The 57,671-nt window shown below is 56.4% G+C and carries 45 protein-coding genes (2 of these 45 running past the window's edge); 32 read left to right on the plus strand and 13 right to left on the minus strand.

Annotation, left to right across the window (positions count from 1 at the left end; all coding sequences use genetic code 11):
* The 7 genes from GCU45_RS27015 to GCU45_RS27045 form a co-directional block, all read left to right on the plus strand.
* Positions 1-682: the 3' portion of an ABC transporter permease gene (locus GCU45_RS27015; protein ID WP_076168746.1), read on the plus strand. 236 nt of this gene lie to the left of the window's left edge; only the last 682 of its 918 coding nucleotides appear in the window; its start codon lies beyond the left edge, outside the window; its stop codon occupies positions 680-682.
* Between the two features lie 6 nt (positions 683-688).
* Complete coding sequence (locus tag GCU45_RS27020; RefSeq protein WP_152401918.1) at positions 689-1,729, plus strand: ABC transporter ATP-binding protein; 1,041 nt, start codon at positions 689-691, stop codon at positions 1,727-1,729.
* Positions 1,730-1,966: 237 nt separating this feature from the next.
* A complete protein-coding gene (locus GCU45_RS27025) occupies positions 1,967-3,547 on the plus strand; it encodes a peptide ABC transporter substrate-binding protein (RefSeq protein ID WP_425281308.1) in 1,581 nt (526 codons plus the stop codon).
* 68 nt (positions 3,548-3,615) lie between these two features.
* Positions 3,616-4,539 (plus strand): S66 peptidase family protein, encoded by a 924-nt coding sequence (locus GCU45_RS27030; RefSeq protein ID WP_152403366.1) that lies wholly within the window; start codon positions 3,616-3,618, stop codon positions 4,537-4,539.
* Positions 4,540-4,555: 16 nt separating this feature from the next.
* Positions 4,556-5,656 (plus strand): dipeptide epimerase, encoded by a 1,101-nt coding sequence (locus GCU45_RS27035; RefSeq protein WP_152401920.1) that lies wholly within the window; start codon positions 4,556-4,558, stop codon positions 5,654-5,656.
* A complete protein-coding gene (locus tag GCU45_RS33915) occupies positions 5,656-6,909 on the plus strand; it encodes a C40 family peptidase (RefSeq protein ID WP_167527242.1) in 1,254 nt (417 codons plus the stop codon). Before GCU45_RS27035 ends, GCU45_RS33915 begins: the two co-directional genes overlap by 1 nt.
* A gap of 252 nt (positions 6,910-7,161) precedes the next feature.
* Positions 7,162-7,860 (plus strand): VIT1/CCC1 transporter family protein, encoded by a 699-nt coding sequence (locus tag GCU45_RS27045; protein ID WP_244364290.1) that lies wholly within the window; start codon positions 7,162-7,164, stop codon positions 7,858-7,860.
* 49 nt (positions 7,861-7,909) lie between these two features.
* On the opposite strand, the gene GCU45_RS27050 is transcribed toward GCU45_RS27045, so the two are convergent.
* The 3 genes from GCU45_RS27050 to GCU45_RS27060 form a co-directional block, all read right to left on the minus strand.
* Positions 7,910-8,563, minus strand: a complete 654-nt coding sequence (locus tag GCU45_RS27050) for a hypothetical protein (RefSeq protein ID WP_152401922.1) — start codon at positions 8,561-8,563, stop codon at positions 7,910-7,912.
* Positions 8,564-8,587: 24 nt separating this feature from the next.
* Positions 8,588-9,292: a YwqG family protein gene (locus GCU45_RS27055; protein ID WP_152401924.1), complete on the minus strand. Its 705-nt coding sequence runs from the start codon at positions 9,290-9,292 to the stop codon at positions 8,588-8,590.
* Positions 9,293-9,525: 233 nt separating this feature from the next.
* Positions 9,526-10,707, minus strand: a complete 1,182-nt coding sequence (locus tag GCU45_RS27060) for a DUF4272 domain-containing protein (protein ID WP_152401926.1) — start codon at positions 10,705-10,707, stop codon at positions 9,526-9,528.
* Between the two features lie 180 nt (positions 10,708-10,887).
* Here GCU45_RS27060 and GCU45_RS34455 point away from each other — a divergent pair, with 180 nt between their 5' ends.
* From GCU45_RS34455 to GCU45_RS27085, 6 genes are all read left to right on the plus strand, one after another.
* A complete protein-coding gene (locus GCU45_RS34455) occupies positions 10,888-11,019 on the plus strand; it encodes a hypothetical protein (protein ID WP_280117463.1) in 132 nt (43 codons plus the stop codon).
* 172 nt (positions 11,020-11,191) lie between these two features.
* A complete protein-coding gene (locus GCU45_RS27065) occupies positions 11,192-13,465 on the plus strand; it encodes a xanthine dehydrogenase family protein molybdopterin-binding subunit (protein WP_244364292.1) in 2,274 nt (757 codons plus the stop codon).
* Positions 13,452-14,285, plus strand: coding sequence for an FAD binding domain-containing protein (locus GCU45_RS27070; RefSeq protein WP_152401931.1), 834 nt, complete (start codon positions 13,452-13,454; stop codon positions 14,283-14,285). The genes GCU45_RS27065 and GCU45_RS27070 overlap by 14 nt, the downstream gene beginning before the upstream one ends.
* Complete coding sequence (locus GCU45_RS27075) at positions 14,282-14,800, plus strand: (2Fe-2S)-binding protein (RefSeq protein ID WP_280117465.1); 519 nt, start codon at positions 14,282-14,284, stop codon at positions 14,798-14,800. The genes GCU45_RS27070 and GCU45_RS27075 overlap by 4 nt, the downstream gene beginning before the upstream one ends.
* Positions 14,801-14,814: 14 nt before the next feature.
* Positions 14,815-15,861 (plus strand): XdhC family protein, encoded by a 1,047-nt coding sequence (locus GCU45_RS27080; protein ID WP_152401933.1) that lies wholly within the window; start codon positions 14,815-14,817, stop codon positions 15,859-15,861.
* On the plus strand, positions 15,848-16,495 hold the full coding sequence (locus GCU45_RS27085) for a nucleotidyltransferase family protein (protein WP_152401935.1): 648 nt from the start codon (positions 15,848-15,850) through the stop codon (positions 16,493-16,495). The genes GCU45_RS27080 and GCU45_RS27085 overlap by 14 nt, the downstream gene beginning before the upstream one ends.
* Here the strand turns inward: GCU45_RS27085 and GCU45_RS27090 are convergent.
* On the minus strand, positions 16,444-17,478 hold the full coding sequence (locus tag GCU45_RS27090; RefSeq protein WP_152401938.1) for an FUSC family protein: 1,035 nt from the start codon (positions 17,476-17,478) through the stop codon (positions 16,444-16,446). The two genes, GCU45_RS27085 and GCU45_RS27090, sit on opposite strands and share 52 nt — an antisense overlap.
* Positions 17,479-17,558: 80 nt before the next feature.
* Positions 17,559-18,338 carry a helix-turn-helix domain-containing protein gene (locus tag GCU45_RS27095; protein WP_089546387.1) on the minus strand — a complete coding sequence of 260 codons (780 nt, stop codon included), beginning with the start codon at positions 18,336-18,338 and terminating at the stop codon, positions 17,559-17,561.
* A 118-nt stretch (positions 18,339-18,456) separates the two neighbouring features.
* Here GCU45_RS27095 and GCU45_RS27100 point away from each other — a divergent pair, with 118 nt between their 5' ends.
* From GCU45_RS27100 to GCU45_RS27130, 7 genes are all read left to right on the plus strand, one after another.
* On the plus strand, positions 18,457-19,935 hold the full coding sequence (locus tag GCU45_RS27100; protein ID WP_152401939.1) for an alpha-N-arabinofuranosidase: 1,479 nt from the start codon (positions 18,457-18,459) through the stop codon (positions 19,933-19,935).
* 319 nt (positions 19,936-20,254) lie between these two features.
* Positions 20,255-21,283 (plus strand): LacI family DNA-binding transcriptional regulator, encoded by a 1,029-nt coding sequence (locus GCU45_RS27105; RefSeq protein WP_152401941.1) that lies wholly within the window; start codon positions 20,255-20,257, stop codon positions 21,281-21,283.
* Between the two features lie 200 nt (positions 21,284-21,483).
* A complete protein-coding gene (locus tag GCU45_RS27110) occupies positions 21,484-22,770 on the plus strand; it encodes an ABC transporter substrate-binding protein (RefSeq protein ID WP_244364294.1) in 1,287 nt (428 codons plus the stop codon).
* A 75-nt stretch (positions 22,771-22,845) separates the two neighbouring features.
* The gene (locus GCU45_RS27115; protein ID WP_089546390.1) at positions 22,846-23,733 is read left to right on the plus strand and encodes a carbohydrate ABC transporter permease; all 888 of its coding nucleotides are present in this window, start codon (positions 22,846-22,848) and stop codon (positions 23,731-23,733) included.
* Positions 23,726-24,571, plus strand: coding sequence for a carbohydrate ABC transporter permease (locus GCU45_RS27120; RefSeq protein WP_152401943.1), 846 nt, complete (start codon positions 23,726-23,728; stop codon positions 24,569-24,571). Before GCU45_RS27115 ends, GCU45_RS27120 begins: the two co-directional genes overlap by 8 nt.
* A 43-nt stretch (positions 24,572-24,614) precedes the next feature.
* Positions 24,615-26,084, plus strand: a complete 1,470-nt coding sequence (locus GCU45_RS27125; RefSeq protein ID WP_152401945.1) for a glycoside hydrolase family 30 protein — start codon at positions 24,615-24,617, stop codon at positions 26,082-26,084.
* Between the two features lie 128 nt (positions 26,085-26,212).
* Positions 26,213-29,062 (plus strand): beta-galactosidase, encoded by a 2,850-nt coding sequence (locus GCU45_RS27130; protein WP_152401947.1) that lies wholly within the window; start codon positions 26,213-26,215, stop codon positions 29,060-29,062.
* 67 nt (positions 29,063-29,129) lie between these two features.
* On the opposite strand, the gene GCU45_RS27135 is transcribed toward GCU45_RS27130, so the two are convergent.
* The 3 genes from GCU45_RS27135 to GCU45_RS27145 all read right to left on the minus strand — a co-directional run bounded on the left by GCU45_RS27135 (position 29,130) and on the right by GCU45_RS27145 (position 31,745).
* Positions 29,130-30,485 carry a sodium-dependent transporter gene (locus tag GCU45_RS27135; protein ID WP_152401949.1) on the minus strand — a complete coding sequence of 452 codons (1,356 nt, stop codon included), beginning with the start codon at positions 30,483-30,485 and terminating at the stop codon, positions 29,130-29,132.
* Positions 30,486-30,571: 86 nt separating this feature from the next.
* Entirely contained in the window at positions 30,572-31,108 is a 537-nt protein-coding gene (locus GCU45_RS27140; RefSeq protein WP_084203786.1) for a chromate transporter, read from the minus strand.
* A gap of 10 nt (positions 31,109-31,118) precedes the next feature.
* Positions 31,119-31,745 carry a chromate transporter gene (locus GCU45_RS27145; RefSeq protein WP_152401952.1) on the minus strand — a complete coding sequence of 209 codons (627 nt, stop codon included), beginning with the start codon at positions 31,743-31,745 and terminating at the stop codon, positions 31,119-31,121.
* A gap of 851 nt (positions 31,746-32,596) precedes the next feature.
* Between GCU45_RS27145 and GCU45_RS27155 the strand changes: the two genes are divergently transcribed.
* The 3 genes from GCU45_RS27155 to GCU45_RS27165 all read left to right on the plus strand — a co-directional run bounded on the left by GCU45_RS27155 (position 32,597) and on the right by GCU45_RS27165 (position 39,175).
* A complete protein-coding gene (locus GCU45_RS27155; RefSeq protein WP_208837078.1) occupies positions 32,597-36,994 on the plus strand; it encodes a X2-like carbohydrate binding domain-containing protein in 4,398 nt (1,465 codons plus the stop codon).
* 169 nt (positions 36,995-37,163) lie between these two features.
* Positions 37,164-37,748, plus strand: coding sequence for a TetR/AcrR family transcriptional regulator (locus tag GCU45_RS27160; RefSeq protein WP_152401955.1), 585 nt, complete (start codon positions 37,164-37,166; stop codon positions 37,746-37,748).
* Between the two features lie 221 nt (positions 37,749-37,969).
* A complete protein-coding gene (locus GCU45_RS27165; RefSeq protein ID WP_152401957.1) occupies positions 37,970-39,175 on the plus strand; it encodes an MFS transporter in 1,206 nt (401 codons plus the stop codon).
* 195 nt (positions 39,176-39,370) lie between these two features.
* On the opposite strand, the gene GCU45_RS27170 is transcribed toward GCU45_RS27165, so the two are convergent.
* Together GCU45_RS27170 and GCU45_RS27175 are read right to left on the minus strand one after the other, a co-directional pair.
* Positions 39,371-40,333 carry a C45 family autoproteolytic acyltransferase/hydrolase gene (locus GCU45_RS27170; RefSeq protein WP_152401959.1) on the minus strand — a complete coding sequence of 321 codons (963 nt, stop codon included), beginning with the start codon at positions 40,331-40,333 and terminating at the stop codon, positions 39,371-39,373.
* A gap of 284 nt (positions 40,334-40,617) precedes the next feature.
* The gene (locus tag GCU45_RS27175; protein WP_152401961.1) at positions 40,618-41,658 is read right to left on the minus strand and encodes a LacI family DNA-binding transcriptional regulator; all 1,041 of its coding nucleotides are present in this window, start codon (positions 41,656-41,658) and stop codon (positions 40,618-40,620) included.
* A 521-nt stretch (positions 41,659-42,179) separates the two neighbouring features.
* Between GCU45_RS27175 and GCU45_RS27180 the strand changes: the two genes are divergently transcribed.
* The 9 genes from GCU45_RS27180 to GCU45_RS27220 all read left to right on the plus strand — a co-directional run bounded on the left by GCU45_RS27180 (position 42,180) and on the right by GCU45_RS27220 (position 54,927).
* On the plus strand, positions 42,180-43,103 hold the full coding sequence (locus GCU45_RS27180; protein ID WP_244364674.1) for an ABC transporter permease: 924 nt from the start codon (positions 42,180-42,182) through the stop codon (positions 43,101-43,103).
* 17 nt (positions 43,104-43,120) lie between these two features.
* Positions 43,121-44,002, plus strand: a complete 882-nt coding sequence (locus GCU45_RS27185) for a carbohydrate ABC transporter permease (RefSeq protein WP_076168655.1) — start codon at positions 43,121-43,123, stop codon at positions 44,000-44,002.
* Positions 44,003-44,058: 56 nt separating this feature from the next.
* Positions 44,059-45,657, plus strand: a complete 1,599-nt coding sequence (locus GCU45_RS27190) for an ABC transporter substrate-binding protein (RefSeq protein ID WP_152401965.1) — start codon at positions 44,059-44,061, stop codon at positions 45,655-45,657.
* 147 nt (positions 45,658-45,804) lie between these two features.
* Entirely contained in the window at positions 45,805-47,268 is a 1,464-nt protein-coding gene (locus GCU45_RS27195) for a glycoside hydrolase family 32 protein (RefSeq protein WP_152401967.1), read from the plus strand.
* Positions 47,269-47,369: 101 nt separating this feature from the next.
* On the plus strand, positions 47,370-48,260 hold the full coding sequence (locus tag GCU45_RS27200) for an ROK family protein (protein WP_152401969.1): 891 nt from the start codon (positions 47,370-47,372) through the stop codon (positions 48,258-48,260).
* A 570-nt stretch (positions 48,261-48,830) separates the two neighbouring features.
* Positions 48,831-52,664, plus strand: coding sequence for a GH32 C-terminal domain-containing protein (locus tag GCU45_RS27205; RefSeq protein ID WP_152401971.1), 3,834 nt, complete (start codon positions 48,831-48,833; stop codon positions 52,662-52,664).
* A gap of 334 nt (positions 52,665-52,998) precedes the next feature.
* A complete protein-coding gene (locus GCU45_RS27210; RefSeq protein WP_152401973.1) occupies positions 52,999-53,748 on the plus strand; it encodes an SDR family NAD(P)-dependent oxidoreductase in 750 nt (249 codons plus the stop codon).
* An 89-nt stretch (positions 53,749-53,837) separates the two neighbouring features.
* Positions 53,838-54,302, plus strand: coding sequence for a MarR family winged helix-turn-helix transcriptional regulator (locus GCU45_RS27215; protein WP_306433644.1), 465 nt, complete (start codon positions 53,838-53,840; stop codon positions 54,300-54,302).
* Between the two features lie 172 nt (positions 54,303-54,474).
* Entirely contained in the window at positions 54,475-54,927 is a 453-nt protein-coding gene (locus GCU45_RS27220; RefSeq protein ID WP_152401974.1) for a VOC family protein, read from the plus strand.
* Between the two features lie 182 nt (positions 54,928-55,109).
* Here the strand turns inward: GCU45_RS27220 and GCU45_RS27225 are convergent, their stop codons facing one another.
* The 3 genes from GCU45_RS27225 to GCU45_RS27235 all read right to left on the minus strand — a co-directional run.
* Complete coding sequence (locus tag GCU45_RS27225; protein ID WP_152401976.1) at positions 55,110-56,582, minus strand: alpha-L-fucosidase; 1,473 nt, start codon at positions 56,580-56,582, stop codon at positions 55,110-55,112.
* Positions 56,572-57,378, minus strand: coding sequence for a MerR family transcriptional regulator (locus GCU45_RS27230; protein ID WP_152401978.1), 807 nt, complete (start codon positions 57,376-57,378; stop codon positions 56,572-56,574). The genes GCU45_RS27225 and GCU45_RS27230 overlap by 11 nt, the downstream gene beginning before the upstream one ends.
* Positions 57,379-57,513: 135 nt before the next feature.
* Positions 57,514-57,671, minus strand: the 3' end of a protein-coding gene (locus GCU45_RS27235) for a zinc-dependent alcohol dehydrogenase family protein (protein ID WP_152401980.1). It continues 847 nt past the right edge of the window; only the last 158 of its 1,005 coding nucleotides appear in the window; the start codon falls outside the window, past its right edge; it ends in the stop codon at positions 57,514-57,516.

A 57,671-nucleotide genomic window follows, 5' to 3' on the forward strand; every position in this document is an offset into this window, starting at 1 on the left:
GTCCGGCGCGCACTGGTTCGGAACGGATGACCTTGGGCGGGACGTCTTCGCCCGGATTTTGTACGGTTCGCGCATCTCGCTTACGGTCGGTTTGGCCGCCGCCTTGATCGATTTTTTCATTGGTATCATTTACGGCGGCATCGCCGGATATTTCGGCGGGCGCGTCGATAACGCGATGATGCGTTTCGTCGATATGCTGTACGGCATTCCTTATCTGCTTGTGGTCATTCTGCTCATGGTCGTAATGGGCCCCGGGCTGCTGACCATTATATTGGCATTGACGGCAACGGGGTGGATCGGGATGGCGCGGATCGTCCGCGGGCAGGTGCTTCAGCTGAAGTCGTCGGAGTACGTCCTGGCCGCCCGGACCTTAGGGGCCGGGTCATGGTACATCATCCGCAGGCACATGCTTCCCAACGCCGTCGGGGTCATCATCGTGCAGGTGACGTTTTCCGTGCCGTCGGCCATTTTCGCCGAAGCCTTCCTCAGCTTCCTCGGTCTCGGCATCCAGCCGCCGCTGGCGAGCTGGGGAACGATGGCCAACGATGCCCTGCCGACCATTCTGTCCGGCAACTGGTGGCGGCTGTTCTTCCCGGCTTTTTTCATTTCGGTGACGATGCTCGCCTTCAACCTGTTGGGAGATGGACTCTTGAACGCCTTTAATCCGAAGCAAAGGAGGTAACGGAAGATGAACAACGACGCGCTGCTCGAAGTGGACAATTTGCATGTTTCGTTCTCCACCTACGGCGGGGAGGTGAAGGCCGTAAGGGGCGTCAGCCTCCGCCTGCACCGGGGAGAGACGCTGGCGATCGTCGGCGAATCCGGCTGCGGCAAAAGCGTCACCGCCCGCAGCATCATGCGGCTCCTGCCCAAGAACAACTCGAGGATTACGGAGGGCAGCATCCGTTTTAACGGACGCGAGCTGACGCGTTTGAGCGAAAAGCAGATGCGTGACGTGCGCGGCTCGGACATCGCGATCATCTTTCAGGACGCGATGACCGCGCTGAATCCGACAATGATGATCGGGGAGCAGCTGATGGAGGGCGTCATCCGCCACCAGCGGCTGTCCCGGACGGAGGCGAGGAAGCGGGCGGTCGAGATGCTGCAGTTCGTGGGCATCCGCGACCCGGAGCTCCGGCTGAAGCAGCACCTGCATCAGTTCAGCGGGGGCATGAGGCAGCGGATCATGATCGCGATGGCGGCGATCTGCAGTCCCGCCGTCCTGATCGCGGACGAACCGACCACCGCGCTGGACGTCACGATCCAGGCGCAAATCCTGGATCTGTTCCGCATGCTGCAGCGCACGACCCAGGCTTCGCTGATCATGATTACGCACGACCTCGGCGTCGTCGCCAGCATCGCCGACCGCGTCAATGTCATGTATGCAGGTCAGGTCGTGGAATCCGCACCGGTCAAGGAGCTGTTCCGGAATCCGCAGCATCCGTATACGCGGGGGCTACTCGATTCCATCCCGCGCCTGGACCGGCCAAGAGGGGCGAAGCTCGACGCGATCCCGGGCACGCCGCCGGACCTGTTCGCACCTCCGAAGGGATGTGCGTTTGCCGCCCGGTGTCCTCACGCGATGGAGGTATGCGGCCTGTTCCCGCCGGACAGCGTGAAGCTGGACGGAGAGCACACCGTAGCTTGCTGGCTGCAGGACGCCCGAGCCAGAACGATGCCGCCGCAAGGGCCGGCGCAGGTTGAAACCGCATCGGCCAGCCAGGGATAAGGCATGAAGAGAACAGTTTTATCATTTTGCGGGAACAGGATCCTGCTTCAGGTTTGCTCTGCAAGCCTTGGGACTTGACCATAGATCAGCGTCTTGAATAGCGCAAGCTCATGAATAACGGAATAGCTTGTATTTGCAGCAACCAACCAATTCGGGATTAAGGGAGAGGGTCTCATGGAAAAGGCTGTCGTGAACAAGGCTGTGAAAAGAAGGTTAATACTGGCGCTGCTGACGTGTATGCTGCTCAGCCTGCTGCTGGCCGCATGCGGCGGCGGAACCGAAGGAGCAAGCGGCGGTGGAGGAGATACCGGAAGTAAAATCCTCCTGTATAACAACGTTCGCGAGCCCACTTCGCTCGATCCGCCGATCGGCTTCGACCAGGTTTCCTATGACATTTTGAACAATGCGATGGAGGGCATGACGCGTCTCGGCAAGGACCAGTCTCCAGAGCCGGCCATGGCGTCCGAGTGGAAGGTATCCGAAGACGGACTCAAATACACGTTCACGCTGCGCGACGGCGTACAGTGGAGCAATGGCGAGCCGGTTAAGGCGGGCGACTTCGAGTTTGCCTGGAAAAGAATGCTCGATCCGAAAACGGCGTCTTCGGCCGCGACGTTGGCCTATGTGTTCAAAGGAGCGGAGGCTTTTAACTCCGGCAAAGGGACGGCGGACGACGTACAGGTCAAAGCCGTTGACGACAAGACGCTGGAAGTGACGCTGGCCCAGCCGGCTCCCTGGCTGCTGAGCATGCTGGCGAATCCGGCTTTCTTCCCGGTGCCGCAAAAGACCGTGGAGTCCAATCCGAACTGGACGGCGGAGGCCGATACGTTCGTCAGCAACGGCCCGTTCCGCATCTCCCAGTGGAATCACGATTCCGAGCTGAAAATGGTGAAGAACGATAAGTATTGGGATGCGGCGAACGTGAAGCTGGACGGCGTCACGTTCAAAATGATCAACGATTCCAACACGGAATACCAGCTGTACCAAAGCGGCGAGCTGCACATTGCCGGCGTTCCCGCCGATATGAGCGACCAGCTGTTCTCGGAAGGCAAGGTGAACGTTCAGGATTCGGCAGGTACGTATTTTTACCGCTTCAATACGACCATGAAGCCGTTTGACAACGCCAAAATCCGCAAAGCCTTTGCGCTCGCGGTGGACCGTCAGAAAATCGTGGACCTGGTGGTCAAGCAGAAGCAAAAACCGGCCGGGGGTTTCGTATCCTACGGTCTCAAGGAGCCGGACGGACGCGATTTCCGCGAGGTGGGCGGCGACCTGATTACGTTTGACGCGGCGCAGGCCAAGAGCCTGCTTGCGGAAGGCATGAAGGAAGCGGGATACAGCACGCTGCCTGAAGTGACGCTGACTTACAACACAAACGATTTACATCAGAAAATCGCCGAAACGCTGCAGGCCATGTTCAAGGAAAACCTGGGTGTCGACGTCAAGCTCGCGGGCAAAGAAGGCAAAGTCCTCACCGCGGAGCAGAAGCAGCTTCAGCTGCAGTTTTCCCGGTCGTCCTGGCTGCCGGATTTCGCCGATCCGATCAACTTCCTGGATATTTTCCAAAGCAAAAGTCCGAACAACCGTACGGGCTGGAGCAATGCCGAATACGACAAGCTGATCCAGGCCGCTTACCAAGAGACGGACGAGGCGAAGCGCTATGACCTGATGCACCAGGCCGAAAAAATCCTGATGGACGAGGCGCCGATCATGCCAATGTATTTCTATGATTCTGCTTATCTGCAAAGCGACAAGCTCGTCGACGTGGTACGCCATCCATACGGCTACATGGACTTTAAGTGGGCTGATTTGAAATGAGAAGGCTGAGACCGTTCATGCATGCTGCCGATTCGGGCATCGAAGGGGCACAGGCCGGTGCCGGGAGAATGCTGATCCGGCCGGCCCGGTTGAAGCCGGGGGACACGGTGGGCATCACCGCCCCGGCGAGCCGCGGGGACGCGGAGGCGATCCGCCGTTCGGCCGAAGTGTTCGAAGAGCTTGGCCTGAAGGTCCGGTTTGGCGATTCGCTGAACCGCGGCCACGGCTACCTCGCCGGAACCGACGCCGAGCGGGCCGCCGAGCTGAACGCTATGTTTGCGGATCCCGGCATTCAGGCCATCGTTTGCGCCCGTGGAGGCTATGGCACCGCCAGGATAGCGGAGAAGCTCGATTACGATCAGATCCGCCGGCATCCCAAAATTTTGTGGGGGTACAGCGACATCACCTTCCTGCATGCCGCCATCTGGAAGATGACCGGATTGATCACGGTGCATGGGCCGATGATGATTTGCCTGGGAGACAAGGATGTTCACCCGTTGACTCGGCAGAGCTTCGCCCAGCTGGTCCGGCCCGAGCCGTTCCGCTACACCGAGGATATCACCTCGCTGCATATCTTGGTGGAAGGCAAAGCCAAGGGCCCACTCGTCGGAGGCAACCTGACTTTGCTGACGAGTACGCTCGGTACGCCGTTTGAGATCGATACCAGGGGCTGCCTCCTGTTTATCGAGGACATCGGGGAGGAGCCGTACCGGATCGACCGTATGCTGAATCAGCTGCGGATGGCGGGCAAGCTGGAGCAGGCGGCCGGTATCCTGGTGGGCGACTTCCGCGATTGCGAGCCGGTCAAGCGCCCGGTCTCCTTTACCTTAGAGGAGGTCATCCGGCATTATGTGACCGAAGCGGGCAGACCTTCCCTGATGGGCTTCGGGATCGGGCACGGCTCACCCAACGTCGCGGTTCCGCACGGGATGGAAGCCGAGCTGAGCACGGCTGACAAAAAGGTGGAAGCGCTGGAGTCAGCCATTATATAGAGGAGGCAACCGGCAAATGCGAATACATGATATCGAAGTGCTGCGCAAGTACACGCCGCTGACCAAACCGTTCAAGACGGCGCTGCGCACGGTTCATCAAGCCGAATCGATTGTGGTGAAAATGACGGCCGACGATGGAAAAGTGGGCTGGGGCGAGGCGCCGGCCACCGTCGTTATCACAGGCGACAGCCTTGAGGCGATCCAGTCCGCCATTGAGCATACATTCAAGCCGCTGCTGATCGGCCAAAGCCTGCTCGCCTATGAGCAGATCCTTCAGTCGCTCCACCAGGCCATGGTCGGCTGTACCAGTGCCAAAGCGGCCATCGACATGGCCGTATATGACCTGGTGGCCCAGCACGGGCGTATGCCGCTGTACCAATTTCTCGGCGGGTACCGCGACCGGATCGAAACGGACTTTACGGTCAGCGTCAACTCGCCCGAGGAAATGGGAGAAGACGCGGCCCAATACGTTCAGGCGGGATTTACCGTGCTGAAGATCAAGGTCGGCAAGGATGACATCGAGCATGACATCCGCCGCATCCGGGAAATCCGGCAGCGCATCGGCAGCGACGTCAAGATCCGGCTGGACGCCAATCAGGGCTGGCAGGCCAAGGAGGCGATCCGCTCCATCCGGAAGATGGAGGACATGGGACTGAACATCGAGCTGGTGGAGCAGCCGGTTCGGGCTGGGGATATTTACGGGCTGCAGCAGGTGACTGCGGCGGTGGACACGTTGATTATGGCCGATGAAAGCGTCTTTTCTCCAGTGCAGGCGCTGGAGGTGCTGCAGCGGCACGCGGCCGACCTGATCAACATCAAGCTGATGAAGGCGGGCGGCATTTACAAGGCGCAGCTGATCAACCAGCTGGCTGAAGAATACGGCGTCGAGTGCATGGTGGGCAGCATGATCGAATCCCGATTGGCGGTGACCGCCGCTGCCCATTTCGCCGCCAGCAAAAAGAACGTCACCCGATACGACTTCGACGCGCCGCTGATGCTGCACCAGGATGATGTCGTCGGCGGCGTCATGTACGACGGCCGGGTGATGACCTTCTCGGATGTGCCGGGTCTTGGCATAACCGACGTGGGTACGACGGACGAAGTGGGGGTATGGTGATGGTGAATCGAAACGATCAGGCCGTATCCCCGGCATGGCGGGTGGTCAGCGTTCCGGTAGCCACCGTCTGGACCAGCCCGTCCTCGCCGCGGGCGCTGGACGAACCGGCACTGGCCGGGTTCGCCCCTAGTGAACTTGGGAGTAGGAAACGGGAGGCCAAGGGCCAATCTGATTCGGGGAACCCGTTGGAGATGGGAACCGATTCGGGGTTTGCGCGGGGGAGCGGTATCGAGGCATGGCTCGCCGCCATGACGGTACCGGATAAGCTCGACCTGTGCGCGGCCAACCGCTTGCAGACCCAGGCGCTGTACGGCACGCCCGTCCTTGCCTACGAAGAGCAGGACGGCTGGAGCCGGGTCGCCATTCCGGGCCAGCTCTCGCCCAAGGATGAGAATGGATATCCCGGCTGGATTCCGGCGGAGCAGCTGCTGCCATTGAGTGAGGAGGAAGCGCGTCGGCTGCTGGACAGCGGCGAAAGCGTTCCCGGCCCCGCTGCTGCTCCAGCTTCTGCGATCGTTACGGCACCTACGACGGACTTGGAGCTGTTATCCTCATCGGCAAAGATGCGTATCAGCTTCCTGACAAGGCTTCCGCTGGCGACCGAGGAGGAGCGGGGGACGGTGCTTGAGGTAGAACCCGGCGATGGAGTTCAAGCCGTCCCGGGTTTTCAAGCCGAATCGGTAGCGGGACCCGATGCTGGAGCATTTCCCCAAGCAGGGAGTGTTCCGAGAGATGGCGTTGAGGCAGGGGCTAATTCTCGTGAGGATTCCTTTGTCGTCGTGCAGGCCCCGCACGGTCTTGCCCGGATCAGACGGGCAGACGTACAGGTGGTGGCTGAGCCAGGGGAATACCCGGCGGTTCAACCGGATGGGCAGAATAGGGGCCAGGCTATCGTGGCGCAGGCCAAGCGCTTTCTGGGACTGCCTTACTTGTGGGGAGGCATGTCGGCCTGGGGCTACGACTGCTCCGGGTTTGCCCACTCCATGCATCTCGCCTGCGGCATCGACATCCCGAGGGACGCCTCTGTCCAGGCGCTGCACGGAGCCAACATCCCGCCGGAGGAGCTGCAGCCGGGGGATCTGCTGTTCTTTGCCTATGAGCAGGGCAAGGGACGCGTCCATCATGTCGGCATCTACGCCGGGGACGGGCACATGATCCATTCGCCGGATTCGGCCAGCTCGGTGGAGCTGATTCCGCTGAAAGGGTATAAGCTTGCTGACGAGCACTGCGTCTCCCGACGTTATTGGACGTAACGAGGCAAGGCTTTGCCGGGGCATCGCATTCAAATCGAAGCGTTCTGTAAGCTGCTCCCAGATTACACATTCCAGAGAATCACAATGAACACTTCGATCGACAACAAACTCCCGGTCGGTTCTATGACGCCGGGAGTTTTTGCGGACATCCCCCGAATGGAGCACAGCCCGTGCAGGCTCATTCAGGTATATTTTAACGGAAATCACCCATATTAAGGGAATCAAGGCAGAAGCTGCTCGCAGGGTGGGGGAATGATGACTGTGGAAAGGCATGAGGAAAAGCATTTTAACGCATCGGATTTGATCAGGGATATTGTGATCGGAATGTCGGACGGTTTAACGGTTCCGTTTGCCCTTGCCGCCGGCTTGTCCGGGACCGTACCGAATACGAGCTTGGTCGTTGTGGCGGGGATGGCTGAAATCGCTGCGGGTGCTATCGCGATGGGGCTCGGCGGATATCTTGCCGCCCGGACGGACCGGGAGCATTATGCATCCGAACTCGTGCGGGAGCAGGAGGAAATCAGGGAAATACCGGATCAGGAAAGGGAGGAAGTGGCCGATATCCTGAGAGAGTGGCATTTTCCCGAAGAAATTGTGGAATCGGCGGTGGATGCCATCTGCCAGGACTCGGACCGATGGGTTCAATTTATGATGAAATATGAGCTCGGGCTCGAAGAACCCGAGCCTAAGAGGGCGCGCAACAGCTCGCTCACGATCGGACTGTCCTACATTATAGGGGGTGTGATTCCGCTGTCCCCTTACATGCTGATCAGGCAGTCAGGCACAGCTTTATCCGTTTCGGTGATCGTCACGCTGATTGCCTTATTCGTGTTTGGCTACGTCAAAGGAAGGTTCACCGGTACACGTCCGTTCCGTAGTGCCTGGCAAACAACCATTGTAGGCGGAGCGGCCGCCGGAATCGCATTTTTCATTGCGAGACTGATCTCTTAAAGGATTATTCGTCAATGACTGTTTTCAGCGGATGAATCCGAGATGTTCCCTAGTAAAACGACAAATACTTCATCACATTCTCCGCCTTCTCCTCGCCCAGCAGCTGCATCATCTTCGGCCTGACTTCCTCCACAAAAACAGCCTCGATTTCAAACGTTTCTTCGTTGGTTACATTCCCCTCCATTGTGAAAGCGGCTTCGATCAAGAGCGCCAGGGCCGAAAAAAAGTCGGCCAGCGAGTCTGCAAGGGGGAATGCTTCAGATCCATCGATCCGCCCGTACACCGGGGACGCTGGCGAGGCGGTGTCGACGATCAGCGGGTCGTCGTTGTAATTGGCAATGACCACATGCTCCGGAGGCCACGAAGGGGATGCTTGATACGGCTCCCCCGTTCCCAGCCAACGGTATCCCAGCTGCTGGCGAAACAAATGCTCCGGCTTCGGAAAGAAAAGAACGGCAGCATCTCCGATTTCCACGGCGGCGCTTTTCATTCCGAGCGATGTTATATGATCAGCACCACTTCTTATTTCATACCTGGTGTAAAAATGCTGCAGTTCCGGCGAAAGCGGAATACGTATATCCACGCCGGGGTCACAGAACTCCGCCAACGGGCGGATGTCCTGCTCTTTGAAAAGTCCATATGCCTCGTTATATTGATCCTGCCATTTTAGAAAAGATGCCATGGCTTGGTCCAGCACGTCCATCAAGTTTCACTCCCCATAGATTCTTTAATAAAAATCGAAGTAGCCGCGCCAGGTGCCATCCTTTTTATGCTTGGCAAAATAAAAATTGCCGTCATCCACGATGTTGAGCCCGGCTTTGGCGTCTGAGGCGATTTGGAGGACAAAAGCGTATCCATCTCCAAAGTCGATGCCAGGCTGGGTGAAGGCGGCATATCCGCCAAGCTTGTGGACACGATATATTTCCCCGGCAATATCCTCGAAATAATTCAGCCCTTCCAGCTCTTCCAGTCGGAGAATCTCTTGCCTGTACGCTTCGGGTATATCATCGCTGTCCCATTGCGGGGAGTCATCTTGACAAAGCTCTGGGAACAGGGGGAAAGGTTTGATTGACATAAAGGCAGGCCCGAAGTCTTTCAAGACCAGCTTCCCGGTATCGCTGTACTCTCGGATGCACATATATCCGCTCATATCATCGTGATCCAGGACGTTAGGTGACAAAAATACGGTCAGCAGCTCGGTTTCCTTCAGTTCGTCCGGAACATAGGGAAGCGCGGGCATATATAGCTGAAGGATGGGAGCCATCGCCTCTCCGTCTGCATCGACGGGCAGTTCCTCCCCGGGCAATGCCAGGTTGACTTGTCCGATCCAGCACTGCTCCACCGAGAGGCTAGGCCTGCTTCCACCGGTTTGAAAAAGGGTCGCCGTGCGCCGCAAGGTACTTTGAAGCTCTACGATCCGTTCGTTACTCATTTTTGCCTCCTTCTTGAAGGATTCACCCGCAGGTCACCCTTGCGTCAATCTTAAAAAACGAAGATCATCCATATATCATGATGTACGTACACGAAGCATCTTTGCCGCTTCTTTACAAACCCTCCTCGAGTAGGTCTTTGTTCGATCCCCTCTGCTTAACGCTCGGCAAATATGCCGTCGTTCGGATCCCGCTGCTTACCCTCCGGAAAGTAGTAACCCATATTCCTTTCACCCTACGTATCCGTCCGCACGTCGTCCCATTCCTGGCCCATATATCCAGTCAGCCAGTTCAAGGCACGGTGACGCTCATACACAACGCCTGCGTTCAGGCCGCCGGGAGCCGGCTGTCCTTGAATGCGGCTGTCGACGCAGAGCCAGTCGTAGCGGTAGATCAAATCGGCAGCGTCGAGAATTTCCTTACTGCTCCGCAGACGTGAGCCCGCTAAAAAGGCATCAAACGAATCAAACTGCTGCAGCATGGAGACGGCTTCGGGGACATCGCAAATATCCGTTGGGCTCCCCAAGGCGTCCACATGGCCCAAGGCCCACAGCAGCACCCAAAAGCCTTCATACCGCCAGGAGAACGGGACCGCTTCGGATTCATCCGCTTGGCCGTTTTGGATAAACGCCTTCTCCTCGGGAGAAAAGAAGCCGTCCGCCCCGTACTGGGCCGTAATTCTCGAGATCAGCTCCCGGGTATCCTCGGGGCTTTCGCCCGCACCGATGCATTCGCCCTTGACGGCGGTAATGCAGAGGGCGACGGCGCGCTGCGCGGTTTCCGCAAGCGTCCGGATTCGTCCCGCGGCTTCATCGCCGAGCCGTCCGGGCATCGGCGGCATCTTCTGGAAGCCTTGCGCCGACAGAACCGCTTCGGACCGCGCTTTGCGCTCCGTACCGGAAGCTGTCTCCGGCTCCTCGCCATGGAGGAAGCTCGTATGGGCGGTGACGGTGTAATCTTCCACTTCCGAGCGGCCGTCCGTACCCAGCAGCAGCCGTCCTTCCGGGTTCAGCAGCTGCCCGCCGCCCCAGAACATCAGCCCGTCCAGCGGCCGGATCATCGACAGCAGCCGGGTGAATAAGGATTCCGAAATGTCATCCTCCGTTTCGACACCGATGACCATATTGAGCGTGCTGATCTTGATCAGCAGCTTTTGCTGCAGCGGCTCGTTCTCCGCCGGGATCTGGGCAAAAAATTGCTCCATGCCGCTTCGCATGCTTGCAAACTCATCCGGATGCGTTCTGCTGGTCATGATGTTAAAAGCGGTAGCCTTTCGGCGAAGCCAGCCCTTGCTGACGATTTCAATCCGGGTTTTGCTCTCATTAACGCTCATCTTTCCATTCGGGTCGATCGCCTTCATCAGGCCCACGATCTGATCCAGATCGAAGGTTGAGCTGTACAGCGCACAATTCTTCACAACGATTCTCCTCCCACATGTAAAAAAACAACCAGTAACAATGTGCAAAAAGCACATATCAACCATTTTATACCGAATTCGCGCACGACTTCCAGGCCGAATCCCGTCAGCAGCAATATCCTCGAAAACCTCCCACCTTCGGCTTGAAAAATGTACCCCTGACAGTCGTTCACGTCGCATGTGGAGCGCTGTACGACCAACCACCTTCGTCAGATGGTGCTGTACATGAGCTACAACGTCAACTCGGCGCTGACCAAATACGACGACATTTCCAAGCTGATGTACACCGGCCGGTATGACGTGCATCGATAGACCTTTTTTACTTGAGGTTGTGCGATAAACCCGAATACTAGGGACAATGCATTTCCCATATAAATAGGCAGTAAAGGATGTGCATCTATCACAACTATGGGGATGAAAGGAGGGAGCCGAAATCGCCTCGTCCATCGGAAAGGAAGTTCTGAGAAAGGAATCCGGGCAGAAAGTGACCGGGACGGCCCGTTACACGGGAGATACCTCGAAACCCGGCCTGCTGCACGCCGCCTTGGCTGTCAGCCCGCATGCCCATGCCCGGATGCTGTCGATCGATACCTCCGCGGCCCGGAGTGTTCCGGGCGTCCGTGCGGTCATCACAGGAGAGGATTTCCCGGTGCTCACCGGTTCTCCGCTGGAAGACCGGCCTCCGCTGGCCTTAGAAAAGGTGAGATATTTCGGCGAGCCGGTCGCCGTGGTGGTGGCGGATGCGGAATATATCGCGGAAATGGCGGCGCTGCAGGTCCGCGTGGAATACGAGACGCTGCCGCTTGTTCAGTCCCCGCTGGAGGCCTATAAGCCGGGCGCACCGCTCATTCATGAACGTCTGGCCGAGTATAAGCATTATGAGGAGGTGTATCCGGAGCCCGGCACCAACGTTGCAAGCCGCAACCGGATCCGCAAAGGAAACATGGAGGAAGGATGGAGCCGCAGCGTCCACACGATCGAGGTCCGGGTGAGCATGCCGCAATCGGACCATGCCGCGATGGAACCGCGCTGCAGTACGGCGGAGCTGCTGCCGGACGGCAAAGCCGTCATCCATTCCGCCTCGCAGTCTCCCTACATCATCCGCAGCCAAATCAACAGATACTTTCATATCCCGCTGCAGCAAATCATCGTTCACACCCCGCTCGTTGGCGGTGGGTTTGGCGGGAAGGCGGCCGTTCAGCTGGAGTTTCTCGCTTTTCTGGCTTCAAGGGCCGTAGGGGGAAAAGCGGTCAAGCTGGTCAATTCAAGGGAGCGCGACATGGTCTCTTCCCCGGTGCATATCGGGCTGGAATCGAGAGTCAAGCTGGGCTGTACCGCCGATGGAAAAATCGCTGCCGCGGAAATTACGCACTGGTTTGACGGAGGAGCCTACTCGGACCGGGGACCGATCATGAGCAAGGCGGGAGCCAGCGACTGCTCGGGTCCGTACCGAATCGACAATCTGCAGTGCGATTCGCTCTGCATGTATACGAATCACCCGTATTCCACTTCATTTCGCGGGTTTGGACATCCCGAGCTGACGTTTGCCATAGAGCGGGCTATGGATGTCATGGCCGCACGCCTCAGCATGGATCCGCTGGAGTTCCGCTTTCTGAATGCGATCGGGCCCGGTGATACGACGCCGACACAAACGCTGCTGGACCGCAGTACGGTAGGCAATCTCCCGATGTGTATCGCCAAGCTGAAAGATATGATCCGATGGGATGAGCAGCCCTTGATTGAAGCAAAAGGCCACTTTGTCAAAGCCAGGGGCGTATGCTGTATGTGGAAAAATTCCAATACGCCCGCCGATGCCGGTGCGGGGGCGGTCATCATTTTCAATGCCGATGGCAGCGTGAATTTGCTCTGCGGCGCTGTGGAGATCGGGCAGGGCACGCGGACGTCCCTCACCCAAATGGTAGCCGAGCTGCTCCGAATGGATGTACACAAAGTATCGATCAGCACTGACGTCAATACGGAGACCGAGCCGCAGCTGTGGAAAACCGTTGCAAGCCGCAGCACTTTTCTGGTCGGCAACGCGATTCGGGCGGCGGCGCACGATGCCATCGTACAGCTGAAGAACACGGCTGCCCGGGTACTTCAGCTCCCGTCGGCCGAGCTGGAAATTGGAGGCGGAAGGGTTTACAGTATGCGGGATCCGGGGATCGGCATAGAAATCACCAAGATTGCCCTTGGATACAAACTTCCGGAGGGGGGGACGATTGGAAGCCAGGTCATCGGCCGCGGCAGCTATGCGATGCGGGATATTAAGGAGCTGGACCCGATGACCGGCAAAGGAAAACCGGGCCCGGAATGGACGGTCGGCGCACAGATGGTGGAGGTGGAGCTGGATACGAGGGATTATAGCTATCGGATCCTGCAGGCGGCAACCGTTATTGATGCCGGCAAGGTTATCAATCCGGTTTTCGCCCGCGGCCAAATCACCGGAGGCATGAGCATGGGACTGGGCCTTGCCAGCAGGGAGGCCTTTGCGTTCAATGACGAGGCCCAGGTGCTGAATCCGCAGTTCCGGACTTATCACATGTTGCGTTACGGAGAGCAGCCGGCGTATTTCGTCGATTTCGTCGAAACGCCGAATGCGGAGGCGCCATTCGGCCTGCGGGGTATCGGCGAGCATGGCATTATCGGCATGCCTGCTGCACTGGCAAACGCTTTGTCGGCAGCAACGGGCATCGCGCTAAATCGGCTTCCGCTTACCCCGGAGCGGATCTGGAGGACGGCCCATGATACCCTTTGACTTTGAATATTACCGGCCGTCTTCGGTGAAAGAGGCGGCAGATGCCTATCAGGCGCTGCAAGCCCAGGGCAAACAGCCGATGTATTGGTCCGGAGGGACGGAAATCATTACGATGGCCAGGCTGAACGAGGATCGCCCGGGTGCGGTCGTCGATTTAAAGGCGATCCCCGAATGCAATGTCATAGAGTTCCGCGAAAATGACCTGATCATCGGCGGCTGTGTCACGTTGTCCGCCGTTACCGGATCGAACTTCTTCCCGCTGCTCGGCAGGGCGGCCCAGGGCGTCGCCGACCAGACGTCCCGTAACAAAATTACGCTCGGCGGCAACCTGTGCGGCCGAATCTATTACAGGGAAGCGGTTCTCCCGCTGCTTGTGGCCGACAGCCGCCTGGTCATCGCAGGGAAAGGCGGCGTCAGGGAGGCTGCGATCCACGAAGTCTTCCGCGGGCAGATCCGTCTGGAACCCGGAGAATTTCTGCTGCAGACCGTGACGGACCGTGAATTTGTATCTCTGCCGTCCGTTCATGTGAAGAAGCGGCAGATCGGTAATGTCGGTTACCCGTTGGTGACCTTGGTTGCCGTGAAAAAGGGTAGCCGCATCCGCGCGGCATTCAGCGGGATTTGCGGGTTCCCGTTCCGTTCGGCCTCCATCGAGCAGGTGCTGAATACCCCCGGGCTATCGGCGGAAGAGCGGGCCCGCCAGGCAGCCGGACGGCTCCCGGCACCGCCGCTGACCAATACGGAAGGCACGGCCGATTACCGGCTCTTTTTATTTAAGCAAACCATCAAAGACGCCATTCATGCTTTGGAAGGAAGGTGAACGTCCTGGAAAGCGCAAGCTTGAACTCGAATGCGATCTACCCGCTGGAGCTGGAGGTCAACGGGGAGCGCAGGTGGCTCTGGGTCCGGGCGGCGGAGACGCTGCTGCATACCCTCCGGGACCACCTTGGCTTAACCGGGTGCAAGCCCGGCTGCGAGAATGGGGACTGCGGCGCCTGTACCGTTATCCTGAACGGTCTGCCGATGAAGTCCTGCCTGATGCTCGCCGTAGAGGCGGACGGACAGCGCATCACCACGATTGAAGGGCTGAAGCATTCGCCGGTCCAGGAACAATTTGTCTTGAAGCAGGCATTCCAATGCGGCTACTGCACGTCGGGATTTATCATGAACGGTCACGGGCTGCTGAGCGCTCATCCGGACGCGGATCCGGAGACGATCCGGCTGTGGCTGGAATCGAACATATGCCGCTGCACCTCGTATGAAGAAATTCACGGGGCGATCATGGCGGCGCTGGCAGTGAACAAGGAAGGCGGCTCGGCAACCGGCAGCAGCTAAAAGGAGGAACACGCTTGGAAGACATTCATCGGATTCTGGAAGCACTTCAGCAGTGCGGACAGCGCAGCGTGCTGGCGACCATTACCCGGGTGAAGGGCAGCGCCTACCGTAAAGAGGGCGCATCCATGCTGCTGTTCGAAGACGGAACGCAGATCGGCGTGCTGAGCGCCGGCTGCCTGGAAGCGGATATCGCAGCCCGCGTACCGGAGCTGTTGGCAGCCGTGGTTCCATGCACCTATACCTTCGACCTGGATGCTGCCGATCCGCTGTCCTGGGGGGAAGGACCGGGCTGCGGAGGCGTGATCCAGGTTACGGCTGTGGCCGTCGGCGACCAGCTGCGGGGGCATCTGCAGATGCTGAAGGAGTATTTGGACGATCAGACCGAAGTCATGCTGATTCTAAAAAATAGCGCGGACCCCTTGGCTGCCGGATACAGCTTTGTCACCAGCTCCAGGCACCGGTTTGGCGAATGGCCGGGGGCGTTTCCGGAGGCTCTGCTGGATTGGGCAGCTGCCCGGATGGGGTGGCGGAGCGGGATGCAGATCGTGCCGGGAGAGGCGGAGGAAGTATTCGTCCACACGTATTTCCCCAAACCCCGGCTGACCCTGTTCGGTGCGGGGCCGGATGCCAGGCCTTTGGCCTCCTTTGCGGCCGCCGCCGGATTCACGGTTACCGTCGCCGATTGGAGGGCAGCCCTGTGCGACCGAAGCTTTTTTCCGGATGCCCGCACGCTGCTTGACGGCTTCCCGGAGGAAACGGCCGGGCGGGTCCGGTGGACGCCAAACGATTACGTGGTCATCATGACGCATCACTTCCGGAGGGACCGGGAGCTCATCCGGATCCTCTCCGGCCATAACCTGGCATATGTCGGTCTCCTGGGCTCGAAACGCAGAACGCAGCGGCTTCTCGAAAGCGGCTCCCTGCCGGAGCAATGGCACGCCCCTGTTGGTTTGCCCATCGGAGCAGAAGGTCCGGAAGAGATCGCCTTCAGCATCGTGGCCGAATTAATCCAGGTGTACCGAACTTCCCGAAAGAGGCGCTTATCTTATGAAGCGACATAGTGTCCATGGCATTTATTTGGCGGCGGGGCAAAGCACCCGGATGGGAACGAATAAGCTTGGTCTGCCGCTGAGGGGGATTGAGCTTGGCAATCACGCTCTGCTTGCCGCAATGGAGGCCGGACTGGCGCATATATGGATCGTGACCGCCGAAGGGAAGGCGGATTGGATGGACGCAGCCCTTGGCAGCGACCGCTTTAGACCAAAGTGGACGCTTGTCCGCTGTCCGGATGCGCATTCAGGACAGGCGCATTCGATCCGGTGCGGGGTGGAGGCGGCGATGAATGCGGGGGCCGAAGCGGTTATGATTTTGCTCGCCGACCAGCCCTGCGTCACAGCTGCAATGATCAACGAACTGCTCTGCCGCTACGGTCAGACATCGGAACGGGAAGCGATTCATTTCGCCGCCGCGGAGTTCGGCGGTCTGGCGAGACCGCCGGTCATTTGCCACCGGCGGATGTTTCCGGAGCTGCTCCGGCTGCAAGGGGACCAGGGAGCCCGGCAGCTGATCCGTCACGGAAGGCCGGGGATCTCTGTCCCTTTCGAATCGCCGGATCTGTTCCTCGACGTGGACACGCCGGAGGACTACGGACTGCTGCGGGACAAGGAGAAAGCGGATTCCCCGCCAAAATCCTGAAGCAGCTGCCCGGCATTCATATACAGGGCGAGCGGGTATTGCTCCTGCTCCCAATGCGCCGGTGCCTGAATGCTCAAGCCAACCTTGCCGGCGCTGCCATCAGTGGAGATGCCGGGGCCTGTATGCCACCGCTTGATCACCTGGGCGAGTTCTTGCAGGTAGGCGGCCCATTGCAGCTGCTGCTCCCGGGTAAAATGGCCGGTCCGCGACCACTGCCCCAGCACCCGGATCATATCCGACAGATTGGCGTAGCCCGAACGCAGCTGCTCCATCTGCCGGGTCAGGCGGTTCAGCAGAGCGCGCTTCTTGGCGGCAAAAGGGTGGTACCGCAAGCTCTGGGCCGCCTTGTCCAGCTCGGTGGTCGCTTGGTGCAGCTCCTGAAACAGCGCCTGCCAAGTCCATTTCAGCGTTTGCGCTTCACTTGGAGGACATCCCTGCTCCACCCATTGCCCGGTCTTGATAAAATGACTTGCCAAATGGTCCGCGAAGCGGGTCATTTTTTGCTTGGCGGATGGGATGGAATCCGGAGGGAACAGCAGCGCCTGCACCAGTACGGCTAACACGGCGCCGATGATCGTATCCCGGATCCGGTCGATCGAATAGCTGGGCATTTTGTGCTGAAAGAACAGCACGAGCAGAATGCTGAGGGCCACCTGTGTCAACAAGGTGTGGTCCAGCTTCAGGCGCTGGATGGCAAAGGCCGCGACCAACAGGCACGCCCCGATGCTCCATCCGTTCAGGGGGAGCCATGGCGTTACGCAGAGCGTCAGCAGGACGCCGGCAACTGTTCCAAGAACACGCTGCCAGGCGAACTGCATCGATTGGCTGACCGTGGCCTGTACGGACAAAATCGCGGTCAGCGGGGCGAGATAAGGATGTGAAGAGCCCGCCCACTTTGCAGCCTCCCATGACAGCGCCGCAGCCAGCGGCATTTTCCAGACGACACCGCTGTTTTTGATCGTATTCCATAGATTGTCACTCATTGTTGTGCAGCTCCATTTTCCTTATTGTTGCTGCTATTGTTCCCATGGAATCAGGGGAGTAAACTCGCCGGGCAGGTGCGCTACTTTCTTTTTCGATAGCCGCTCGGGGTGGCCGATACGAATTTTTTGAACTGCCGCATAAAGTGGGTTTCGTTCTCATATCCGCACATCTTGGCGATGCCGCCGATGGAGAGGGAGCTGTTATCCAGCAAATACTTCGCATACTCGAGCCTGCTGTTGATCATGTCGGACGAGACCGAGCATCCGAACAAATCCTTGTACAGATGCTGAAAATAAGATTTGCTCAGGTTGACGCTTGCCGCGAGCTCGTCCAGGGAGTAGGAGGCCTGCGGTGAACGGTACAGCTCGCTGCGGATTTCCGACAGCTGGTGCAAATACCGGCCGGCATTTCCCTGGGCAGGGGGCAGGTGCCGCCAATTGGCGAGCTTCATCAGCAGGCTGCGCAGGTCCAGGTCGATAATTTCCAAACGGTGTGGCCCGCCCAGCCAGTTCACGTTTTGAAGCTCCATGATGCCCCGGGACACGGACGCCGGGTAAGCCGCTTCGGCCGGACGGTCAAGCGGAAGCTGAAGCTGCTGCAGATATGCGCCTAGCTCCGTTCCTTCGCAGTGGAACCAGTCGTTGACGAAGGGCTTCTCCAAGTCCCGGTACATGTAAGGAGTGCTGGGCTGCATCAAGATGTAAGCATTGTTATCCACGGTATAAGCCGTGCCGTCAATCACCACTTCCGCCTTGCTCCGAAAAAGGACAAAAGCGTAATTCCCGGCCCCGCTGCTGCGGTCGATCCGGATCCCGTCCGAGTGAACGAAGTTGTGCCCGCAGCTGACTAATTGAATCATAAATGCCTCCTCCATAAAAAGCACGATAGGTCAGTTTTTGGCCAGTATAAATCATTGTGGCATAACGTACAAGCTACTATACTGTGTGGGAGAAAACCGGGAAAGAGGAGGCTATTGGATGAGCAGCGTATTAAACGCAGACACGATTAAAGGCAAAATAAATAAAAACATTTACGGACACTTCTCGGAGCATTTGGGGCGGTGCATTTACGAAGGCATCTGGGTCGGGGAGGATTCGCCGATTCCGAACACGAACGGCATTCGCAATGACGTCGTGGAGGCGCTGAAGCAAATCCGGGTACCGGTGCTGCGCTGGCCGGGCGGCTGTTTTGCGGACGAGTATCATTGGAAGGACGGCATCGGACCGCGGGAAAACCGCAAACGGATGATTAATACCCACTGGGGCGGCGTGGTGGAGAACAATCACTTCGGTACGCATGAATTCATGGAATTATGTGCCCAAATCGGCTGTGAACCTTATATTAACGGCAATGTTGGAAGCGGTACCGTGCAGGAAATGTCGGAATGGGTGGAGTACCTGACCTTCGGAGGCGTATCGCCGATGGCAGAGCTGCGCGAAGAGAACGGGCGCGAACAGCCTTGGTCGGTCACCTATTTTGGCGTAGGCAATGAAAACTGGGGCTGCGGCGGCAACATGCGGCCGGAATACTATGCGGATTTGTACCGCCAGTACCAGACGTATGTCCGCAACTACGGGGACAACCGGATTCACCGCATCGCCTGTGGCCCGAACTCGGACGATTACAACTGGATGGACGTGCTGATGCGTGAGGCTGCACGGTATATGGATTCCATTACGCTGCACTATTATACCGTACCGGGAACGTGGGGGAACAAGGGGCCGGCTACCGGGTTCAGCCGCGAAGAATGGTTCACCACGCTGGAAAAGGCGCTGTTTATGGATGAGCTCATTACCAAGCACAGCACGATTATGGACAAATATGACCCTGACCAACGGATCGGACTGATCGTCGACGAATGGGGAACTTGGTATGACGTGGAACCGGGAACCAATCCGGGATTCCTGTATCAGCAAAACTCGCTGCGGGACGCGCTCGTGGCGGGACTAACCCTGAACATTTTCCACAAGCACTGCAACCGGGTGCGGATGGCCAACATCGCCCAGACGATCAACGTGCTGCAGGCGGTCATTTTGACCGAAGGCGAAAAAATCGCCTTGACCCCGACGTACCATGTGTTCGATATGTACAAAGTGCATCAGGATGCGGAGCTGCTGGATCTGAATCTGGAGAGCGGTACATACAGCGCCTTCGGACGGACTATTCCGGAAGTGACGGGAACCGCCTCGCGGGACGCCGAAGGAAAAATCCATATCAGCTTGTGCAATTTGAACGACGAGAGCGCTTCGACCGTAACGATCGACCTGCGCGGCATTTCGGCGGCATCGCTGACTGTGACCGGAACGACGCTGACCTCGGAGGAGCTGGATGCGCATAACACGTTTGAACAGCCCGACCGGATCGCACCGAAGCCGTTCGATGCGTTCAAGACGGATGGGACGCACCTGGTCGTCGAGCTGCCTTCCAAGTCGGTGACTGTGCTCGAACTGGTCTAAGTAAGTCTGCTTTGGGCTTGCCGCGAATAAGGATCCAAGACGGACTAATAACGACATTCAAGATTAAAATCAAGGCCGATATTTCCGATATGTTCGGAGATTCGGCCTTTTTTGCATTGCAGGGAGCCCTGGCGGCTGGGTTCAGGGATGTTGATGAAATCCGTTTCATCGGTGTCATGGATCTGTTATGATTACATAGATTGAACTAAAGTTAAGCATTGAGCTTCCCTTTTATAACGGACCATTACGGGCAATATCATTCATTTCTTTAGTTCATTCTATGTAACATTGACTATTTCAGAAAGAGGAAGGTTCGCATATGACACCTATCACCATTTACGATATCGCCAAAGAAGCCAACGTATCGGTATCCACCGTATCCCGGGTGCTTAACGATACCGCGCCGGTGCGTGCCAGCACACGGGAAAAGGTGATGGCGATCATCGAGAAGCACCAATTTCAGCCGAATGCGCTTGCCCGCAGCCTGATCAAGAAAGAGACCGGTACGATTGCGATCATTCTGCCGGACATCACGAACCCGTTTTTTCCGGAAGTGTTCTGGGGAGCGGAGAACGAGGCGCGGGACAAGGGGTATACATTCTTCCTGTGCAATACCGGCGGGGATCACAGCAGGGAATCCGAGTATTTGACGATTCTCCGGGAAAAGCGGGTCGACGGCATCATCTTTCTCGGCGGCAGAATCAATCTGCAGCACTGTCCTGAAGAGATGGCGCAGGAATTGATCGAAGCCGGCAAGCATCTGCCGATCGTGCTCGTGAACGGAAACATTGCCAAGAGCGGCCTGCATCGTATATACACCGACGAAGCGGCTGGTGCCGTCCTGGCCACCCAGCATCTGCTTGACCTCGGACACCGGGAAATCGCCTTTGTGGGCGGGCTGAAGGAAATGGCCACCACCATGGTCAAGGTGAAGGCCATCCAGAAAAAGCTGAAGGAGCACGGGCTGGAAATCCCGAAAGAACGGCTGATGCTGGGCGACTTTTCCATCGATTCGGGAAAAGAGCAAATGGCCAGGCTGCTGGAGCAGCAAAATCCGCCGACGGCGGTCATTTGCGTCAACGACTATACAGCCATCGGAGCAATCAAGGCGACGATTGAGCACGGACTGTCCATCCCGGGCGACATATCCATCGTCGGATATGACGACACGCCGCTGGCGAGCGCAGTCATCCCGGAGCTGACAACCGTCTCCCAAAACACATATCAGCTGGGCAAGCTGGCGGTCGATCTGCTTCATGACCTCATAGGCGGAGGTAAGACCAAAAAGCAGACGGCGCTTCAGCCGGAACTGATCGTCAGACAAAGCACCGGGCCGGCCCGCCGGTAACGCACGCGCATGGCCCTCAAAAAGAAAGCGTTGACATCCGGGGAAATGCTGGAATATAATGATCGAGGAATGAAACCCCTTTCATTAAATGGATCGGGTTTTCTATTCCGGCTTTATGAAACCCATTTCATGAAATGGGTTTCAATATGATCATTTGTTTCGTCTGCTGTCGTTGAACTTTATTTGAGGGGGAGTAACAGGTGAAAAGAAGAAGCTTTGGAATCATTTCTTTATTGGTGTTGTCGATGCTGATCGGTCTGACCGCGTGCGGAAGCAAGGGCAGCGGGACTTCGGCGGAGGGCGGGGCTGGGACAAGCGGCAAGAAGGTCGATCTGTCCATGACGATCTGGGGCTCCGAGGATGAGAAGAAGATTTATCAGGAACGCCTTGATATCGTGAAGAAAACCTATCCCGACATTAACGTCAAGCTGAACCTCGTGGCCGGGGATTACGATCAGAAGGTGCAGACGATGATTGCGGGCGGAACCGCACCGGACATCATGATGATCGCGGAGAACTACCAGGCCTATGCCTCAAAGAATCAAATCATTCCGCTGGATGAGCTGATTCAGAAAAACAACGTCAATATGTCCGAGCGGTACACAGATGATATTGCGAACCTGATGAAATACGACGGCAAGCAGTACGGTATGCCGGACCGGGCAGGGGCCATGGTTCTCTTTTACAACAAAGACATGTTCGATAAAGCCGGCGTCTCCTATCCAACGAAGGATTGGAAGCAGGAAGACCTCCTGAACGCCGCCCAGAAGCTGACCATCAAGGAAAACGGCAAAACCGTGCAGTGGGGCTACTACCCGGGCTCCTGGTGGCCGCAGTGGATGCAGCTGATTTACCAGAATGGAGGCTCACTGCTGGATGCCGACAATAAGCCGACCTTTGACACCGAACCGGTACGCAAGGCGCTGCAATTCCTGAATGACCTGACCTTCAAGTTCGGCGCCGGCCCGACGCCGACCGAGATCGCTGACATGGGCAACATCGGTGCCGATCCGCTGTTCGCTCAAGGCAAAATCGCCATGGAAACGACCGGCTTCTGGAACATCGGCTCGCTGGCCAAGGTGCAGGGCATCAACTGGGATATCGCGCCGATCTGGGGTGAGACCAACGCCTTCTTCAACGGCTTTACGATTACGAACGCATCCAAGCATAAGGAAGAAGCCTTCAAAGTGATCGAGGCGCTGACCACGCTCGATGCGCAAATGCCGATGATCGAAAAAGGGCAGGATGCTCCGGCTACGAAGGCGGGACTGTCCAGCGACAAATTCCTGAACGCCGAATACGGCGGCAAGAAGATCAACATGGCGGCCTTCAGCGAATCCAAAATTTATGCGGAGCCTCTCAATCCGCAGTGGAACGAAATGATGAAGGTCATTAACGACAAGCTGGGCGTGTACTTTAACAACAAAGCTTCGCTGGACGACACGGTGACTTCGATTCAGAGCGGCCTTGAGAAAATTTACAAGTAGGATGACAGCTGGGGAGCGGGCAAGTTCCGGCAGCCGCCGGGGCGGCCTTCTCCCTTCATCACAGGAGGGCTTGACGTGGGAAAACGGGAAGGAAAATGGTTTTACCTGTTCATTTCGCCATGGCTGATCGGGTTCATCGGACTTACCCTGGGCCCGATTTTATTTTCCATTTACATGAGCTTCACGGATTGGGACCTGTTCCAGTCGCCGCATTTTATCGGTTTCGGCAACTACAAGACGCTGCTGACCGACGATCCGCTGTTCTGGAAATCGGTAGGGAATACCTTCTTCTATGCGCTGATCTCGATTCCGGTCGGGATGGCCATCTCGCTGTGGATTGCTTATTACCTCAACAAAAAGCTGAAAGGCATTACGTTCTTCCGCATCTTGTTCTATCTCCCGTCCGTCGTGCCGGTGGTAGCGAGCTCGCTGCTCTTCATCCATCTGCTTGCGCCGACCGAAGGGTTGATCAACAAGGGGCTGGCGATCTTCGGCATCCACGGACCGGCCTGGCTGTTGGACCCGCATTGGGTCAAGCCCGCGCTGATCGTGATGTCGCTGTGGGGCGTGGGCGGCGGCGTGGTGCTGCTGCTGGCTGGCATGAAAGGAGTACCCCAGGAGCTGTACGAGGCGGCCGCGATCGACGGGGCGCGCAGCACGCAGTCCTTTTTCCACATTACGTTCCCCATGCTGACGCCAGTGATTTTCTTCAACCTGGTGACCGGGATCATCGGGGCGCTGCAGACCTTTGCCCAGGTGTTTATCACGACCGCCGGGGGGCCGGACAACTCAAGCCAGATGGTGGTGCCGTACCTGTTCCAGAACGCCTTTCAGTTCTACAAAATGGGCTACGCTTCGTCCATCGCCTGGGTGCTGTTCATCATGATCATGGCGCTGACGCTGCTCGTCTTCCGCTCATCGGCGCTGTGGGTGCATTACGAGGAGGGGAAAGCCAATGAGTAAGATATCCCATGTTGAAAAAGCGATAGCCTACATTTTTCTGATCGTTGTGGGCGTGCTGCTGGCCTCTCCGTTTCTGTACATGATCTCGATTGCGCTGGCCAGCGACGAGACGACGGTCAAATCGGCTTTTACGTTCGTTCCGGCCGAGTTCGAATGGTCGAACTTCGTGACGATCTTTTCCAATAACAATCTGGGCCTGTATCTGAAAAATTCCCTCATCATTACGGTCATTACGATCATCGGCTCGGTGCTGTCCGCCTCGGTCGTATCTTACGGCTTTGCGCGGATCAAGGCGAAGGGCAGTAAAATCCTGTTCGTGGTGCTGCTGAGCACGATGATGATACCGGGAGAAGTGACGATGGTTCCGCAGTTTATCATTTTCCGCAACCTGGGCTGGGTCAATACGTTCTATCCGCTGATCGTACCGAGCTTTTTCGCCGGGGCGTTTAATGTGTTCCTGATCCGGCAGTTCGTGATGGGCATTCCCAAATCGCTGGACGAAGCGGCGATGATCGACGGTATGGGCCATCCGGGCATCTACTGGAAAATCATTATGCCGCTGACCTACCCGATCCTGGCGGCCATCGCCATTTTCTCGTTCTCCTGGAACTGGGGCAATTTCATGGGCCCGCTCATTTATATCAACGATCCGGAAAAAATGCCGCTCGCGCTGGGCGTGCAGCTGCTGACGACGGTTGGCGGAGGGCAGATGCCGCCGTGGAACCTGGTCATGGTCGCCTCGCTGTTCCTGACGATTCCGATGGTGCTGGTGTACTTGTTCGGCCAGCGGTTCGTGTACGAGGCTAACATCAGCGGCGGCAGCAGCGGCATCAAGTAAGGGGGAAGGCGTAGTGCCACAGCCCGGCAGGAAAAGAAAACGAATGATAGGATTAGCAGCCGCCGGCCTGGTGCTGGCGGTCATCGCAGGAGGAGGCATGCTGATGAACTCGGCAAAGGATATCGAAGGCACAGAGCCGGCAGCGTTTGAAAGCGAGCTGGTGCATCTGATGCCGGAGGAAGCATACGAAGGTTTTGAAGGCTGGGGAACGTCGCTGGCCTGGTGGGCCAATGTGCTCGGCGGCTGGAAGGACAAACAGAAGGAAAACGAGGTGATGGACCTGCTCTTCGATCCGGATCGGGGGCTTGGCCTTACAATCGTTCGTTATAACATCGGCGGCGGAGAGAATCCGGAACTGAAGGAGCTCCGCCCAGGGGGCGACGTGCCTGGTTTTCAGCCGGAAAAGGGGCAGTGGGACTGGGAGGCTGACGCCAACCAGCGGTCGGTGCTGCAGGGAGCGCTGAAGCGCGGGGTGACGATCGCCGAGGCGTTCTCCAATTCGCCGCCTTACTGGATGACGGTCAGCGGATCGGTGACCGGAGCCGTCGACGGGGGCAACAATCTGAAGGATGATCAGTACGACGCCTTTGCGGACTATTTGACTGAAGTGGTGAAAAGGTACCGCGACGAGTGGGGCATTACGTTCCGGACGCTCGACCCGCTGAACGAGCCATCCTCGAACTGGTGGAAAAAAGGAAATATTCAGGAAGGTGCCCATTTCTCAACCGATAAGCAGGCGCTGCTTATCCGCAAAGTCGTGGCGTCCCTGGCAAGCAAAGGGCTGACCGGGACCGGCGTCAGCGCCGCCGACGACAACAGCATCGACGAAACGGTAGAGAATCTGCTGGCCTATGATCCGGAGACGCTGGACGCCATCTCGCAGATCAACACCCATTCCTATAACGGGAGCCGGATGGAGGAACTGCGGGAGCTTGCCGGCAAGCTGGGCAAACCGCTGTGGATGTCCGAATACGGGACCGGGGGCAGCGAGCCGCACAGCCATGAGGATATGTCTTCGGTGCAGGAGCTGGCGGAGCGCATCATGTTCGACTTGAAAGTGATGAAGCCTGCGGCCTGGGTGTACTGGCAGGCGGTCGAGGACGAAGGGGCGGGCAACAACTGGGGATTTATCCATGCTGGCTTCACCGGCGAAGAGCAGTATGCCATGACCAAGCAGTATTATGGCATGGCCCAATTCAGCAAGTTTATCCGGCCGGGAGCAACGATCATTCCGACAGACGACGGCCGGACGCTGGCTGCTTACGACGAGGAGCGCGGCAGGCTGGTGCTTGTCGTCCGCAACGAGCTTTCGGAGAAGAAAGTAGCATTTGACTTGAGCGGTTACTCCTATCCGGCATCAGCGGTGGCGGAAGTGTACCAAACCTCGCCGGACCGAAATTTGGAGCGGCTTGATGACCTGAAGACATCACCCGTCGGACTGGAAATCACCGCAGCGGATAACTCCGTCAGCACCGTCGTGATCGACGGCGTTTCACCCAAGCTGAACCCGTAACGGTTATTTCCGGCCCGAACGAATTGCCGCGGAGGATGCCGGGGGACTTCGTCATGCGAAAAGAAACCGGTTAGCGTCAGAACAGCAACAGCATCTATAGAAGAGAAGCTAGAAGAAAGAAGGGGTTTATGGTGGCAGAACAATCAACCGCATCGTTAACCGATCCGCACCGTGAAGCGGCTGCGCCGGAGCTGGCGTATGACCGCCGCAGCTTTGTGCTGAACGGGGAGAGGATATTTCTAAACAGCGCGTCCGTGCATTATTTCCGCATGCCCCGCAGCGAATGGCGGGAGGTGCTAATGAAGGCAAAGCTCGCCGGCATGAACTGCATCGATACGTATTTCGCCTGGAATGTGCACGAGCCGCAGGAAGGGGTATGGGATTTTGCGGGCGACCGCGACTGCAAGGCGTTTTTGGACCTGTGCGCCGAGCTTGAACTGTGGGTCATTGCACGGCCGGGTCCTTTTATTTGCGCCGAATGGGACTTCGGCGGATATCCGTGGTGGCTCGGCACGAAGGAAGGGATAAAGTTCCGCCTGGTTAACGAAACCTATTTGCACTACACCGACCTGTACTTCGACCGCATCGTACCGGTCATCCGGGACCGTCAGATCAGTCACGGCGGAACGGTGATTCTGGTGCAGGTGGAGAATGAATACGGCTACTTGGCGGACGATGAGCAGGCTGGGGGATACATGCAGTATTTACGCAATGGCCTGCTGGAACGGGGCATAGACGTGCCGCTGATCACCTGCGTGGGCGGTGCGGAAGGTACGGTCGAGGGAGCCAATTTCTGGTCGGGAGCGGACCGGCATTATGCGGAACTCCGGGCCAAGCAGCCCGATACGCCGAAGCTGGTGACGGAGTTCTGGACAGGCTGGTTCGAGCATTGGGGCGGGCCGTCGGCCACGCAGAAAACCGCGCCGCTGCTCGAAAAGCGGATGATGGATATTATCCGTGCCGGCTTTACGGGAATCAGCCATTACATGTTTTTCGGCGGAACCAACTTCGCCGGATATGGCGGAAGAACGGTAGGAGCAAGCGATATTTATATGGTTACTTCGTACGACTATGACGCCCCGCTGAATGAGTACGGCCGCATCACGGAGAAGTATGCCTCGGTCAAAAAGCTGTCTTACTTTTTGCACGCCTTCCGCGCATTTCTGCTGCAGGCCGAAGCATTGACGGAGCAGGAGGTTCCGTTTCCGCGGCATCCCGGTGGGTATTCGGTCCGGGGACGGGGCTCCGGCAAGGGAAACATGTGGTTTGTGGAAAGCCATCAGGAAGAACGGGAAACGGTACATTTGACGCTGGATGGAGGCGTCACTGTCCCGGTTTCGGTCCATCCCGGAGAAATCGCTCCGGTGCTTGACCGGATCCCGATTGGCGAGGGGATTCATCTCACGTCGGGTTCCCTCCTCATAGGGAACGAAATCGTAGGGAAGGAGCTGACCTTGTTCGTTGCGGCGGACCGGGGGCAGCGCTCCTGTGTCGTGATTGAGGCGGCCGAACCCGTCGCTATCACGGATAACGGTGCTAACGCCCTGAGCGAAAGCACTGCTGACGGGAGAGGGCTGCGGCTCGATATGTGCCATTTCGAAGAGCCTGGCATCATCCGCATCTCGGCGGGGGAACAAAGCATCCGCTTTGTCGTGCTGACCGGCGATGCGCTCAACCGGACGTGGCGGATCGAGGGACGTTCCGGCGAAGGTGTACGTTATGCCGTCGGACTTGACGATATCGATGTTGGTAAGGACGGCCGGGTTCAAGGCACCGCAGCTGATCCGGAGCGCAGCGTGCTGCTGCTGGGGCATTGGGCCGGAGGCGAGCGCTGCGTCACCGCCGGTGAGTTCCAGATGCGGGAGCCGTCCAGGCCCGGGCTGCCCCAGCTCCCTGCCGCTGCATGGGAGAGCTCGCCGATTGAGCTGCAGGCGGTGGTGGCGGAGGAAGGCGCTGTCCTTACGGGAAATCCACAGGATTTTGGACGGTTTGGGCAGGATTACGGGTACCTGCTGTATGCCTGCGACTTTGACAGCGAACAGGCCGGCGAAGACTGCCTGATCCTGCCGGACCTTCAGGATACGGCGCGGGTGTACAACAACGGGGCGGAGCAGGCGCTGGTCCGCCAAGTGGGGGCTGCTGCCGTCCCGATAAAGACAGTCCAAGGGACCAACCGGCTGCAGATTCTGGTGCAGCACATGGGACGGCTAAACTTCTCACCTTATCTTGGCGAGACCAAAGGACTCACCGGCCCGGTATACCGGGGCGGCCGCGTGCTGGACCTTCGCCGCGGTTGGCATGGCGAAGACGAGACGGTCTTCCATCTGGACGAAGTGAGCCATCCATCCGGCGTCCCCCTGCTGCGGAAGGAATTCGAGCCCGGCGCCATGGACCGGGCCATCATCGCCGGCGCGGTCAGCCAAGGGCTGCGCATCAACGGTACTCCGGTTGAGCTGGAAGGTTACCATGACTGGTTCGCGTTTTGTACCGTCGACATCTCCAGGTATGTAAAGCCGGGGGAAGTCAATGTGATCGAAATGCCTTATGCATCTTCACCGCTGAACCGTTTGGATCTGATCATGTTCCGGAGTGCGGACCACTTGGAGAACTGGTCCATGGCCGGGGCCGGCTTGCTTGGACCGGGTGCCTGGAAGGCGGTCGATGCAGCCGCTGAAACGGGCATGGACGGAGGGCCGGTTTGGTACCGGTGGCGATTCCGCCGGCCGTTGTGGCCAAGCGGATACAACATTCGCTTGAAGCTGCGGTTAACGGGCATGAGCAAGGGGCTTATCGTACTAAACGGGCATGATCTGGGACGCTTCTGGCAGATCGGTCCCCAGGAGGATTACAAAGTTCCAGCGGATTGGCTGCGGGAAGATAACGAGCTGCTTCTGTTCGATGAGGAAGGCAGGCACCCCGGGCAGGTCAGGCTGATGTTTGACGGGCCGTCCCGGCAGCCATGGTTCGTGTTGGAATAATAAAAAAGCAATCTCCACAGCGCTGTCGTGAACAGCCCCGGAGATTGCTTTTGTTGTAGTTTCGTCGTTATTTCAGTTTCAGAATGCCCGTTGTGTCGAGCAGCACGAGCAGCACCAGAATCGGCGCCACATAGCGGAGCATGAACAGCCATACCCGGAACCATCCCGATTTGAGGCCAGCCGCTTCGGCAGCACCTTTCCAGAAGTACCCGGCGAAAATGGTGGTGATCAGCCCGCCGACCGGCAGCAAAATGTTGGATGTAATGAAGTCGAGCCAGTCAAAGAAGTTTTTGCTGCCCATTTCCGACAGACCCGGCACGATGCCGAAGGACAGCGCGGACGGAAGGCCGAGCAGCAGCACGAGCACGCTGATGATGATCACCGATTTCGTACGGCCCCATTTCCAGCGGTCCATCAGGTACGTTACCGGCACTTCCAGCAGCGATACCGCCGACGTCAAGGCGGCGATTGCCAGCAGGACGAAGAACAGACCACCGAAGAACGCACCGAACGGCATGGCCGAGAAGGCGGCCGGCAGGGCGATGAACACCAGACTTGGCCCGGAGTCGGGCTCGATACCGAACGAAGCGGTCGTCGGGAAAATGATCAGCCCAGCAACGAACGCATAGATCAGGTCGCCAGCGCCGATGGCGATCGTGGCGGACCCCAGAGACTGGCGCTTGTCCACATAAGCACCATACGTAAGCAGGATGCCCATTCCCAACGAAAGGGAGAAAAAGGCATGTCCCAAAGCGACTAGCGCCGATTCCGGGGTCAGCTTGGAGAAGTCTGGATTCAAGAAGAACGATACGCCTTCACCCGCGCCAGGCAGGGACACGGCACGAATCATCAGGACGATGAGCAGGATGATCAATCCCGGGATCAGCACTTTGTTGAACTTTTCGATACCGCCGGAAATCCCTTTGACCACGACAAAGCCGGTAATCAGGATAGCGACAGCTTGCCATACGATCGGCATGTAGCCGCCGATAAACGAATTGAACTGTCCTTTGAAATCCGGATTGCTGTACAGGTGTCCGCTGAAAGACTGCACGGCGTAATGCAGCGTCCAACCCGCGACGATGACGTAGAAAGTCAGAATCAGAAAAGGCGCGATAACCTGCAGCAGGCCGAGACGGCCGAACACTTTGCTGCCGCCCGCTTTCACAAACGAAGTGGCCGCACTGCCTCTGCCCGCGCGTCCGATGGCAAGCTCAGCAAGCAAAACAGGTAAACCAATGACGATCAAGCACACGATAAAGAGCAGAAAGAAGGCTGCGCCGCCGTTTTGTCCGGTGATGTACGGAAATTTCCACATATTCCCGAGACCCACAGAGCTCCCGATGGCGGCCAGGATAAAGCCTGCGGATGAAAACTGGTCTTTTTTTCCTGATGCCGCTGGGTTTTTTGGTGGTGTAGTCATAGATGTTCCCCCAGTTTATTTTTGAAAGTTCATTCTATTATAATTTAACGTCCCCGTAAAGGCATAGGAAATTTAATTTCACCCAATTAAAACAGCACGATTCCCGCAACGCCCGAGCATACGATGACGGTCACCGGATGCAGTTTGTATCTGGTGATCGCGACAAACGCCAGTACACCGATCAGCAGCGTGGCGAAGGTCGTCCAGTGATAGATGGCTTCCGACGGATTGGGGAAACCGAAGTGGATGGCCGCATAGACGATAAGTCCGGTAATGATCGGCCGGAGGCCGTAAAAGGAGGATTTGACCCAGGGGTTAGCATTCATTCGATAAAAGAAAGCGGCAATCAGGATCACAATGAGCAGGGAAGGCAGAACGATACCGGCGGTAGCGGTAACGGCTCCAGCAAGGCCCGCGGTCTGGTAACCGATCAGCGTCGCGCTGTTGGTTGCGATCGGGCCGGGCGACATGCCCGCAATCGATACGGTCCGCTGAAATTCCCCGGTACTCAGCCACCCGTGCTGCTGCACTTCGTACTGGATCATCGGGATGACCGCATAACCTCCGCCGAAGGAGAGAAACCCGATTTTTAAAAATGAGACAAATAACTGCCAGAACAGCATGGGACGCCTCCTAGATGTAATATTCGATGACGGACTCGTTCTCCTCGCCTGCCCTCTCGGTGTGAACCGGAAGCCCCAGCCGCTTCTTCAGCCGGATAACGGTGATGCCGAGCACCAGCCCGACCGCAATTAGAACCATGGGGTTCAGTCCGGTCAGCAGAAGCAGGGCCAGGGAGCCGGCGGCGGTAATGATGGTCGTCCGGTCAAACAGAGCATTTTTGCCCATTTTGAACGCGGCCACTGCGATCAGTCCGATGACAGCGCCGTGAATGCCTTTGAAGGCGGCCTGGACTTTGGGTTCTTCGCGGAACATCGAGTAGAACACGCTCAGCAGAAAAACGATGATGAACGTAGGGAGTGTTATGCCCAGCGTGGCCGCCAGAGCGCCGGGGATTTTGCCCAGCCGGTATCCCAGAAAAGCCGAAGCGTTTACCCCGACGCCGCCGGGCGCCGAACCCGCGAGCGACATTAAATCGCTCATTTCCTGGCGGTTCATCCATTTGCGTTTATCGACGAATTCCTTCTCGATCATCGGCATCATGGCGTAACCGCCGCCAAATGTCGCCGGACCGATTTTGAAAAAAATCCAAAACAATTGAAGCAGCAGGTACGCTTTCGATGTCTTGTCGGTATGCACAACACGTCACCTCGAGTTAAATTCTGTCTGTATTATAACATCTTTTATTCAAAATGAAATTAACTTATTTGAAAATAGGCTAGAAGATATCGAAAGGGAAGTGAAGCACGTAGTAACCGGGGATTGGGATCTCGGCTGCGGTATGTTTGCTGGAACTTTGTAATGTCGAGGGATTTAGTGGGTTTTTCGCATGTCGTATAGAAGAACATCCAATCGAAGCTAGTATCCAAAAAAAGGATTTAAACCAAGCGGACTGCTCGACTTTATTCCATAATAGAATTAACTTAAGAGCGGATGACAAGCCGGCCGCCGATTATGACGAGTCTTACTGGGACCGGCTGATCTCAGTACATTTGACGGGCACAGCCTTGTGCATGAAGGATATGCTTCACCAGATGCTCAAACACGGGAACGACGATTCACGTCGACGCTGGATATACTTCCCGTTAATCGTTCCTGAATAAATCAGTCGCTGGACAATTTAAATGCAGGTGCTCTGGAAACCGGGGAGACTCCCCGGTTTTTTGGTTTGAGGCAGCTGGTACCCTGTGAAGAATTGGGAAAAGGCTGCTTTTTTTGAACGCCCATGGCTGGAAAAATCCTTTGCTGGCCGGACAAATCACCAGTTTTTTGGGAAAAGTGTACGCCGGAACACCCAGATGTACCTGTTCAGAAAATGAGGAAGTCCCTATCATCAGCAGTATAGAAAGCGCTGTCATTTCGTGTTCGGTGGCCGGCCGTCTGTGGCGTCAGCGTCCTGGAAGCCAGCATCCGTCAAGCGGTCCGAAATAAGGTCATCCGTAAAACGCGAAGGCGCCTCTAAGTTTTTCATGCTGGGAGGAGATGATGGAATGATGATGAAGCTGTTGGGAAGGAAGATGGGGCTTATCCTGCTGGTGATGCTGGTACTGGTGCAGACCGGATGGGCTGGACAAAAGCTCAACGTGGCCGAAGCGGCAAACAAGGAATTGGCCCAAAAGCCGTACATGGGCTGGAGCAGCTACAGTATGCAGGTGTATGATTCTGCGGGCAACTGGACGTCGGCGGAGAGCATCAAGAAGCAGTCCGACGCGATGCGTGACAAGCTGCAGTCCCACGGATACAACTACATCAATATTGACGCGGGCTGGAACGGAGACATGGACGAATACGGCAGGCCGATTCCGAGCACGAAACTGTATCCGAACGGATTTCAGGAGGTCATCGATTACGTGCACCATAACGGGCAGAAAATCGGTATTTATCTGATTCCCGGCCTGTCGATTGATGCCTATAAGCAAGATCTCGAAGTTTATGGGACGGGCGGCGCCTGCCGGGTCCGCGACATTGCGGCACAGCCGCTCAAGATCGTCGATGCCTGGAACTCGTACACGTACAAAATCGACTTCAGCAACCCGTGTGCGCAAAAGTATGTGGACTCCATTGCCGACATGCTCGGGGATTGGGGGATCGATTTCGTTAAATTCGACAGCGTCACGCCGGGATCGGGCAACAACAACCTGAACCTCGACTCCCGCGGGGACGTGAAGGCCTGGTCCGAGGCGCTGGCACGCCACGACATTTGGTTCGAGATCTCGTGGGCGCTGGACCACAACTACGTGGACTTTTGGAAAAAGTATGCCAACGGCTGGCGCATTCAATGGGATGTGGAAGCCTATGACAGCAATGTGGGGCTGACGCAGTGGGCCAATATCGCCCGCCTGTTCCCAGATGCGGCCGTGTGGTGGAGGGACGCCGGGCCGGCCACCGGCTGGAACGACTTTGATTCCCTGAACGTCGGTAACGGCTCGATGGACGGCTTGACCAAAGACGAACGCCAGACGGCCATGACATTCTGGGCGATATCGGCGGCGCCGCTCTATATCGGCAACGATATGACCCGGCTTGACGACTATGGGCTCAAGCTGCTGACCAACGACGAGGTGATCGCCGTCAATCAGGCGGGGCGCCCTGCCCATCCGGTATCGATGGACACCCAACAGCAGGTGTGGTACGCCAACAACGGTGACGGTACTTACAGCGTCGCCTTGTTCAACCTGGGCAGCCGCAGTGCCGAAGTCAAGGTCAGCTGGAAGGACATTGGTCTGACAGGCTCGGCCAAGGTAAGGGACTTGTGGAGCCATTCAGAGCTGGGAACTTTTGATGACGGATACGCAGCCGTTTTGGAGCCACATGCCTCCCGAATGTTCAAGGTAACGGCTGTCCAAGGAACGTCGGCGGTCAATGACGACGACACGGGCATCCGATATACCGGAGACTGGCAGCGGAACGGTGGCTATGAGCAGACGCCTGCCGTGCAAAATCTGGCTGTGACGATTAAAGACTCCGCATCTATACAGGGCGTAGGGTCCGAGCAAGACACAGGCGGCGTTCAACCGGAGGCTGCAGGTGGAGCTCAACCGGAAGGAGGAGTGGCCGTTCAATCGGAGGAAGCTGGTGACGGTCAGCAGGAAAACGCAGGCGGCGTTCAGTTGGATGCCGCGAGTGATATTCAGCCGGATGGCGCCGGCCAATCCGTTGCCGAGCAGCCTGATGCAGCCGCGGGCAACCAGACTTCTGACTCCGGAGAGGCGATTTCCAGCTCCTCGGACAAGAGCGCAGCGGATGTCCCTGCTTCCGCAGAAGCGACGGTCACTCATTCGGTGTATATCAACGATAATGATCTTGGAATTACATACAGCGGCAGCTGGTCATCACAGGGAGGCCGGTCTGCGGGTGATTATAAAGGGGATGTTCATTTTACCGAAACGGACGGCGACTTCTTCGAGTATGCCTTTAACGGCAGCGGTATTGACCTGATTACGGAGAAGGATCCGGAGCAAGGAGATGTAGACGTCTATTTGGACGGAGCGGCTGAACCGGAAACGGTCAGCACGTATACGGAAGGCAGCAAGCAGGCGCAGCAGGTGGTGTACACCGTATCGGGACTTCCGGAAGGTCCGCATACGATCAAGGCGGTCAAAAAAACGGGCAAATATATGCTGCTGGACGCGCTGAAGGTGACGGCAAGCCATCTGATCGACCCGGTGTCCGCCAGCTATGACAGGGAGAGCGCCAATCCGTCCGACCTGACTGTGAATCTGACGCTCGGGAGCGGTTCGCTTACGGCCATTCAGAACGGCGCCGATGTGCTGAAGAAAGGCATCGATTATACGGTAAGCGGCGGCACGGTAACCATCAGTAAAGCTTATCTTGCCAAGCAGCCGGAGGGTCCGGCGTCGCTTAGCTTTATGTTTGAAGGTGGAGACAGCGAGGTGCTGAGCGTGGACATCCGCGGCAAAGCAGCGCAGAACAGCTCGATCGAACCGAAGGAGACCAACTTCGACAAAAGCGCCGGCCAGCAGCAGGACTTGTCCGTGAAGCTGGATCTGAACGGCAACACCTTGACCGCCGTGGAATACGAGGGGCAGGCTTTGACGGAGAATGAGTATGCCGTCGATCAGGACACGGTGACGATCAAAAAGGAATTTTTGGCGGGGCTGCCGGGTGGCGACATCATGCTCAAATTTATGTTCAGCGCTGGCGATCCCCAGACGCTGACCGTCCATATAACTGGGGCGGAGACGGTGCGCTATACGACTCTGAACGATGACGATCCGGGTATTGTTTATCATGGAGCCTGGAACCGCAGCACCGGAAGGAACTTCGGTGACTACAAGGACGATGTGCACTATACGGAAGCCAACGGTGATTTCTTTGAGCATACGTTCCGGGGAACGGGCATCCAGTTTTTTACCGAGATCGACCCGTCGCAGGGAGACATGGATATTTACCTGGACGGCGAGTTTAAGAAAACCGTGAGCTCATTCAGCGAGCAGCGCCAGCCGCAGCAGAAACTGTACAGCGTGAGCGGGCTGAAGGAAGGGTTTCATACGCTGAAGGTCGTGAAGAAATCCGGCCGCTTCATGCTGGTGGATATGCTCAAGGTTGAAATCCCCGACTTGATCAGCCCGGTATCGGCCGTGTTCGACAAGTCCGCCGCGAACCAGAAGGATGTGGCGGTCACCTTGCTGCAGCAGCCGCAATTGTTCAGCGGCATAGCGAACGGGAAGAACCGGCTCGTCGAAGGAACCGATTATACGGTTGAAGGCAGCCGGGTGATTCTAAGCAAAGCTTATCTGGCCGCCCAGCCGGCCGGAACGCTGCAGCTGGCATTCGCGTTCGATGGGGATTATCAGAACGACGTGCATTATACGGCAGCGAACGGCGATGAACTCGCCTATACGTTCAAAGGGACGGGCGTGGAGTTGGCGGGTCCCGTTGGACCGGCTCTGGGAGACATCGACGTGTACGTGGATGGCGTGCTGAAGAAGACCGTCAGCGCCCACAGCGATCAGCGCCTGGTATTACAGCCTTTATACCGTATTTCCGGTTTGACTGACGGAACACATACGTTGAGGGCGGTGAAAAAATCGGGCGATCTGATGCTCGTGGACCAGCTGAAATTCACTGTGCCTGCGGCGGGCACAGGCCCGGTAGATCCCGGCACGCCGAACCCGCCAACAGGGCCGCCCGGTCCAACAGCACCTGGCCCGGGATCAAGCTCGGGGGGATCATCGTCAGGAGCGGCAGCGCCTCCGTTCACACCTGAACCCGGGGCTCAGGACGATACTCCGAATGAGCGGCATACCGCATATATTCAGGGATATCCGGACAGCACCTTCCGGCCGGATCAGCCGGTTACGCGCGCCGAGATGGCGGCCATTCTGTCCAAAGCGGCTCCGCAGGCAGCAGGCGATAAGGCCGGCACGGCAGCCAGCACGTTCCGCGACGTGAAGGACGGCTTCTGGGCCGGGAAAGCTATTGCTGCCGTAACGGGTGCGGGCTTGATGAAGGGTTATGAAGACGGCACCTTCAAGCCGGAAAAGGCTATCACACGCGCCGAAATGGCCACGCTGGCCAGCCGGCTGAAGCCGGGTGCTTCCGCGGCGGGCAGCGGCTTCCGCGATACCGCGGGCCACTGGGCGGAGAGCGCTATCGCGAAGGCGCAGGGATCCGGCATTCTGAACGGCTACCCGGACGGCACCTTCCGCCCGTCCAAGGCGCTGACGCGCGCGGAGGCGGTAACGGCACTGAACCGCGCGCTCGGCCGCGGGCCGCTCTATGGAACGGCCGCGCTGCCTTGGAGCGATGTGCCTGCTGCGTATTGGGCGTATGAGGATATCGCCGAAGCTTCGCTGGATCATCCGGTGAAGGCAAGAAAAGCAGGCGGGGAAGAGTGGGCTGGGGAGGCGGTTAAACAGCAGTAAAAATATACATCATCTAGGAGTCTGAATCCCAGATCCCTTGGAAAATGATCTGTTGAATGCAGCAGGCCGTCGAAACACCGGCGGCCTGCATGTTGTATACGATGCTGAAAAAATACTGGACTACTCGTTCCAGTTCGTATATACTTGTGCTCAAAGGGAGGTGGCGCCGATGGGACGCACCAAAGAATTTGACCGGGATCAAGTGCTCCGCAAAGCGATGACGGTGTTCTGGAAGAAAGGTTACGAAGCGACGAGCATACCGGATTTGCTGGAAGCGATGGGTCTTAGCCGTTCCAGTTTGTATGAAACGTTCCAGGATAAGCAGTCCCTGTATTACGAGGCGATCCAGCACTACAAAAAGATGTCGCAAAGAAAGCGGGATGTGTTAATCGCCGCTCCTACCGCCATTGAGGGCATCCGGCAGTATTTCGAGATTCATATCACGAGTGCTTTTGCCGCGCAGGACGAAGTCCTTCCCAATGGATGCATGATTACGAACGCAGCCCTGAGTTTCGACGCCATGGACGAACCGCTGCAGAACATGGTCAAGAATAGCTTTGATGAACTGGAACGGCTGTTTTACGAAAAATTAAAGAGAGGGCAGGAGACCGGAGAAATTTCTCCCGACAAAGACATTCGTCTCTTATCGTTCATGCTGCTCAATCTCAACCACAGCGTTAACGTGGTGGCGAAAATTCAGCAGGACAGCACGAAGGCGCGGGAGATGATCGAAATGGTGCTGGGCATGCTGTAACGAAGCCTCTGCTTCCTGATCGGCAACAAAAACTTCCGCTAGCGGTCCGACTTCTGCGAAGAAACGTCGGCAGGCATTTTTTTAGCTATATCGGAACGACTGTTCCGAAAAATGAATTTCTGACAAAAAATATTTTTTTGTTAAAAAACATGGGCGGACTGTTCCTAAACTGGAACGATTGTTCCGAAAAAGGGATGCCTTACAAACAAAGGAGAAATGTTATGAGTACCATCGCAAAAGAAAAGCCTCAGGCCGCTGCCGTTTCATCTTGGATCAACCTGATCCTCGCCGTCGCTTGCGGCATCATCGCTGCCAACCTGTATTATGCCCAGCCTCTCGTAGGATCGATCAGCTCAGCCCTGGGATTATCCTCCGGGGCGGCGGGATTGATCGTCACCTTAACTCAAATCGGTTACGGAATCGGCCTGTTATTGATCGTGCCCTTAGGAGATTTGCTCGAAAACCGCAAGCTTGTGGTCACCCTGCTGATCTTTAACGTGGTTGTGCTTCTCATCGCTGCTGAAGTCCGTAACGCGGCTTTGTTTCTTGCGGCGTCGCTTTTTATCGGCGTAGGGTCCGTTGCCGCCCAGGTTCTGGTTCCTTATGCAGCCCATCTGTCTCCTGAGGAAACGCGGGGGCGCAATGTGGGGAATGTCATGAGCGGCCTGCTCCTTGGCATCATGCTCGCCCGTCCGGCGGCCAGCTTGGTGGAAGACTTCCTTGGATGGCACGCCATCTTTATTCTGTCCGCCGTTCTGATTCTCGTGCTTGCGCTGGTGCTGGCCAAGGCGCTTCCGGCAAGACGTCCGCAAACATCCATCAGTTACCCGGAGATCCTGTCGTCGATGCTGAAGCTGCTGAAAACGACGCCGATTTTGCGGCGCAGAGCTCTTTACCACGCGTTTCTGTTTGCTTCCTTCAGCCTGTTTTGGACAACGGTTCCTATGCTGCTGGTCAGCCCGGCATTTCATTTTTCCCAGACAGGGGTCGCCCTGTTCGCCTTGGTAGGGGTAGCCGGAGCGGCGGCTGCGCCGGTTGCCGGCCGCCTTGCCGATAAAGGGTGGATCCGTCCCGGTACAGGGATCGCCCTTGGGCTTGCGGTCGTTTCCATGCTCCTGCCTATTGTGATCCATGGCGGTTCCCTGCTATCCATCATCAGCCTGGTCGTGGCCGCCATTGTACTGGATATGGCTGTTTCCGCCAATCTGGTGCTCGGGCAGCGCTCCATTTTCGCACTGGGTGCAGAGCTTCGCAGCCGGCTGAACGGCTTGTTCATGGCTATCTTTTTCGCCGGCGGGGCTATTGGTTCCGCAGTAGGCGGATGGGCGTATGCACAAGGCGGATGGGAAGCGGCCATATGGCTTGGCGTTCTTTTTCCGGTGCTTGCTTTGCTCTACTTCTTAACGGAAAAAAAAGAAGCGAGATAACAAGTTTGGTATCATCCGGAAGATCGCTGCTGGATTTCTCAAAAAAAACAACCGTACAAGGGGACTGACCCCGTTGATAAGACAGGGATCAAAACACCTTGCACGTTTAAGCAGCCAGTCGTCGATCATTAATCGGCGACTGGCTATTTAGTTTCGCTTTTATACCTCCCTGAGAGAAATGCTATATCCTACCGCCTATTTCTCGGACAACTGAATGTGAATCTCAGCCTCTGGTGACGCCGGCGTGGCGAGAAGCTGTTGTCCTTCAGGCCAGTGATAATGAACCGTTTCCGTTACAGGATCGATTTCGACGGTATATAGCGTGCCGAAATGATTGGAAAACTTGCGATGATACAACGGCTCTTTATGAAAATCCTGAGGCGATACGGCACCGCCCTTTCTGAGGAGATGGTCGAACCGCTCCACGGTCCGGTGTTCGTCGTGCGCGGAATCTCGAACGTGCCTCTGATGATTCGTGCAGCAAATGAGACCGTCAGCTGCGCTCACGCCTTCCGGCGAAGTGTAGACGACGCTGAAACAGCCCTTCCGATCCAAGAGCGAGATGTTTTGAACAAGCCTATGGGGGATCGAGTTCAGACGTTCCACTGCCTCAGGAACCGTTGCCGAAGTGGCCAAGAGATAGCGGACAATGAGCGGAATGCTGAAACCGTTACCTACCGAGAAGTCCCCGCCAAACGTAATGGCCGCTGCGAGACCGTGATGGTTCAGGCCATCGAGATAGCCCCAGCCGCCTTCGGCGGAACCCATGATCCACCCTCCATCAGGCAATGGCTCGTAACGGAATACGCCGCTGAACCCGTCCAAGCTGAAGTCGTAATTTCGGATTAAAGTATGATGGCCTGATCGGTGGGAGATCGAGTTGCTGCAGCCGGAGAAGAAGGGAGGGAGGTTATACATGGCTAGCAGTTGTGCCTCACCGGGACGGTTTGGCGAGACGGATAACAGAGCTTCGTACTCGGGGAGCAGTTCGGGCATGAAATGACGGAGAGCAAGCCGTACTTTCTCGGGATCCATGGGGTTCTGGGGACGGAACGCCTCCATATTCCAGTGCTGGGCGATATGGGAAGCCCATACCGCAGGATGCGATGCAAGGGCCGGCAGCCGCTTAAACCAAAATGGTTTCGTTTCATTTACCATCTCTGAGTCTCCTTTTCATGAATCAAGTTTGAAAAATCCTTCACCAGTTACGTTATCTCAATCGAGTCCGTTCCGCCTGTTCATTTGTGCGGTCTTTGGATAGCCCAGCAGCCGATAGGATCAAATGAATGGCTTTCATCAAAAAAAGCCCGGCTGCTGTACTGCGAAGCGCCGGACTGCGGATATTCGTAGGATGTAACCGGATTGGTTCTTCGATTGAGGCATTTAAGGAAACAGCCTGCTTTCTTAACTTGTTCTTGTACCATGCTACCTGGGAGCCTGGATTACCGGGCGGCTTGCGTCGACTCCCGGAACAGCGGCTTGGTCTGGATATGCGTGACCTGGTAAGGCTGCTCCGGCTCCTTAATCCGGGAGAGCAGCATATTGGCGGCGGTGATGCCCATCTCGTCACTATAGATGTGCACGGTCGTCAAACGAGGCTCGACAATGCGCGATTCGGGCGCATCGTCGAATCCGGCCACGACGATTTTCTCCGGAATGGCGATCTGACGGTTCTTCAAAGCCTTCATCACGTTGACCGCGATAAAGTCATTCGCGCATACAAAGCCCGAGGGCGTGCCTGGCATCTTGTCCAGCCGCTGCTCCATCCAGTCGGATTCCGAGAAAAATTCGCGGTCCGGTTCCAGAACGCACTGGCTGCGGTCCAGCGGAATTCCCGCTTCTACAAGAGCCCGGTTAAAGCCGGCCCAGCGCTCGTTGAAGCTTTTACAGTGGTTGTAGTCGCCGATAAAACCGAGCGAGCCGCAGCCGTCCTTGATAAGCCGTTTGGTCATGAAATAGGTGCTGTGTTCGTTTTCCATCAGTAGCAGGTCGGCTTCAAGGTCGGGATAAGACATGTCCGCCGCGCAGTCGATGAATATGGTCGGGAGCCCCAGGCTCGTAATGAGCTTGCTGTATGCCATGTCGAACAGTTCGATGCAGATGATGCCGTCCACCTTGGACGCTTCAAAATTGTTCGGAAGCTGGAGGGAGCTTCGCTCGATGTCCCTTACGATATGGATGGACAAATTGTAGCCTTCGCTGCTGATGCGTTTCTCCAGTCCGCTGATCAGCTTGGCCCCGAAATGCGACATGCTGGGCATGTTTTGCGTCAGCAGGGCGATATTGCCGGGGTTTTTCGGCATCAGGCTTTCGCTTTCCATGTAAGCAAACTGCTTGTACTTCAGCTCGATCGCTTTCTTAATGACCCGGTTGCGTGTCTCGCCCGGTATGCTGTCGCTGCCGTTCAGCGCTTTGGACGCCGTGTTCCGGGAAATGCCCAGCGCATCGGCGATATCCTGAATGGTGACTTTCTCTTTCCCCATGTATTCGATATTCACCTCTAACGATTATTTGTACGGAAGCAAGTTCCTCTCATAAACCTGCATGCATTCGATCTCAGGTATCCTATGACCAATGTATACCAGATTGCTTCAAATAGCAATGTTAACTTTACAAATGCACAAATATATAACGCCTTCATTGTGCAAAATGGCATGCAACACAGGTGGATGACTTTACATAGGCAATTATTATACACACAGTAGAATCGGAACGGACAGACCACGCTTTGGAAAGATATAGTTGGTCCCTGAATTGACGTGAAAAAGTGACATTTCAGCAAAACATTGAACCTATATGAACAAATTATATTTGTCAATTGCACAAATAAATATTTACAAAAATTATTGACGAAGATTACATCGTCTGCTAAATTGTAAAAGCAGCGATACGGTGCAGGTGCGAATGTAAGCCCTTACGGTATGCTGCATGTAAACTTTTTGTGCAAAGAACGGAGGTCACGGTTTTGGAAAATACGGTAGAAGTGGATCCAAGGGCGGCGGCAGTGAGGAGGAAGAGCTCTGCGGGGCGGGTGCTGCAGACGGTCAGAAAGCATTATTTTCTGTACGTGCTGTTGGCTCCGGCGCTTATTCTGACCCTGATTTTCAAATATGTCCCGATGTACGGGGCGATTATCGCCTTTAAGGATTTCAGCCCAATCAAGGGCATCATGGGCAGCGAATGGGTCGGCCTGAAGCATTTTGAGAAGTTTCTCTCCTCGCCTAATTTCGACGTCATCTTTTTGAATACGCTTAAACTCAGTTTCTTCGGACTGATTTTCAGCTTTCCCGTGCCGATCCTGCTGGCGCTCATGCTCAATCAGGTCCGGAGGGCGGGCGTGAAGAAGAACGTTCAGCTGTTTCTGTACGCGCCGAACTTCATTTCGGCGGTTGTCATCGTGGGCATGCTGTTCATCTTTTTGTCCCCGACGGGACCGGTCAACCATCTGCTGACATGGATCACGGGAGAGCCGCTGATGTTTATGTCCGAGCCGAAATATTTCCGCTGGATCTACATCCTCTCCGACATCTGGCAGGGCGCCGGCTGGGCATCGATCATTTACGTGGCTGCTCTGGCGAACGTCGACCCGGAGCTGCACAATGCGGCAAGCCTGGACGGGGCGAACCTGCTCCAGCGCATCCGCCACATCGATCTGCCGACGATCCGGCCGATCATGGCCATCGTGTTCATTTTGGCGGCGGGAGGCATCATGTCGATCGGGTTTGAAAAAGCGTACCTGATGCAGACCTCGATGAATCTCCCGGCTTCCGAGATCATCGCCACCTATGTGTACAAGGTCGGTTTGCAGTCCGGCGACTATGCGTATTCCGCGGCGGTTGGCCTGTTCAACTCGGTGATCAACGTCGTGCTGCTGCTCACGGTCAACTTTATCGTCAAGAAGCTTAATGAGGGCGAAGGACTTTATTAGGAAGGAGCTTATCAACTATGGCTGTTAAACATTCGCCGTTCGACCGGTTTCTGCTGATTCTGAACGGCCTGTTCCTGACGGTGGCGGTGCTGCTGATCGTCGTACCGCTCGTTTACGTCGTGGTGGCGTCATTTATGGATCCGACCGTGCTGCTGAATCAGGGCCTGTCGTTTCGCATCTCGGACTGGAGCCTGGAGGGCTACCGGAAAATATTGTCCAACCCGGCTATGCTGCGGGGCTTCGGCAATTCCGTATTTTACTCCGCTGCATTTGCCCTCGTTACCGTGACTGTATCGGTATGCGCAGGCTATGCCTTGTCTGATTCCCGGCTGGCGGGCCGGAAAATTTTTATGACGCTGTTTGTGATCACGATGTTTTTCGGCGGGGGTCTGATTCCTACATACCTGCTCGTCAAGCAGCTTGGCATGCTGGATACGGTGTGGGCCATCATCATTCCGGGTGCGGTCAATGTTTGGAATATCATCCTGTCCCGGACCTTTTTCAAAGGCGTGCCGAATGAGCTGAGAGAGGCGGCCAACGTCGACGGCGCGACGGAGGCGGGCATTTTTTTCCGGATCGTGCTGCCGCTCTCCAAACCGATTATTTTTGTGCTGGCTCTCTATGCTTTTGTCGGGCAGTGGAATTCCTATTTCGACGCGATGATTTACCTGGAGGACGCGAAGCTTCATCCGTTGCAGCTCGTGCTGCGCTCGATCCTGATCCAGAACCAGGCGGCGCCGGGCATGATCAGCGACCAGCTGGCGATGAACGAGCTCAAGCGCCTCTCGGAAATGATCAAATATTCGGCGATCGTCATTTCCAGTCTGCCGCTGCTCGTCATGTATCCGTTTTTCCAAAAGTATTTCGAAAAAGGTGTGATGGTCGGTTCCCTGAAATAGGGACGGCCTGAACATACATGGCACTGATCCATTCTAATCCTTTGGAGGTCATAACGATGAACAAAAAGAGAAATCGCAAGGCTGCTGCCATGACGGCATCCGTTTCAGCGCTCGCGGCGCTGCTGCTCTTGTCCGGCTGCGGAGGAAGCGGCGGAGACGCCAAGGAGTCGCCTGACGGGAAAGTCACCCTCAATTTTCTGACGCAGAGCTCGCCGCTGGCACCCGCGGACCCGAACGACAAGCTCATCAATAAGCGGCTGGAAGAGAAGACCGGCATTCATATCCATTGGAAAAATTACACGAACGACGTTTTTACGGAGAAAAGAAACCTGGCCGTGGCCAGCGGTGATCTGCCGGATGCGATTTTTGATTCCGGGTATGGCGATTATGACCTGCTGAAGCTGGCCAAGGACGGGGTAATCATTCCCCTCGACGATCTGATCGAGCAGCATATGCCGAACTTCAAAAAGGTGCTGGAGCAGGCGCCGGAATATAAAAAGATGATCACCGCGCCTGACGGCCACATCTATTCTTTCCCATGGATCGAGGAGCTGGGCTCCGGCAAGGAACGGATTCAGTCTGTGGACGACCTGCCGTGGATCAATGTGGAGTGGCTGAAAAAGCTGGGGCTGTCCATGCCGAAGACCACCGAGGAGCTGAAAAAGGTGCTGATCGCCTTCAAAACGCAGGACCCGAACGGCAACGGCAAGGCGGACGAAATTCCGCTCTCCTTTATCAATAAGCCGGGCGGGGAAGATCTGGCCTTCCTGTACGGTTCTTTCGGGCTCGGGGAGAACTGGGACCACACCGTCGTGACCGATGACGGCAAGGTTGTCTTCACTGCGGCGGAAGAAGGTTATAAGGGATCGATCAAGTACATTCACGAGCTGTACCAGGAGGGGCTGATCGATATCGAGTCCTTCCAGCAGGACTGGAACACCTATTTGGCGAAAGGCAAGGATAACCGGTACGGACTGTATTTTACATGGGATAAGGCCAACATCACCGGCATGAACGATACGTATGACGTGATGCCTCCGCTGGCAGGACCAAGCGGCGAAGTCAACGTGACTCGCACGAACGGCATCGGCCTGGACCGCGGACGCATGGTCATCACAAGCAGCAACAAACATTTGGAGGAGACGGCCAAATGGGTCGATCAGCTCTACGATCCGCTGCAGTCCGTTCAGGATAACTGGGGGACGTACGGGGATCAGACGCAGCAGAACATTTTCGAATTCGACGAAGCCAAGGGCATGCTGAAGCATCTGCCGCTGGAAGGCACAGCCCCTGTGGAGCTGCGGCAAAAGACGAGCATCGCCGGTCCGCTGGCCATCCTCGACGAGTACTACGGCAAATACACGACGATGCCGGACGACGCGGCATGGCGTCTTAAACTGCTGAAGGACGTGATGGTGCCGCATATGAAGGCGAAAAATACGTATCCGAACGTCTTCTTCTCCATCGATGAGCTGGACCGGCTGTCTACCATCCAGACCGACATGTTCGCCTATCTCGAGCGGAAGCGCACCGAGTGGTACCAGAACGGCAAAGTCGATCAGGAGTGGGATGCCTACCTCAAAGAGCTGAACCGGCTGGGGCTGCAGGATTGGCTGAAGATCAAGCAGGCGGGGTATGACCGCAGCGCGCAATAAAGGTTGAATAAAAAACAACATATCCGCACTTGCTTGGCGCATAAACGTTAGCAGTGCAGAATCCGGATGCGGCCGCCAGATGCCTTTGGGCAAAAATGCGGCCGGGTCTGCTGCAAATAAAACATGTAATTCAAAGGAGCACAGCTGATGTCCACATTCATATCGCACAACTACCGCGGGGGGTATCACTTTTCCCCGAAAGAACACTGGATGAACGACCCCAATGGAATGGTCTATTTCCAGGGGGAATACCACCTGTTTTACCAGCATCATCCCTTCGGGAACACCTGGGGACCGATGCATTGGGGACACGCGGTCAGCCGGGATCTGGTCGTCTGGGAAGAACTCCCGATCGCCTTGGCGCCGGACGAGTTTGGCACAATTTTCTCCGGCAGCGCCGTGGTCGACTGGAATAACACGACCGGCTTTTTCGGCGGGGAGCCGGGGCTTGTCGCCATTTTTACGCAGCATGCCGAAGGACCGGAGGGCGAAGCGCCGGTGCAGCGCCAGAGCCTGGCATACAGCACGGATGCGGGACGGACCTGGACGAAGTATGCCGGCAACCCGGTGCTGTCGCATGACACCTTCGTGGACTTCCGCGATCCGAAAGTATTCTGGCATGAGGCTTCCTCACAGTGGGTGATGATTGTTGCCTGCGGCCAGACCGTCTGTCTGTACCGTTCGCCGAACCTGATCAACTGGACGCTGTCCAGCGAATTCGGGGAAGGCATCGGCAGCCATGACGGCGTGTGGGAGTGTCCCGACCTGTTTCCGCTGCAGGTGGACGGGGACCCGGGCCTGACGAAGTGGGTGATGCTCGTCAGCATCGGCGATCATCCGGAGTTGGCGGAGGGGTCACGCACGCAATATTTTACCGGAGACTTCGATGGGGAACACTTTACGCCGGATGCCGTATCGCAGACCCGCGTGAGATGGATCGATTATGGCCGGGACAACTACGCCGGCGTCAGCTGGTCGGATGTGCCGGCCGAGGACGGCAGGCGCCTGTTTGTCGGCTGGATGAGCAACTGGAAATATGCCAATCAGACGCCGACCGGCGTGTGGCGGGGCGCGATGACCGTGCCGCGGGAGCTCAAGCTGGAGCTGCGCCACGGTTCGGCCGAGCTGATCCAGCAGCCCGCCCGGGAATTGGAGGGATACCGCAAGGAGCTTCTGTCCCTGAAGCGGGTAACGGCTGCTCAGGCCTCCGCGCAGCTGGGCGATTTACAGCTGGAGAGCGGAGAGATTCGGATTCGCTTAGGATCCGCCCAATCGCTGGAGCTGAAGGTGCGGGCTGGCCGCGGTCAGGAGACGGTGATCGGTTACAGCGGAGCGGCCGGTGAAGTCTATATAGACCGGACCCGGGCGGGAGCGGCAGACTTTCATCCGCTATTTGCCGGCAGGCATGCGGCCGTTCTCGATGAGGCGGACGGAACGGTGGAACTGCGAATCCTGATCGACCGGTCTTCGGTAGAGGTGTTCGCGGGCGGTGGTCGTGCGGTTCTCACCGACCTGATCTATCCGGATCAGGCATCCACCGGATTGTCCCTCAAGGTAGACGATGAGGAGGCGCTCGTCGAATCGCTCGACATTTACGATCTTTCTATTTAAATAACAACCTTATAAATAAGTACTTTTAAATACGAAGCTTGATCCAATGGAGAATCCTAATCCATCGACCGATAAAAATTTGAAAAGAGAGGCACATCATCATGCGCATCGGAGCCATTGAAGCGGGTGGAACGAAATTCGTCTGCGGCATCGGAAACGAACACGGGCAAATCAGCGAGAGCATCAGCTTTCCGACGGGACGGCCTGAAGAAACGATGCCCCGGGTCATCGCTTATTTCAAAGATCGCCAGCCGGAAGCGATCGGGATCGGATCGTTTGGCCCGATCGACCTTCACCCCGGCAGCCCGGGGTATGGAAGCATCACGACCACCCCTAAGCTGGGATGGGCGCATTATCCCTTGCTCGCGGAGCTGAAGCGGCACTTCGACGTCCCTTATGGATGGGACACGGATGTGAATGCCGCCGCCTGCGGCGAGGCGCTGTGGGGAGCGGCCCGCGGGCTGGGCAGCTGCGCGTACTTCACGATCGGCACCGGCGTTGGTGTCGGCGTGAACGCCGGCGGCCGGCCCGTTCACGGGCTCGTCCATCCGGAAGGCGGGCATATTCCGGTCCGCCGTCATCCGGAGGACGGCTTCCCGGGGGCGTGCCCGTATCACGGGGACTGCCTGGAGGGGATGGCCGCCGGGCCGGCGCTGGAAGCGCGGTGGGGAGTGAAGGGGCCGCAGCTGCCCGCGGATCACGCGGCCTGGACCTTCGAGGCGTATTATGTCGCCCAGGCGGTCACGGCGGCGGTCCTGATGCTCTCGCCGGAGAAGGTCATCCTGGGCGGGGGCGTCATGCAGCAGCCGCAGCTCCTCCCGCTGATCCGCCAAGAGGTTCAGCGGAGCCTGAACGGCTACGTGGACGCCTTGGAGCTCACGGACGGAATCGACGGTTACATCGTTCCGCCCGGACTCGGCGGCCAAGCCGGATTATACGGCACACTTGCGCTTGGGCTTCAGGCGCTGGAGGCATCCGGTAAGAAGGTGTAAGAGCCTGCAGCAAAACTTTGGTTCATTCCCGCCCTCGCTTGGGGGCAGCCAGCCGCAGTACAGGCCGGCTGCCCGAAAGCGGGCGACGGTACAAACGGTATACATATCGTGCAGAGCCGAATAAGGCTGGGAGGAACAACTGAGATGATGCTGGACAGGTTTTGGCGAGACAGGGACAAGCCAAGGACAAGCCAAGGACAAGCCAGGGACTAACCAAGGACAAACCAAGGACAAACCAAGGACAAGCCTTGAATATACTCGGCAGTCGTGTTCGGTTTCTCACTAACCTAAGTCCAGTCTAGCTCAGTTCAGACATCGTTCATGTCCGATTTGAGTGCATTCACCGTTTGCTTAAAGGAAAACGCCAGTTTAACGCCGCGTAATGTAAGCGGTTACAATCAATAATGTTGTTTTCATGCATTAGGCTTGTCTTCATGCGCCGCTTTGTTTTCATGCACAGGTTTATTTTCATGCACAGGTTTATTTTCATGCACAGATATGTTTCATGTATAAGCTTGTCTTCGTTTATATGTCATTTTTACATTGTTCTGATGATAAGGAGGAGTGTTGATGAGATCAGCAAGAAAGAGGCTGTCCGCGTGCCTGGCCGGAATTTTGGCATGTGCGTCCATCCTGCTGTATGAGTCTGACGAAGGGCGGGGGTGGGCGATGCCTGCAGATACCGAAGTTAAAGTTAACGGCGCAGCAGCTGCATTAACAAAGGAGGCGGACAGGATGGCGGCGAGCGTCAATACGAACCTGGAAGGCTGGCAGGTCCAGGGCAAGGGCAAGCTTGAGCAGACGGCGGAGGGGCTGAAGCTGGCTTCCGATCCGCAGGAGAACGTGATGGCGGTCTCCAGCACGAAGGCGGACGATTTTATCTACGAAGCCGATGTCATGATCCAAAACGCCGAGGCCGATGCTTCGCTGCTTTTCCGCTCTAGCAGCGACGGCTGGTCTTCATACATGCTGCAAATCGTGCCGTCGTCGGGCATCATCCGCTTGAAAAACGCAGCCGGAGGAGGGATCCAGGAAGAACGTCAGGTGCCGCTGAAGGTCGGCGAAATCTATCACCTGAAAGTGAAGGCTGAGGGAACGAGCCTGCAGGTGTATTGGGGCAGCCAGTATCAGCCCGTCATCCGTGCGGTTGATACCGCTTATGCTTCCGGATATCTTGGGCTTCATGTGTGGAACGGTTCCGCCGTATTTCAGAATGTGAAGGTCGGAAGCCTTGCCGGCAATCTGGACGGCGTGCTCGCTTCAACTGGACGCTGGCAGCCCGATCTCAAAGGGCTTAAAGGAACGGGAACGACCGGAAAACCCGCGTTACGGGTATACCGGAACATTGCTGCGGACGCCGTCTATGAAGGCAATGTCACACTGGGTGAAGCCTCATCCGCGGGACTGCTGATTCGGACAAATGCGGAGGGAACCGCAGGATATGAAGCTGTGCTGCAGCACCAAGGAAGCGGGGTACAAGTACTGCTGCGGAAAATGGACGGATCTCTCATCAACGCCTCGACTAGCGTTTACCCCGATTCGCCAAACGCCAAGCATCATCTGGAGATTCAGGCGGTCGGGCCGAGGATTCAGGTGTTTGTGGACGGTTATGCTCCCGCCGCCGTGAACGTGACGGACGACAGTTATTCGGCCGGATATACCGGACTGGTTGTAAGAGAAGGCACGGCATACGTCCAGGATGCCTATGTCACGCTTGACTCCGAATACTATACGGAAACATACCGGCCGGAGTACCATTACAGCCCGATCCGGGGGTCGGCAAGCGACCCGAACGGTCTCGTTTATTTTGAAGGGGAATACCATCTGTTCCATCAGGATGGAGGACAGTGGGCGCATGCCGTCAGCCGTGACCTGCTGCACTGGAAGCAGCTGCCGATCGCCCTGCCCTGGAACGATCTGGGGCATGTCTGGTCAGGCTCGGCCGTGGTCGACACGACGAACGCTTCCGGATTGTTCGGAAGCTCAGGCGGCAAGGGGCTGATCGCGTACTATACTTCCTATTCGCCGGATCTGCCGAACGGCAACCAAAAGATCGGACTGGCCTACAGCACCGATCAGGGACGGACCTGGCAGTACTCGGCGGAGCACCCGGTCGTGATCGATAATCCCGGCAAAAACGGTGCCGACCCGGGCGGCTGGGACTTCCGCGACCCCAAGGTCGTCCGGGATCAGGCGAACGGCCGCTGGGTTATGGTCGTCTCCGGCGGCGATCACATCCGTTTTTTTACCTCCCGCAATTTGATCGACTGGACGCTGACCGACAATTTCGGATACGGGGAGTACGTACGCGGCGGGGTGTGGGAGTGCCCGGACCTGTTTCAGCTTCCGGTAGACGGCACGGACCGGCGCAAATGGGTGCTGATGATCAGCACTGGCGCGAATCCGAAAACGCAGGGCTCGGACGCGGAGTATTTTATCGGGGAGCTGACACCGGAAGGGAAATTCGCGAACGACAATCCGGCGGGAACCGTGCTGAAGACGGATTGGGGCAAAGAATTTTATGCCTCAATGTCTTTCTCCGGCACGCCGGACGGGCGACGGATTCTGCTGGCCTGGATGACGAACTGGGATTATCCGTTCAGCTTCCCGACGGAAGGCTGGAAGGGGCAAATGACCGTACCGAGGGAGGTCACGCTGCATACGACGGATAACGGTATCCGGCTGTTCCAGTCGCCGATCCGGGAGCTTGCCGGGCTGCGCAGCACTTTGTTCAACGTGAAAAACCGTGAGGTTAGCGAATCGGCAGCGAACGTGCTTGGAGAAATTTCAGCAGGCGCCTATGAAATTGAAGCCGACATCGAGCTGCCGCAAAGCGGAGCCGCAGCTGAATTCGGATTTACGGTCCGCGAAGGCGGCGGGCAGAAGACGATGATCGGGTACAAGACTGCCGAGCAGAAACTATTTGTGGACCGCTCGTCATCCGGCGTTACCGATTACTCGAGCCTGCTGCAAACGAGGCATGAGGCCGCGCTCCAGCCGGACGGCAGCCGCATCCGCCTGCGGATCCTTGTGGATGAATCGTCGGTGGAGGTGTTCGGCAATGACGGCAGGGTCGTCTTTTCCGACCTGATTTTTCCGGATCCGGCCCGGCGGGGCATGAGCTTCTATACCAAGGGAGGTAAAGTGAAGCTCGCATCCTTGCAGGTGCATGCGCTGGACAATGTATGGCGCGAAGGACGGAAGACGGGCTCCTCGATCATCCTGGATCGGAAAGAGCTGGAATTGTCTAAGGGGGATGAGGAGAAATTGTATGCATCTTACTTGGAATCCTCTGGAGCAAGCCATCTGCCGCTGGTATGGAAGTCCAGCAATACCGGCGTCGTGCAGGTGACTTCCTCCAATCAGGGGGAATCTCCGGGGAAAGCGGTGCTTCGAGCGAATAAGGCGGGAACGGCCGTCATTACGGCCGTGTCGCCGAACGGGAAGGCTTCGGCCCGCTGCGTCGTAAACGTCACCGACGGGACGTTTACGACGAACCTGACAGGCTGGAAGTCGGATTTGTCGGCATCGCGGTGGGTCGTGACCGAACGCGGTATCCGGGGCAGCTATACAAGCGATGCGAACTACATGGCGAAGGAGCAGGCCGGGGATTTTACCCTGGAAGCCGACATGACGCTGGGGGAGACAGGAGGTGCGGGCTCGATCCTGTTCCGGGCGAGCGCTGACGGCCGCAGCGGGTATTATTTCAATCTCGATCCGAACCTGAAGGCCATTCGACTCTTCTATAAAGTAGACGGGCGGTTTGAGGACAGGCAGGTGCTGGCCAAGGTCCCCAGGTTCATTCAGCCAGGCAAAACGTACCATATCCGCATCGAGGCGAAGGGGCCTCAGATCCGGGCGGAAGTGGACGGGGGGCAAGTCTTCGACGTGAAGGACGGCACGTTTGCTGAGGGGCACTTCGGCGTGAACGTGTTCGGCGGGCAGGCGTTTTACCAGCAGGTGACGGTGAGCGGGATGGCTGATGCCGAGCTGGCCGAAACGACGCTGGTGAATGAGGCTTCCGGCCTGGCACTGTTTGCTGCAGAATCGCAAAATGGCGAACCGGTAACCGTGGGCGGCCCTGAAGGGGCTTCCCCGCAGGTATGGGTTTTCGTTCCTAACGGGGACGGGACATGGTCCATCCGGACCCAAGCGGGCAAAGCGCTGGACCTCGACACGGGGCAGGGCCGGCTGCAGCTGTACGACTACCTCGGCTACAACAACCAGCGCTGGCGAGTGGAGTACCAAGGAGACGCTGTCGTCACGGTATACTCCGTGCATAACGGCCAGGCGCTGGAGGTATCGGCCGATGGGACAAAGCTGCAGCTTGGCGAACCGGCCGCCGGCGAGCCGCGGCAGCGCTGGAAGGTCCTGCCGGATGCCGATCTTCTTCCGGGAAAATAAAATGCAGCAGCAAATGGGCTAATCGACTGCCCATGCAGAACAGAAAGCGCAAATAGGGGCAACGCTGAGCTGATGTTCCATCACGCAACCGCAACCCGATGTACGGGGTGCGGTTGCTTTGTTCTCTAGATTAATAGATTTTCAGCAGAGGGAACATTCTATAAACGCCAGAATAACTCCTGATAAAAGGCGGTCAGCCTTCTATGACATTACGTCAATACACTGTTTTATGAGCGATGCAGTTTCTACCAACTTGCAGCCCACTCCGAGGTTTGTTATTATTTAGATATAAAATATTTAGATGACTAAATATATAATGAAAAGAGGAAGCAGCATGAAATTACAAGGGAAGGTCGGTATCATTACCGGCAGTGCATCAGGCATCGGCAAAGGCATGGCGCTGGCTATGGCTAAGGAAGGCGCGCATATCGTGATCGTCGACGTGAATGAGGAGAAAGGGAAAGAGACTCTCGCCGAGATTAACCAATATACAGAGGGAATGCTGTTCATCAAGGATATTTCCAAGCAGGAGAGCGCGCATGAAATCGTGGCCGACGTGGTCAAGCGCTTCGGCAAGCTGGATATTCTGGTGAATAATGCGCATGTATCGAGACAGGCCCCTTTTATGGAAACAACGCAGGAGCTTTTTGATTTATCCTTCGGAACAGGCTTTTATCCTACCGTTCATTTCATGCAGGCGGCGTATCCGGAACTGAAGAAAACGAAAGGCAAGGTCATCAACTTTGCGTCCGGTGCGGGCATTGACGGGCAGGTCACGCAGACGTCGTATGCTGCCGCCAAAGAAGCGATCCGGGGCGTGTCGCGCGTTGCGGCCAATGAATGGGGTCCGGAAGGAATTAACGTCAATCTGATCTCCCCGATCGCACTGACCCCGGGCGTGGAACAGTGGCGTGAGAATGCTCCGGAGCTATACGAGGCGATGCTGAATAAAATTCCTCTGCGCCGGCTCGGCGATCCCGAGCAGGACATCGGCCGTGTCGCGGTGTTTCTTGCCAGCAGCGACGCTGACTATATCACAGGTCAAACCTTTATGGTGGACGGGGGCTCCATTAAATTGCGTTAAAGCGGGATCGTCCTACGCCGCAGGCTTCACGGGCGGCCAGGAGCGGTGGATTCCCGGCTGAAAAGCATGTATGATAATGAAGGCCTCTAATGCAGATTAGAGGCTTTGACTTGCAGAAAGCGGGGATTTGCCTGATGGAAGAACAGACGATTTTTGAAATCATTCACAATATGGATAAAGTAACGAACAACCTCATCATCCAGTGGGGCAAATTGTTCAACGAGGACCTTGGAATTTCCCATATTCTCGTTCTGGCTCACCTGCAGCACCATGGGAACAGCCGGCCTTCTGATATCGCCAAGGCTCTGGGGCTGACCCCACCGACGCTGACCCATCTATCGGAAAAACTCGTGCAGAAGCAGTTAGCCGTTCGAATCGTCGATGAGAAGGATCGCCGTATCATCTATTTGGGGATTACGGACAAGGGTCTAGACATCGTTCAAAAGGCGAATCAGGACGGGCAAATTTTGCGCAGAAATCTTTTTGAAAAATTGACCGAGGAAGAAAGGCAGCAGCTGCTGAAAATCTATGAAAAGCTGACCGGGTTTTTATGAGAATCCCCGAGGCGGAGCGTAACACCTTCACGTGATGACAGCCATGTCGTGAGATATGGACATCACCTGGAGGTGTTTTTTGCTTTATTAAAACCATGACGTACAGTTGTCAGCTTTTGCCCCCTATAATGGCCTTAGAAGATGAGGGAACAAACGAAGGAGGAAAATGAACATGAGCGAAAAACAAACGTTAAGAGGCATGGCGACGATTAATTATTGGGCAGACGATATGGAGGCAGCGGTGTCGTGGTATTCGGAGGTGCTCGGCATCTCCCCGTACTTCAAACGCACCGGACCGTCTGGCGAGCTTGCCTATGCCGAGTTCCGGGTTGGGGACTACCAGCATGAGCTGGGTCTGATCAGCCGTCGTTATGCTCCTTCGCAAGCGGTGCCGGGTCCAGGCGGTGCCATCATGTACTGGCATGTTGATGATGTGGAAGCCGCATTTACGAAATTGCTGGAGATGGGCGCGAAGCAATACGAACCAATCACGCCGCGTGGCGAGGGATTCGTTACGGCTTCGGTAACGGACCCTTTTGGCAATGTGCTGGGGATTATGTATAACCGGCATTATTTGGAGATGGTGGAATGGATGAAGAGAAGTAACGAGGTTACGAATGATTGATGATATGTTTGTTTTGAAGAATATGAGGGAGTGTCGCGTTGAATAATATGGTTTGAAAAGGCTGTTGGGAATTTTCCCGACAGCCTTACGCACTCATAAAAAGTTGCTTTTTTGTGTGTTGGACTTTACGATTCATCCCACACTGCCTGCAAGGTCCGCACCCGCAGCACCAGCAAGCGCAATCATTGCGTTCCATCGTCATGCTCTCCTTCTATTACGATGACAGGAACGAAAATATGTTCAAGCCGATGCTCGAAAATGAGGTTCATATCCTCGCCTTCCCGCTTCAGTTGAACCGGACTGCCATCCGTCAGCAGATTTGCTGTGCCTTCACAGAAGAACTCCTTTACCTTGATCGTTCTGCCGTTCGGATGCCCCAAAATGATCAGATACAGCCGGTTGTCTTTCCTAGTAAACCGGATCGTTTCACCGGTCTCCGTTTCCGCTTCCGCACGGATCCAGGGACGTGTACCATATACGGCCTCTCCATTTCGTTGTAACCAATCCCCGAATTTGGACAACCGGCTTAACTGCTCGGGAGGAATTTGAGCATCCTCGCCGCGCGGGCCTACATTCAGCAGCAGGTTTCCGTTTTTGGACAGGGCATCTATAAAATCGATTAGCAATGTTTCAAAGGTTGAATAGTCTTCCTCCTGCTCATTGCGGTTGTAGCCGAATGAATGGCCGATTCCGCGTGTCATCTCCCATTTTCCAGGTTGTATTTCCTTGTATTTGGTATATTCCGGAGTCGAAAAATCGCTATGGGGGATAGCTGGCTGCGCCAGGGCAGAATGAATATCTGGATTGTTCATGATCATTCGTTTGATCATCATGTCCATCACTGCGCGTACAGGTTTGAGACTTAACAACTTGTTAGCGGAAGTCGAATGCTTCCAGCGGTCATTGACCACGCCTTCGGGTACAGCGTTATAGTAGAAGGCGAACAATCGAAACAGAGAGCCCTCATGGCCTGGCCAGCATATATCGTTCCATAGAATATCAGGGCGGTATCGGGAAATCAGTTCGCGGATCTGGGCATCAGCGTATGCTGCATAATCGCCCCCGGGTGTGGAAAAGGAGTAGTCCATAAACGTTCTCGAAATCCTTCCCCGAAAAGTCCAGTCGATTCCACCCGAATAGTAGATGCCGAAGCGCATGCCTTCGCTGCGTACAGCAGCTGCTAATTCGCCGATGATGTCGCGCTCGCTAAACCAGTTCGGCTCATGCGGGTTGGCCACCTTCGTAGGCCATAGGCAAAATCCGTCATGGTGCTTCGATACGATCACGACGTACTTTGCACCGGCATTCCTGAAAATTTGGGCCCAAGCCATGGGGTCCCATTGTTTCACGCCGTTCATGAACAGCGGTTTAAATCCTTGGTAGGGCATGCTGCCATATACGGCTTGATGATAGCGTGCAGTCGGTGTGGTCTGGTCTTTGATCGCATTCCAGTAGCCTTCAGCGTACGGGTAGACGAGCATTGCACGATCATAATCGGTCTTTAATGTATCCGCAAAGTTACCTACGGGTGCAAAACCAGGTACGGAATAAGGACCCCAGTGTATAAAGATGCCGAATTTTGCTTCGTCAAACCATTGCGGAAGCGGGTGAGCGTTAAGGGACTCCTGCGTAGGCTCGTAATTTTTATGATTCACGGCTGCCTCCTCCGTCCTTGTCGTCGCCTGATGTTTGACCGGATAAGTATTGGTTTACCGCCTTGTCGATAAAAGCTTGGGATGCCTCGAAGAGTTCCCGGTCGCCCTCCGGCCAAGATGCACGATCACCTTGCATTTGTACAAACGCGTCCGCTTGTTCGCTTTCTCCGCCGGTTGCCTCTTGCACCATGGTGCACCAAACCTTGGCCAGCTCTTGTGCAGCGGGCTCTTCCGGCCCTGCGCCTGCCAGCCCCAGCGTAACGGCTTTTAAAGCCAGTCGTCTCCAGGTATGATACAAATCGAATGCACTTTGTTCCGTTGGAAATCGTCTGCCGAAAACTTCTTTTTGGGTTTCGTTAAAAGCGTATTGTTTCCAATCGACCAAGCTGCTGTTGTTGAAACACCGGATAAAAAAGGCCAAAAGATGCCACGGTGTATCATTTCCGGCCGCGACTGCCGTCCGGTGGGCCTCGATGGCGGCAATGCCTGCATAGGCTTCTTCTATTTTTCGATAAAGCGCAAGTTCCTGCTCTTGCAGAATTTGTTCGATCTGAGATAAGTCGGGACGCTTGATGACTTTGTCGCGGATTTCTTGAAGAGAGAGCCCAAGAGATTTGTAAAAAATGATCTGCTCCAAGCAGAGAAGGTCATCCTTCGTATAATACCGCCGTCCGCCTGCCGTACGTCCGGTTGTGGGCAGCAGCCCGATATTGTCATAGTGCTGAAGGGTCCGTACCGTTACGCCGGTAGCTGCGGATATTTCTCCGACCCCAAAAGTTTTGTCGTCAGTATGCATGCATCACACCTCCACACTCATTACATCACATGACGTTACGTAATGAGCAACTGTTTTTTCGGGGAGGAAATCCTTCATCCGGACTCGCGCAGCGAAAGTTTAGCCCCTTGGGGCGACGCAGCAGCTGGCAGTCGTTTATCCCTCGTTTTGGGTGGGTGCAAAAAGGACTTTCCCTTTTTCGCCATCCTGTTCCGCCATTTCTATTGCTTTTTTGTACTCTGTGAGCTTGAACCGTTTTTTTTCTTGCCGAATGATCAAGTTATTCTCCTTTACCATTTGAAATAAATTAATGA

The organism is Paenibacillus cellulositrophicus (assembly GCF_009363095.1).
GTDB classification, from domain to species: Bacteria; Bacillota; Bacilli; order Paenibacillales; family Paenibacillaceae; genus Paenibacillus_AQ; species Paenibacillus_AQ favisporus.

Bases quoted from the DNA above. Each gene is read 5' to 3' on its own strand.
- GCU45_RS27095 (WP_089546387.1), bottom strand. From the start codon at position 18,338: ATGATTCAATTAGTCAGCTGCGGGCACAACTTCGTTCACTCGGACGGG.
- GCU45_RS33915 (WP_167527242.1), top strand. From the start codon at position 5,656: ATGGTGAATCGAAACGATCAGGCCGTATCCCCGGCATGGCGGGTGGTC.
- GCU45_RS27035 (WP_152401920.1), top strand. From the start codon at position 4,556: ATGCGAATACATGATATCGAAGTGCTGCGCAAGTACACGCCGCTGACC.
- GCU45_RS27155 (WP_208837078.1), top strand. From the start codon at position 32,597: ATGATGATGAAGCTGTTGGGAAGGAAGATGGGGCTTATCCTGCTGGTG.
- GCU45_RS27135 (WP_152401949.1), bottom strand. From the start codon at position 30,485: ATGACTACACCACCAAAAAACCCAGCGGCATCAGGAAAAAAAGACCAG.
- GCU45_RS27130 (WP_152401947.1), top strand. From the start codon at position 26,213: ATGGTGGCAGAACAATCAACCGCATCGTTAACCGATCCGCACCGTGAA.
- GCU45_RS27205 (WP_152401971.1), top strand. From the start codon at position 48,831: ATGAGATCAGCAAGAAAGAGGCTGTCCGCGTGCCTGGCCGGAATTTTG.
- GCU45_RS27175 (WP_152401961.1), bottom strand. From the start codon at position 41,658: ATGGGGAAAGAGAAAGTCACCATTCAGGATATCGCCGATGCGCTGGGC.
- GCU45_RS27070 (WP_152401931.1), top strand. From the start codon at position 13,452: ATGATACCCTTTGACTTTGAATATTACCGGCCGTCTTCGGTGAAAGAG.
- GCU45_RS27230 (WP_152401978.1), bottom strand. From the start codon at position 57,378: ATGCATACTGACGACAAAACTTTTGGGGTCGGAGAAATATCCGCAGCT.
- GCU45_RS27170 (WP_152401959.1), bottom strand. From the start codon at position 40,333: ATGGTAAATGAAACGAAACCATTTTGGTTTAAGCGGCTGCCGGCCCTT.
- GCU45_RS27185 (WP_076168655.1), top strand. From the start codon at position 43,121: ATGGCTGTTAAACATTCGCCGTTCGACCGGTTTCTGCTGATTCTGAAC.
- GCU45_RS27195 (WP_152401967.1), top strand. From the start codon at position 45,805: ATGTCCACATTCATATCGCACAACTACCGCGGGGGGTATCACTTTTCC.
- GCU45_RS27030 (WP_152403366.1), top strand. From the start codon at position 3,616: ATGCTGATCCGGCCGGCCCGGTTGAAGCCGGGGGACACGGTGGGCATC.
- GCU45_RS27125 (WP_152401945.1), top strand. From the start codon at position 24,615: ATGATAGGATTAGCAGCCGCCGGCCTGGTGCTGGCGGTCATCGCAGGA.
- GCU45_RS27085 (WP_152401935.1), top strand. From the start codon at position 15,848: ATGAAGCGACATAGTGTCCATGGCATTTATTTGGCGGCGGGGCAAAGC.
- GCU45_RS27140 (WP_084203786.1), bottom strand. From the start codon at position 31,108: ATGCTGTTCTGGCAGTTATTTGTCTCATTTTTAAAAATCGGGTTTCTC.
- GCU45_RS27100 (WP_152401939.1), top strand. From the start codon at position 18,457: ATGAGCAGCGTATTAAACGCAGACACGATTAAAGGCAAAATAAATAAA.
- GCU45_RS27120 (WP_152401943.1), top strand. From the start codon at position 23,726: ATGAGTAAGATATCCCATGTTGAAAAAGCGATAGCCTACATTTTTCTG.
- GCU45_RS27210 (WP_152401973.1), top strand. From the start codon at position 52,999: ATGAAATTACAAGGGAAGGTCGGTATCATTACCGGCAGTGCATCAGGC.
- GCU45_RS27215 (WP_306433644.1), top strand. From the start codon at position 53,838: ATGCAGATTAGAGGCTTTGACTTGCAGAAAGCGGGGATTTGCCTGATG.
- GCU45_RS27025 (WP_425281308.1), top strand. From the start codon at position 1,967: ATGCTGCTCAGCCTGCTGCTGGCCGCATGCGGCGGCGGAACCGAAGGA.
- GCU45_RS27045 (WP_244364290.1), top strand. From the start codon at position 7,162: ATGATGACTGTGGAAAGGCATGAGGAAAAGCATTTTAACGCATCGGAT.
- GCU45_RS27220 (WP_152401974.1), top strand. From the start codon at position 54,475: ATGAGCGAAAAACAAACGTTAAGAGGCATGGCGACGATTAATTATTGG.
- GCU45_RS27055 (WP_152401924.1), bottom strand. From the start codon at position 9,292: ATGAGTAACGAACGGATCGTAGAGCTTCAAAGTACCTTGCGGCGCACG.
- GCU45_RS27165 (WP_152401957.1), top strand. From the start codon at position 37,970: ATGAGTACCATCGCAAAAGAAAAGCCTCAGGCCGCTGCCGTTTCATCT.
- GCU45_RS27050 (WP_152401922.1), bottom strand. From the start codon at position 8,563: ATGGACGTGCTGGACCAAGCCATGGCATCTTTTCTAAAATGGCAGGAT.
- GCU45_RS27200 (WP_152401969.1), top strand. From the start codon at position 47,370: ATGCGCATCGGAGCCATTGAAGCGGGTGGAACGAAATTCGTCTGCGGC.
- GCU45_RS27190 (WP_152401965.1), top strand. From the start codon at position 44,059: ATGAACAAAAAGAGAAATCGCAAGGCTGCTGCCATGACGGCATCCGTT.
- GCU45_RS27090 (WP_152401938.1), bottom strand. From the start codon at position 17,478: ATGAGTGACAATCTATGGAATACGATCAAAAACAGCGGTGTCGTCTGG.
- GCU45_RS27105 (WP_152401941.1), top strand. From the start codon at position 20,255: ATGACACCTATCACCATTTACGATATCGCCAAAGAAGCCAACGTATCG.
- GCU45_RS27160 (WP_152401955.1), top strand. From the start codon at position 37,164: ATGGGACGCACCAAAGAATTTGACCGGGATCAAGTGCTCCGCAAAGCG.
- GCU45_RS27020 (WP_152401918.1), top strand. From the start codon at position 689: ATGAACAACGACGCGCTGCTCGAAGTGGACAATTTGCATGTTTCGTTC.